Origin of the sequence: Paenirhodobacter ferrireducens (assembly GCF_004022265.1) — a bacterium.
In the GTDB taxonomy this organism is placed as follows: domain Bacteria; phylum Pseudomonadota; class Alphaproteobacteria; order Rhodobacterales; family Rhodobacteraceae; genus Rhodobacter; species Rhodobacter ferrireducens.
In genome coordinates this window covers 113,525-168,572 of sequence record NZ_SAVB01000005.1, presented here as the reverse complement: position 1 = coordinate 168,572, position 55,048 = coordinate 113,525, and the positions used below count along the sequence as shown (strand labels likewise).

Annotated in this window: 54 protein-coding genes (2 of these 54 cut by a window edge); 17 read left to right on the top strand and 37 right to left on the bottom strand. The window is 68.7% G+C overall.

The features are described 5' to 3' along the window. Window positions 1-189, top strand: the final stretch of a protein-coding gene (locus EOW65_RS05575; RefSeq protein WP_128147989.1) for a GFA family protein. 198 nt of this gene lie to the left of the window's left edge; only the last 189 of its 387 coding nucleotides appear in the window; its start codon lies off the left edge, out of view; it ends in the stop codon at window positions 187-189. On the opposite strand, the gene EOW65_RS05570 is transcribed toward EOW65_RS05575, so the two are convergent. The 8 genes from EOW65_RS05570 to pyk form a co-directional block, all read right to left on the bottom strand. Further along, window positions 161-1,774 (bottom strand): GMC family oxidoreductase, encoded by a 1,614-nt coding sequence (locus EOW65_RS05570; protein WP_128147988.1) that lies wholly within the window; start codon window positions 1,772-1,774, stop codon window positions 161-163. The two genes, EOW65_RS05575 and EOW65_RS05570, sit on opposite strands and share 29 nt — an antisense overlap. An 80-nt stretch (window positions 1,775-1,854) precedes the next feature. Continuing rightward, window positions 1,855-4,275, bottom strand: coding sequence for a phenylalanine--tRNA ligase subunit beta (pheT, locus tag EOW65_RS05565; protein WP_128147987.1), 2,421 nt, complete (start codon window positions 4,273-4,275; stop codon window positions 1,855-1,857). Window positions 4,276-4,289: 14 nt separating this feature from the next. Further along, window positions 4,290-4,922: a hypothetical protein gene (locus EOW65_RS05560; RefSeq protein WP_128147986.1), complete on the bottom strand. Its 633-nt coding sequence runs from the start codon at window positions 4,920-4,922 to the stop codon at window positions 4,290-4,292. Further along, entirely contained in the window at window positions 4,922-6,004 is a 1,083-nt protein-coding gene (gene pheS, locus EOW65_RS05555) for a phenylalanine--tRNA ligase subunit alpha (RefSeq protein WP_128147985.1), read from the bottom strand. Before pheS ends, EOW65_RS05560 begins: the two co-directional genes overlap by 1 nt. A gap of 131 nt (window positions 6,005-6,135) precedes the next feature. Next, entirely contained in the window at window positions 6,136-6,501 is a 366-nt protein-coding gene (gene rplT / locus EOW65_RS05550; RefSeq protein WP_113899239.1) for a 50S ribosomal protein L20, read from the bottom strand. Between the two features lie 15 nt (window positions 6,502-6,516). Beyond that, complete coding sequence (gene rpmI / locus EOW65_RS05545) at window positions 6,517-6,717, bottom strand: 50S ribosomal protein L35 (protein ID WP_113899238.1); 201 nt, start codon at window positions 6,715-6,717, stop codon at window positions 6,517-6,519. A gap of 144 nt (window positions 6,718-6,861) precedes the next feature. Further along, window positions 6,862-7,089: a hypothetical protein gene (locus EOW65_RS05540; RefSeq protein WP_240664516.1), complete on the bottom strand. Its 228-nt coding sequence runs from the start codon at window positions 7,087-7,089 to the stop codon at window positions 6,862-6,864. Between the two features lie 37 nt (window positions 7,090-7,126). Next, on the bottom strand, window positions 7,127-8,572 hold the full coding sequence (gene pyk / locus EOW65_RS05535; protein WP_128147984.1) for a pyruvate kinase: 1,446 nt from the start codon (window positions 8,570-8,572) through the stop codon (window positions 7,127-7,129). A 132-nt stretch (window positions 8,573-8,704) separates the two neighbouring features. On the opposite strand from pyk, the gene EOW65_RS05530 reads away from it, so the two are divergent. The 3 genes from EOW65_RS05530 to EOW65_RS05520 all read left to right on the top strand — a co-directional run bounded on the left by EOW65_RS05530 (window position 8,705) and on the right by EOW65_RS05520 (window position 13,871). Continuing rightward, the gene (locus tag EOW65_RS05530) at window positions 8,705-9,445 is read left to right on the top strand and encodes an N-formylglutamate amidohydrolase (RefSeq protein WP_128147983.1); all 741 of its coding nucleotides are present in this window, start codon (window positions 8,705-8,707) and stop codon (window positions 9,443-9,445) included. A 157-nt stretch (window positions 9,446-9,602) separates the two neighbouring features. Then, window positions 9,603-13,322 (top strand): calcium-binding protein, encoded by a 3,720-nt coding sequence (locus tag EOW65_RS20360; RefSeq protein WP_128147982.1) that lies wholly within the window; start codon window positions 9,603-9,605, stop codon window positions 13,320-13,322. 111 nt (window positions 13,323-13,433) lie between these two features. Then, a complete protein-coding gene (locus EOW65_RS05520) occupies window positions 13,434-13,871 on the top strand; it encodes a hypothetical protein (protein WP_128147981.1) in 438 nt (145 codons plus the stop codon). A gap of 54 nt (window positions 13,872-13,925) precedes the next feature. Here the strand turns inward: EOW65_RS05520 and EOW65_RS05515 are convergent, their stop codons facing one another. The 3 genes from EOW65_RS05515 to dgcN form a co-directional block, all read right to left on the bottom strand. Beyond that, on the bottom strand, window positions 13,926-14,786 hold the full coding sequence (locus EOW65_RS05515) for a D-amino-acid transaminase (protein WP_128147980.1): 861 nt from the start codon (window positions 14,784-14,786) through the stop codon (window positions 13,926-13,928). Window positions 14,787-14,799: 13 nt separating this feature from the next. Beyond that, complete coding sequence (gene dgcA / locus EOW65_RS05510; RefSeq protein ID WP_128147979.1) at window positions 14,800-15,762, bottom strand: N-acetyl-D-Glu racemase DgcA; 963 nt, start codon at window positions 15,760-15,762, stop codon at window positions 14,800-14,802. Window positions 15,763-15,830: 68 nt separating this feature from the next. Then, window positions 15,831-16,838 (bottom strand): N-acetyltransferase DgcN, encoded by a 1,008-nt coding sequence (gene dgcN, locus EOW65_RS05505; protein ID WP_128147978.1) that lies wholly within the window; start codon window positions 16,836-16,838, stop codon window positions 15,831-15,833. A 276-nt stretch (window positions 16,839-17,114) separates the two neighbouring features. Between dgcN and EOW65_RS05500 the strand changes: the two genes are divergently transcribed. Next, the gene (locus EOW65_RS05500; RefSeq protein WP_128147977.1) at window positions 17,115-18,071 is read left to right on the top strand and encodes an L-malyl-CoA/beta-methylmalyl-CoA lyase; all 957 of its coding nucleotides are present in this window, start codon (window positions 17,115-17,117) and stop codon (window positions 18,069-18,071) included. A 132-nt stretch (window positions 18,072-18,203) separates the two neighbouring features. Here EOW65_RS05500 and EOW65_RS05495 read toward each other — a convergent pair whose 3' ends face one another. Beyond that, window positions 18,204-18,668, bottom strand: a complete 465-nt coding sequence (locus tag EOW65_RS05495; protein ID WP_164880007.1) for an AraC family transcriptional regulator — start codon at window positions 18,666-18,668, stop codon at window positions 18,204-18,206. Between the two features lie 140 nt (window positions 18,669-18,808). On the opposite strand from EOW65_RS05495, the gene EOW65_RS05490 reads away from it, so the two are divergent. Together EOW65_RS05490 and EOW65_RS05485 are read left to right on the top strand one after the other, a co-directional pair. Then, a complete protein-coding gene (locus EOW65_RS05490; protein ID WP_128147975.1) occupies window positions 18,809-19,771 on the top strand; it encodes an acetyl-CoA carboxylase carboxyltransferase subunit alpha in 963 nt (320 codons plus the stop codon). Then, window positions 19,768-20,082, top strand: coding sequence for a DMT family transporter (locus EOW65_RS05485; RefSeq protein ID WP_121530236.1), 315 nt, complete (start codon window positions 19,768-19,770; stop codon window positions 20,080-20,082). Before EOW65_RS05490 ends, EOW65_RS05485 begins: the two co-directional genes overlap by 4 nt. A gap of 19 nt (window positions 20,083-20,101) precedes the next feature. On the opposite strand, the gene EOW65_RS05480 is transcribed toward EOW65_RS05485, so the two are convergent. From EOW65_RS05480 to EOW65_RS05470, 3 genes are read right to left on the bottom strand one after another with little or no spacing between them, the layout of a single operon-like run. Further along, window positions 20,102-20,890 carry a lysophospholipid acyltransferase family protein gene (locus tag EOW65_RS05480; protein WP_240664514.1) on the bottom strand — a complete coding sequence of 263 codons (789 nt, stop codon included), beginning with the start codon at window positions 20,888-20,890 and terminating at the stop codon, window positions 20,102-20,104. Next, window positions 20,890-21,783, bottom strand: a complete 894-nt coding sequence (locus EOW65_RS05475) for a cell division protein FtsX (protein WP_164880006.1) — start codon at window positions 21,781-21,783, stop codon at window positions 20,890-20,892. The genes EOW65_RS05480 and EOW65_RS05475 overlap by 1 nt, the downstream gene beginning before the upstream one ends. Then, window positions 21,783-22,454 (bottom strand): cell division ATP-binding protein FtsE, encoded by a 672-nt coding sequence (locus EOW65_RS05470; RefSeq protein ID WP_128147974.1) that lies wholly within the window; start codon window positions 22,452-22,454, stop codon window positions 21,783-21,785. Before EOW65_RS05470 ends, EOW65_RS05475 begins: the two co-directional genes overlap by 1 nt. Window positions 22,455-22,592: 138 nt before the next feature. Here EOW65_RS05470 and EOW65_RS05465 point away from each other — a divergent pair, with 138 nt between their 5' ends. Then, window positions 22,593-23,693: a zinc-ribbon domain-containing protein gene (locus EOW65_RS05465; RefSeq protein WP_164880005.1), complete on the top strand. Its 1,101-nt coding sequence runs from the start codon at window positions 22,593-22,595 to the stop codon at window positions 23,691-23,693. A 14-nt stretch (window positions 23,694-23,707) separates the two neighbouring features. Here EOW65_RS05465 and EOW65_RS05460 read toward each other — a convergent pair whose 3' ends face one another. From EOW65_RS05460 to argH, 5 genes are all read right to left on the bottom strand, one after another. After that, window positions 23,708-26,227 (bottom strand): DUF4175 domain-containing protein, encoded by a 2,520-nt coding sequence (locus tag EOW65_RS05460; protein WP_128147972.1) that lies wholly within the window; start codon window positions 26,225-26,227, stop codon window positions 23,708-23,710. Window positions 26,228-26,256: 29 nt separating this feature from the next. Continuing rightward, window positions 26,257-27,522, bottom strand: coding sequence for a diaminopimelate decarboxylase (lysA, locus tag EOW65_RS05455; RefSeq protein ID WP_128147971.1), 1,266 nt, complete (start codon window positions 27,520-27,522; stop codon window positions 26,257-26,259). 89 nt (window positions 27,523-27,611) lie between these two features. Continuing rightward, window positions 27,612-27,815, bottom strand: coding sequence for a hypothetical protein (locus EOW65_RS05450; protein WP_128147970.1), 204 nt, complete (start codon window positions 27,813-27,815; stop codon window positions 27,612-27,614). Next, complete coding sequence (locus EOW65_RS05445; RefSeq protein ID WP_128147969.1) at window positions 27,812-27,964, bottom strand: argininosuccinate lyase; 153 nt, start codon at window positions 27,962-27,964, stop codon at window positions 27,812-27,814. Before EOW65_RS05445 ends, EOW65_RS05450 begins: the two co-directional genes overlap by 4 nt. Before the next feature lie 10 nt (window positions 27,965-27,974). Beyond that, on the bottom strand, window positions 27,975-29,375 hold the full coding sequence (argH, locus tag EOW65_RS05440; protein ID WP_128147968.1) for an argininosuccinate lyase: 1,401 nt from the start codon (window positions 29,373-29,375) through the stop codon (window positions 27,975-27,977). 26 nt (window positions 29,376-29,401) lie between these two features. On the opposite strand from argH, the gene EOW65_RS05435 reads away from it, so the two are divergent. Beyond that, window positions 29,402-29,944: a TlpA family protein disulfide reductase gene (locus tag EOW65_RS05435; RefSeq protein WP_128147967.1), complete on the top strand. Its 543-nt coding sequence runs from the start codon at window positions 29,402-29,404 to the stop codon at window positions 29,942-29,944. 22 nt (window positions 29,945-29,966) lie between these two features. Here the strand turns inward: EOW65_RS05435 and EOW65_RS05430 are convergent, their stop codons facing one another. Beyond that, window positions 29,967-31,208, bottom strand: a complete 1,242-nt coding sequence (locus EOW65_RS05430; protein ID WP_128147966.1) for a PAS domain-containing protein — start codon at window positions 31,206-31,208, stop codon at window positions 29,967-29,969. A 165-nt stretch (window positions 31,209-31,373) separates the two neighbouring features. Here EOW65_RS05430 and EOW65_RS05425 point away from each other — a divergent pair, with 165 nt between their 5' ends. The 4 genes from EOW65_RS05425 to yddG all read left to right on the top strand — a co-directional run bounded on the left by EOW65_RS05425 (window position 31,374) and on the right by yddG (window position 35,305). Beyond that, the gene (locus tag EOW65_RS05425; RefSeq protein ID WP_128147965.1) at window positions 31,374-32,219 is read left to right on the top strand and encodes an EAL domain-containing protein; all 846 of its coding nucleotides are present in this window, start codon (window positions 31,374-31,376) and stop codon (window positions 32,217-32,219) included. A 154-nt stretch (window positions 32,220-32,373) separates the two neighbouring features. Continuing rightward, window positions 32,374-33,549, top strand: a complete 1,176-nt coding sequence (locus EOW65_RS05420) for an acetyl-CoA C-acetyltransferase (RefSeq protein ID WP_128147964.1) — start codon at window positions 32,374-32,376, stop codon at window positions 33,547-33,549. 105 nt (window positions 33,550-33,654) lie between these two features. After that, entirely contained in the window at window positions 33,655-34,377 is a 723-nt protein-coding gene (gene phbB / locus EOW65_RS05415) for a beta-ketoacyl-ACP reductase (protein ID WP_113899215.1), read from the top strand. 64 nt (window positions 34,378-34,441) lie between these two features. Then, entirely contained in the window at window positions 34,442-35,305 is an 864-nt protein-coding gene (yddG, locus tag EOW65_RS05410; protein ID WP_128148030.1) for an aromatic amino acid exporter YddG, read from the top strand. A gap of 34 nt (window positions 35,306-35,339) precedes the next feature. On the opposite strand, the gene EOW65_RS05405 is transcribed toward yddG, so the two are convergent. The 3 genes from EOW65_RS05405 to EOW65_RS05395 all read right to left on the bottom strand — a co-directional run bounded on the left by EOW65_RS05405 (window position 35,340) and on the right by EOW65_RS05395 (window position 36,604). Continuing rightward, window positions 35,340-35,513 carry a YdcH family protein gene (locus EOW65_RS05405; protein WP_113899214.1) on the bottom strand — a complete coding sequence of 58 codons (174 nt, stop codon included), beginning with the start codon at window positions 35,511-35,513 and terminating at the stop codon, window positions 35,340-35,342. A 117-nt stretch (window positions 35,514-35,630) separates the two neighbouring features. Then, on the bottom strand, window positions 35,631-36,392 hold the full coding sequence (locus tag EOW65_RS05400; RefSeq protein WP_128147963.1) for a tRNA1(Val) (adenine(37)-N6)-methyltransferase: 762 nt from the start codon (window positions 36,390-36,392) through the stop codon (window positions 35,631-35,633). After that, on the bottom strand, window positions 36,392-36,604 hold the full coding sequence (locus EOW65_RS05395; protein WP_128147962.1) for a putative signal transducing protein: 213 nt from the start codon (window positions 36,602-36,604) through the stop codon (window positions 36,392-36,394). The genes EOW65_RS05400 and EOW65_RS05395 overlap by 1 nt, the downstream gene beginning before the upstream one ends. A gap of 63 nt (window positions 36,605-36,667) precedes the next feature. Here EOW65_RS05395 and EOW65_RS05390 point away from each other — a divergent pair, with 63 nt between their 5' ends. Next, window positions 36,668-37,669 (top strand): polyprenyl synthetase family protein, encoded by a 1,002-nt coding sequence (locus EOW65_RS05390; RefSeq protein WP_128147961.1) that lies wholly within the window; start codon window positions 36,668-36,670, stop codon window positions 37,667-37,669. A 19-nt stretch (window positions 37,670-37,688) separates the two neighbouring features. Here the strand turns inward: EOW65_RS05390 and EOW65_RS05385 are convergent, their stop codons facing one another. The 4 genes from EOW65_RS05385 to ygiD all read right to left on the bottom strand — a co-directional run bounded on the left by EOW65_RS05385 (window position 37,689) and on the right by ygiD (window position 42,167). After that, the gene (locus EOW65_RS05385) at window positions 37,689-38,552 is read right to left on the bottom strand and encodes a 4-(cytidine 5'-diphospho)-2-C-methyl-D-erythritol kinase (protein ID WP_128147960.1); all 864 of its coding nucleotides are present in this window, start codon (window positions 38,550-38,552) and stop codon (window positions 37,689-37,691) included. After that, window positions 38,539-40,236 (bottom strand): tetratricopeptide repeat protein, encoded by a 1,698-nt coding sequence (locus EOW65_RS05380; protein WP_164880004.1) that lies wholly within the window; start codon window positions 40,234-40,236, stop codon window positions 38,539-38,541. Before EOW65_RS05380 ends, EOW65_RS05385 begins: the two co-directional genes overlap by 14 nt. Window positions 40,237-40,369: 133 nt before the next feature. Next, window positions 40,370-41,335, bottom strand: a complete 966-nt coding sequence (locus tag EOW65_RS05375) for a glutathione S-transferase family protein (RefSeq protein ID WP_128147959.1) — start codon at window positions 41,333-41,335, stop codon at window positions 40,370-40,372. A gap of 10 nt (window positions 41,336-41,345) precedes the next feature. Continuing rightward, window positions 41,346-42,167: a 4,5-DOPA-extradiol-dioxygenase gene (gene ygiD / locus EOW65_RS05370; RefSeq protein ID WP_128147958.1), complete on the bottom strand. Its 822-nt coding sequence runs from the start codon at window positions 42,165-42,167 to the stop codon at window positions 41,346-41,348. Window positions 42,168-42,561: 394 nt separating this feature from the next. Between ygiD and EOW65_RS05365 the strand changes: the two genes are divergently transcribed. Continuing rightward, window positions 42,562-44,868 (top strand): arginine/lysine/ornithine decarboxylase, encoded by a 2,307-nt coding sequence (locus EOW65_RS05365; protein ID WP_128147957.1) that lies wholly within the window; start codon window positions 42,562-42,564, stop codon window positions 44,866-44,868. Window positions 44,869-45,159: 291 nt separating this feature from the next. Then, the gene (locus EOW65_RS05360; protein ID WP_128147956.1) at window positions 45,160-45,729 is read left to right on the top strand and encodes a hypothetical protein; all 570 of its coding nucleotides are present in this window, start codon (window positions 45,160-45,162) and stop codon (window positions 45,727-45,729) included. Window positions 45,730-45,735: 6 nt separating this feature from the next. Here the strand turns inward: EOW65_RS05360 and EOW65_RS05355 are convergent, their stop codons facing one another. The 5 genes from EOW65_RS05355 to EOW65_RS05335 form a co-directional block, all read right to left on the bottom strand. Next, window positions 45,736-46,500, bottom strand: coding sequence for a bestrophin-like domain (locus EOW65_RS05355; protein ID WP_128147955.1), 765 nt, complete (start codon window positions 46,498-46,500; stop codon window positions 45,736-45,738). Window positions 46,501-46,511: 11 nt separating this feature from the next. Next, window positions 46,512-47,207, bottom strand: a complete 696-nt coding sequence (locus EOW65_RS05350) for a class I SAM-dependent DNA methyltransferase (RefSeq protein ID WP_240664512.1) — start codon at window positions 47,205-47,207, stop codon at window positions 46,512-46,514. Between the two features lie 501 nt (window positions 47,208-47,708). Then, window positions 47,709-49,016: a peptidoglycan -binding protein gene (locus tag EOW65_RS05345; RefSeq protein ID WP_128147953.1), complete on the bottom strand. Its 1,308-nt coding sequence runs from the start codon at window positions 49,014-49,016 to the stop codon at window positions 47,709-47,711. 1 nt (window position 49,017) lies between these two features. Beyond that, window positions 49,018-50,211 carry a biopolymer transporter ExbB gene (locus EOW65_RS05340; protein ID WP_128147952.1) on the bottom strand — a complete coding sequence of 398 codons (1,194 nt, stop codon included), beginning with the start codon at window positions 50,209-50,211 and terminating at the stop codon, window positions 49,018-49,020. 60 nt (window positions 50,212-50,271) lie between these two features. Then, the gene (locus tag EOW65_RS05335) at window positions 50,272-50,805 is read right to left on the bottom strand and encodes a gamma-glutamylcyclotransferase (protein ID WP_128147951.1); all 534 of its coding nucleotides are present in this window, start codon (window positions 50,803-50,805) and stop codon (window positions 50,272-50,274) included. Between the two features lie 63 nt (window positions 50,806-50,868). Between EOW65_RS05335 and EOW65_RS05330 the strand changes: the two genes are divergently transcribed. Continuing rightward, entirely contained in the window at window positions 50,869-51,858 is a 990-nt protein-coding gene (locus EOW65_RS05330; RefSeq protein ID WP_128147950.1) for a DUF2125 domain-containing protein, read from the top strand. Here EOW65_RS05330 and EOW65_RS20215 read toward each other — a convergent pair. The 4 genes from EOW65_RS20215 to rpsD form a co-directional block, all read right to left on the bottom strand. After that, the gene (locus EOW65_RS20215; RefSeq protein WP_240664510.1) at window positions 51,846-52,757 is read right to left on the bottom strand and encodes an extensin-like domain-containing protein; all 912 of its coding nucleotides are present in this window, start codon (window positions 52,755-52,757) and stop codon (window positions 51,846-51,848) included. The genes EOW65_RS05330 and EOW65_RS20215 overlap by 13 nt on opposite strands. Then, window positions 52,757-53,686: a prephenate/arogenate dehydrogenase family protein gene (locus EOW65_RS05320; RefSeq protein ID WP_128147949.1), complete on the bottom strand. Its 930-nt coding sequence runs from the start codon at window positions 53,684-53,686 to the stop codon at window positions 52,757-52,759. Before EOW65_RS05320 ends, EOW65_RS20215 begins: the two co-directional genes overlap by 1 nt. Continuing rightward, window positions 53,683-54,774: a histidinol-phosphate transaminase gene (gene hisC, locus EOW65_RS05315; protein WP_128147948.1), complete on the bottom strand. Its 1,092-nt coding sequence runs from the start codon at window positions 54,772-54,774 to the stop codon at window positions 53,683-53,685. The genes EOW65_RS05320 and hisC overlap by 4 nt, the downstream gene beginning before the upstream one ends. A 156-nt stretch (window positions 54,775-54,930) precedes the next feature. Next, on the bottom strand, window positions 54,931-55,048 hold the end of the coding sequence (gene rpsD / locus EOW65_RS05310; protein WP_128147947.1) for a 30S ribosomal protein S4. The gene runs 503 nt beyond the window's last position; only the last 118 of its 621 coding nucleotides appear in the window; its start codon lies off the right edge, out of view; the stop codon is at window positions 54,931-54,933.

Genomic DNA, 55,048 nt, shown 5'->3' with positions numbered 1-55,048 from the left:
CAGTTCGGCACGCAGACGGCGAAGCACTGGTTTTGCAAGACCTGCGGCATCTACACCCACCACCAGCGCCGCTCGAACCCGAACGAATACGGGGTGAACGCGGGCTGCCTCGAGGGCGTGAACCCGCGCGACCTTGACCCCGTGCCGTGGTCGGACGGGGTCAATCACCCCTCCGATCGGCGCGGATGAAGCCCGCCGCGCGCTCGGCGATCATGATCGTCGGCGCGTTGGTATTGCCGCCGATCAGGCTCGGCATCACCGAGGCATCGACCACCCGCAGCCCGGCGATGCCGTGCACCCGCAGCTTTGCGTCCGTCACCGCCATCGCGTCGCGCCCCATCCGGCAGGTGCCGACCGGGTGATAGATCGTGTCGGCGCGCGCGCGGATGTCGGCCATCAGCCCGGCGTCGCTGCCGTCGTGCGGATAAAGCCGCCGCCCGCGCCACGGCGCCAGCGGTTCCGCCCCGGCGATGGCGTCGAGAAGCCGCGCCCCCTTCAGCAGCAGCGCCGCATCACGCGGATCACTGAGGAAGGCCGGGTCGATCGCCGGCGCGGCCCGCGGGTCGTCTGAGGCGAGCCGCACCGTCCCGCGCGAGAACGGCCGCAGCGCGCAGACATGGGCCGACCAGCCATCCGCCAGATGTGGGCGGCGCATGTGCCGGTCGACGATGCCGACGACGAAGTGGAGCTGCAGATCGGGCTCGGCGAGCCCCGGTTCCGAACGCAGGAAAGCCGCCCCCTCGGCCATCGGCGAGGCGAAAAGCCCCTCGCCGTGCCGTTTCCAGAAACCGGCAGCGCGCGCCATGCGCCACAACCCCGCCGGGTTCAGCCCGACCACATCGGGCCGCGGCGAGGTATAGGAGACGATGTAATCGAGGTGGTCTTGCAGGTTCGCCCCCACCCCGGGCAGGTCGTGCACCGGGGTGATGCCGTGCTCGCGCAGATGCTCGGCCGGGCCGATCCCCGACAGCATCAACAACTGCGGCGAGCCGAAGGCGCCGGCCGAGACGATCACCTCGCGCCGCGCCTCGATCCGCAGATGACGCCGGCCGCGGCGGACGAGTGCGCCCGTCGCCCGCCCCTCGGCGAGCAGCAGCCGTTCGGCCCGCGCGCGGGTCAGCACGGTCAGGTTCGGCCGCGCCATCACCGGGTGCAGATAGGCCGCCGCCGCGGAACAGCGCTCGCCCTTGCGCGGCCCGTCCCAGAATTGCGTGACCTGGTAAAGCCCCGCGCCCTCCTGCTCCGCCCCGTTGAAATCGTCATTCGGCGCGCAGCCGACGGCGGCACAGGCCTCGACGAAGGCACGGGTCGCCGGCCGCGGCCGGCGCTGGTCGCCGACCTGAAGCGGCCCCGCATCGCCGTGCCACTCCGACGCCCCGCGCATGTTGCGCTCGGCGGCAAGGAAATGCGGCCGGCAGTCGTCCCAGCTCCAGCCCTCCGCCCCGGCCTCGGCCCAGGCGTCGTAATCCGAGGGACGGCCGCGGATATAGAGCATCGCGTTGATCGCGGACGAGCCACCGAGCCCCCTGCCCCGCGGCTGAAACCCCCGCCGCCCGTCCAGCCCCGGCTGCGGCACGGTCTGGAACGCCCAGTTGTGAATCGGCGGTCGCCCCGGCACCATCGCCGCGACCAGCGCCGGCGCGCGCACGAAGATGTCGCGCGCCTCGGTCCCGGCCTCGACCAGACAGACCCGCAGCGCCGGATCCTCGCTCAGACGCGCGGCCAGAACGGCGCCGGCCGAGCCGCCACCCAAGATCAGATAGTCAAAAATCATCAGGCTCCTCCCCCAATGGGAGAGGAGCCTAACGGGATTTTCAGGACCGGATAGCGTGACGCGAAGTCAGCGCCGCGGCGTCACTTGCGCAGGCTGCCGCCGGTGGCCTTGGCCACCTTGTCGACGATCTTGGCGGACACCGCCTCGATCTCGGCATCGGTCAGGGTCTTGTCCTTCGGCTGCAGCCGGACAGCGAGCGCGATCGACTTCTTGCCGGCGCCCATCTGCTCTTCCGCCTTCGGGCCGGTGAAGGCGTCGAAGACCGAGACCGCCTCGATCAGCGCCTTGTCGGCACCAAGGGCCGCGTTCACCGCCGTCATCGCCTCGACCGAGGCATCGACGACGAAGGCGAAGTCGCGCTCGACCGCGTGCAGATCGTGCAGGGCAAGGGCCGGACGGGTCGGCGTCTTCGCCTTCGGGAAGGGGATGTTGGCGAGACGGATGGTGAAGGCCACCGCCGCGCCCTTCACCCCCATCTCGCGCAGCACGCGGGGGTGCACCTCGCCGAAGGTCGCCAGCACATTCGGACCAAGCGCGATGTTGCCCGAGCGGCCCGGATGCCACCAGGCGTCGAGCTTGCGGTTGATCTGCACCCGCGCCGGCGCGCCGATCGCGGCCAGCACCGCCTCGACATCGGCCTTGGCGTCATAGACGTCGACCGGCCGGCGCGAGCCCCAGGGGTCGCGGGCCGCACGCGCGCCGACCAGAAGCCCGGTCGCCTGCGTCACCTGATCGCCCGGCTCGCCGCCGATGAAGGCGGGACCGACCTCGAAGAGCGCCAGATCGGCAAAGCCGCGCGCCTGGTTACGCGCCGCCGCCGCCAGCAGGCCGGGCAGCAGGTCGGGACGCATATGCGTCATTTCCGAGCTGATCGGGTTCTCGATCCGCATCGCCTCGGACCCGCCGCCGAACATCGCCGCGGCGGCGCCGTCGATGAAGCTGTAGGTGACGCATTCGTTGTAGCCGAGCGCCGCGATCGTGCGCCGCGCGGTCTTCTCGCGCACCTGCGCGGGGGTCAGGATCGGCCCCGGCACGCCGGTCGTCTCGCGCGGCATCGGCTTGCCCACCAGCTTCGAGAGCGAGGCGACACGCGCCACTTCCTCGACCAGATCGGCCTCGCCCTGCACATCGGGGCGCCAGCTCGGCGGGGCGGCCATGTCGCCCGCGAAGGTGAAGCCGAGCGCCTCGAGCGTGCGGCGCTGTTCCGCCTCGGGGATCTCCATGCCGACCAGCGAAATCACCCGCGCCGGGTCGAGCCGGTAGGCGCGCGACGTGTCGGGCACGGCGCCGTCGACCACCACCTCCGAGGCCTCGCCACCGCACAGGTCAAGCACCATCTGCGTCGCGAGTTCGAGGCCCGGCAGGGTGAACTCGGGGTCCACGCCACGCTCGAAGCGATAGCGCGCATCCGAGGTGATCTTCAGCGCGCGGCCGGTGGCGGCGATGGTGATCGGGTCCCAATAGGCGCTCTCGAGGAAGACATCGACGGTCGTCTCGTCACAACCCGAAAGCTCGCCGCCCATGATGCCCGCCAGGCTTTCCGGCCCCTTGTCGTCGACGATCACCATCTGGCCCGGGGCAAGGGTGTAGGTCTTGCCGTCAAGCGCCAGCAGCTCCTCGCCGCCCTGGGCCGGGACGATCCGCACCTTGCCCTGCACCTTCGCCGCGTCGAAGACGTGCAGCGGGCGGTTCAGGTCATAGGTGAAGAAGTTGGTGACATCGACCAGTGTCGAGATCGGCCGCAGCCCGATCGCAATCAGCCGCGCCTGCAGCCAGGCCGGGCTCGGCCCGTTCTTCACGCCGCGGATCAGGCGGCCGGCAAAGACCGGGCAGCCCTTTTCCTTCAGGCCCGCGTCGATCTCGACCGCGACCGGGCAGGCAAAGCCGCCGGGCACCGTCTCGACCACCAGCGGCTTCAGCACGCCAAGCCCGCGCGCCGCAAGGTCGCGCGCCACGCCACGCACGCCAAGCGCATCGGGGCGGTTCGGGGTGATCTTGATGTGGAACATCGGGTCGACCGCCGCCGGACGGTTCTCAGCCAGCCAGTCGGTGAACTTGCAGCCGACCTCGGAATTCAGGCTGTCCTCGGGCAGCTCGATGATGCCGTTATGCTCGTCCGAAAGCTCCAGCTCGCGCTCCGAGCACATCATGCCGGCGCTTTCGACACCGCGGATCTTGCCGATGCCGAGGGTGACATCGAGGCCCGGCACATAGTCGCCCGGTTTCGCCAGCACGACGGTGATCCCCGCCCGCGCATTCGGCGCACCGCAGACGATGGTCTTCTCGCCCTCGTCGGTCAGCACCTGACAGACGCGCAGCTTGTCGGCGTCGGGGTGCTTTTCGGCCTTCAGCACCTTGGCGATGGTGAAGGGGGCAAGTTTCGCGGCCGGGTTCACGACCTCCTCGACCTCGAGCCCGAGGTCGGTGAGCGCCTCGGCGATCTCGTCCACGGTGGCCGAGGTCTCGAGATGGTCTTTCAGCCAGGAGAGGGTGAATCTCATTTTCTAGTTTCCTTTCAGGGCCAGATGTCAGGAAAGGCCCGCGCCGCGAACAAGCCGCTCAAAACAAGGGCTGCCAACACAGAGAACATCGCCCCAAGCCAAGAGAAGCGGAACGCAGCTTCTTTCTTCAAGAGATCGAGCATCAGGGCTTCCTGCATCTTCTGCGCGACGACCATGTCTTCGCATGAACTGGCCAAAGTTCGATTGGCGTCGATTTGGTCCAACTGCACCGCACAAAGGAGGATCGCCGTCAAGAATGGAGCGCACACCGCAACCAGTGAAATCGGGAAGACACCTAAACGTTCACAAGAGCTGCTAAATGCGAACGCAACTAGCGCCGCCATCACGATTGACCAGAAGGTGGCCAGCACAGCATTCTTCGCTTCAACCTTCTTTAGCACTCCCAACAGAATTTCATGCTGCCCTCCGGAAAGAAGGCCATCGTCGCCTTCGGCTGGCACGAACTCACAGAACTTCTTCGGATGCCTTTTCATCTGATCATACGCGTGCAAGCGACGTTTTAGCGGCCCGAAATCTGGAGCCATGGCGAAATGGGGCAGACCGACAAGGCGGTCAATGCACAGCCATTTCACAATGCCCTCTAAAGTCCAGACACCCGTAATGAAACAGATGGCGAACCAATCCATTACTTACTCAGCCCCCCGAACACCGTCGGCAGATCGAGCGGCGCGAAGCCATAGTGCTTCAGCCAGCGCAGGTCGCTCTCGAAGAAGGCGCGTAGGTCGGGGATGCCGTATTTCAGCATCGCGATGCGGTCGATGCCCATGCCGAAGGCAAAGCCCTGCCATTCGTTCGGGTCGATCCCGCCCGCCGCCAGAACCTTCGGCTGCATCATCCCCGAGCCGAGGATCTCAAGCCAGCTGTCGCCCTCGCCGATCTTCAGCTGACCGCCTTCCCACGAGCAGCGGATGTCGACCTCGGCCGAGGGCTCGGTGAAGGGGAAATGCGAGGCGCGGAAGCGCAGCTCGACATTCGGCACCTCGAAGAAGGCCTTGCAGAATTCCTCGAGCGTCCATTTCAGGTTCGCCATCGAGATGTCGCGGCCGATCGCCATGCCCTCGACCTGATGGAACATCGGCGCGTGGGTCTGGTCCATGTCCATGCGGTAAACCCGGCCCGGTGCGATCACGCGAATGGGTGCGCCCTTCGCCTCCATCGCGCGGATCTGCACCGGCGAGGTATGGGTGCGCAGCACATGCGGCGGGCGCGGGTCGGCCGGGTCGCGTGCCATGAAAAAGGTGTCGAACTCCTGCCGGGCCGGATGCTCGGGCGGGATGTTCAGCGCGTCGAAATTGTACCAGTCGCTTTCGATCTGCGGCCCCTCGGCGACGTCGAAGCCCATGTCGGCGAAGATCGCCGTGACCTCGTCCATCACCTGGCTGACCGGGTGGATCGTGCCCGCGGGCCGCGGCCGGCCGGGCAGCGTCACGTCAAGCCATTCGGCCGCCAGCCGGGCATCGAGCGCGGCATCGGCGAGCGCGGCCTTCTTCGCCCGCAGCGCGGCGTCGATCTCGGATTTCAGCACGTTCAGCGCGGCGCCGGTGGTCTGCCGTTCCTCGGCGCTCATCTGCCCGAGTTCGCGCATCTTCAGGCTGATCTCGCCCTTCTTGCCAAGCGCGGCAAGCCGCAGCTCTTCGAGGGCGGCCTCGTCGCCGGCCTGCGCGATGCCCCCGAGATATTTCGCCTTGAGCTCGTCGAGCGCGTTCATCTGTTCTCTCCTGGCTGGTCGGAGCCCGTGCTAAGCGTGCGCCGGCCCGATTTCAAGCGCGTGAAACGAAAAACCCCGCGCACGGCGAAGCGCCGGCGCGGGGTTCGAAATGCAATCCCGAGATCGGGAGATTACGCAGCCGCGGCAGCCTTCGCCTGTTCGACGATGGCACCAAAGGCTTCCGGCTCGTGGATGGCGAGATCGGCGAGGACCTTGCGGTCGACCTCGATGCCGGCCTTGGCGAGCAGGTTGATGAAGCGCGAGTAGGTCATCTCGGCATCGAACGCGCGCACGGCGGCGTTGATGCGCTGGATCCACAGCGCGCGGAAGTTGCGCTTGCGCTGCTTGCGGTCACGGGTGGCGTACTGGTTCGCCTTGTCGACCGCCTGGGTCGCCGTGCGGAAGTTGCGCGAACGGGCCGAATAGTAGCCCTTGGCCTTGTTCAGGACCTTCTTGTGCGAGGCGTGGGTGACCTTGCCGGATTTGACGCGGGACATTGTTCAGGCCTCCGTTCAGCGGTTGTAGGGCATGTATTTCTTGACGATCTTCGCGTCCGAGTCGGACAGGATCATCGTGCCCGCGCTGTCGCGGATGAACTTGGTCGTGCGCTTGATCATGCCGTGGCGCTTGCCGGCCGGGCCAGCAATGACCTTGCCGGTCGCGGTGAATTTGAACCGCTTCTTGGCAGCGGATTTGGTCTTCATCTTGGGCATTTCCGTCTCCTCTTGTGAGAGTGAACGCGCGACTCGGCATGCCTCATCGGCCGGCCGCACGGTGGTCAGGGGGCGGCTGATAGGGCCTCGCCGCCGGTTTGGCAAGAGCAAATCCGCCCGTTTCGTCGCGCCCGGCGTCCAGGCTCAGTGCAGCAGCCGCGCCAGCACCCGGGCAAAGGCCGCGGGGATCTGCGCCGGGCTGTAGCCCGTGGGCCGTTGCAGCACCGCCGCCACGATCAGCACCCCGCCAAGCGCCAGCGCCACCGCCGCCGCCCGCGGCGGCCGGCTTTCGGAAAAGGCCGAGACGGCCGCGGGAATGGCAAAGGCCGCGATCAGCAGCCCTCCCACCAGCAGAAAGTCACTGTCGATCATCGCGCCCCCTCCCCCCGCAGCCGGCCTGCGGATCAGGCTATTCCGGGTCGGTGCGGAAGATCAACCGCTCGTCGCAGGGCGCGACACGCAGGATGTTGGTCGTGCCCTGCACGTTGAAGGGCACCCCCGCGATCACCACGATCTGGTTGCTCTCGTCGGCAAAGCCGTAATCGCGCGCCGCGCGGGCGGCGTTGACCACCGCCATCTTGAAGCGCTCCACCTCCTCGCAGCGCACCGCATGCACGCCCCAGAACAGACACAGCTTGCGCAGAGTCGCCGGCAGCGGCGACAGCGCGATGATCGGCACCCGCGGCCGTTCGCGCGCGCTGAGCGACACCGTCTTGCCCGATTGCGTATAGCAGCAGATTGCCGAGATGTCGGTGGCCTCGGCGATCTCACGCGCCGCCGCCACGATGCCGTCGGCGATGGTCTGGCGCGCGACCAGCCGCGAGGCCTCGATCACCTCGCGATAGGTCGGGTCGCTCTCGACCGAGCGGGCCACCGCGTTCATCGTCGACACCGCCTCGACCGGATAGCGACCGGCGGCGGATTCGGCGCTCAGCATGATCGCGTCGGCGCCTTCGTAGATCGCCGTCGCCACGTCCGAGACCTCGGCGCGGGTGGGCATCGGGCTTTCGATCATGCTTTCGAGCATCTGCGTCGCGACGATCACCGGCTTGGCAGCCGAGCGGCACTTGCGCACGAGACGCTTCTGGATCGGCGGCACCGCCTCGACCGGCAGCTCGACGCCCAAGTCACCGCGCGCCACCATGATCCCGTCCGAGACCTTGAGGATCTCGTCGAAGGCCTTCTCGGCCGCGGGCTTCTCGATCTTCGAGAGCACCGCGGCGCGGCCCCTGGCGAGCGTGCGCGCCTCGATCACGTCCTCGGGGCGCTGCACGAAGCTGAGCGCCAGCCAGTCGACGCCAAGCGCGCAGGCGAATTCCAGATCCTTGCGGTCCTTGTCGGAGAGTGCGGCCAGCGGCAGCACCACGTCGGGCACGTTCACGCCCTTGCGGTTCGAGATCGTGCCACCGACCGTCACCGTGCACTCGGCGAAATCGGCGCCGCAGGCCTCGACCCGCATCCGGATCTTGCCGTCGTTCACCAGAAGCCGCGTGCCGGGCACCAGCGCCGCGAAGATCTCGGGATGCGGCAGGCAGACGCGGTGGCCGTCGCCCTCGGTCGGGTCGAGGTCGAAGCGGAAGCGCTCGCCCTCCTCCAGATCGGCCGCCCCCGCGGCAAAGGTGCCAACGCGCAGCTTCGGCCCCTGCAGGTCGGCCAGCACCGCGACCGGGCGGCCGGTGTCGGCCTCGATCTGGCGGATGATGTCGAAGCGGGCGCGCTGCTCGTCATGCGTGCCGTGGCTCATGTTCAGCCGGAACACGTCGGCGCCCGCCTCGAACAGCGCGCGAATGGTCTTGTAATCAGAAGATGCGGGGCCAAGCGTTGCCACGATCTTGACGTTGCGAAGGCGTCTCATCCGTCCTCGATCCTGTTGTTTCAGTCGGTTGGCGGGCCGCGCCCAGCTATGGAACAAAAACCGGCAGGGGGCAACTGGCCCTGCCCGCCCGGCTGGCGTAAACCTGTCGTGACCGAAAGAGACGACGAACACATGACGCATCCTGCCTACGAGATCATCGGCGCCGAAAGACCTGCGCGCTGGCTTGTCACCGTGGACCACGCCACGAACCGGGTGCCCGACTGGGTGAACGGCGGCGCCCTCGGCATCGCGGCCGCCGACATGGCACGCCATATCGCCTGGGACGTGGGCGCGTTCGGCCTCGGGCAGGCGCTGGCCGAGCGGCTGGATGCCGCTCTCATCCACAGCGATTTCTCGCGTCTGGTGATCGACCCGAACCGCGGCGAGGACGACCCGACGCTGGTGATGCAGCTTTACGACGGCACGATCATCCCGGCGAACCGGGCGATCTCGGATGCGACCGTCGAAGAGCGCCTCGCCCGCCTGCACCGCCCCTATCACGCGGCGCTGGAGGACCTGGCCGCGCGCCGGCCCGACACCGTGGTCTGTGCGATCCACTCCTTCACCCCGCAGCTGCGCGGCCATGCGCCGCGGCCGTGGCAGGTGGGGGTACTGTCCTCGCACAAGGACCGCCGCCTTGCCGTGCCGCTGATCGCGGCCCTCGCGGCCGAGGGGATCTGCGTGGGCGACAACGAGCCCTATGCCGGCCATCTCGACGGCGATTCGATCGACCGCCACGCGCTGGCCCCGGGCCGGCCGAACGTGCTGATCGAGCTGCGCAACGACCTGATCGCCGGGGCCGAGGGCCAGCAGGCATGGGCCGGCCGGCTTGCACCGGTGCTGAGCCGGGTGCTGGCGGAGAGCGGTCTCTGACTCCTCTCCGCCCCGCAAGGGAAACAATTCCGCAACCGGCGCGAGATTGTCCGATACGACGTTACGGCTTCACCATTTTTTTACCGTTCTTCTTGACCTCGTCCGCGATCCCGCGACATTGAAACCAATCACTGTTTTTACCTGAGGTATTTTCACCATGGATATGTTGTGGCTTTTCGCACTCTTGCCGCTCGGTCTTGCCGGGGCCGCATTCAGCGGTTTCGGGGATGATGACGACAACACCCATGACGATGCCAGCGAAGAGCACAGCGGCCAGCGCCTCACCGGCACCTCGGGTCCGGACCTGCTCACGGGCGGCGATGGCAATGACACGATCATGGGCGGCGGCGGCAATGACCGCGGTGTCTCGGAACTCGACAGCATCATCGACGGGGTCACCTCGCTCGACGACATGACCGGCGCGCTGCACGATGCCGGTGTCTTCGGCCTTGACGGTGGCGCAGGCGACGACAGCCTGAACGGCGGCACCGGCGGCGACGCGCTGATCGGCGGCGCGGGCAACGATACGCTGGCGGGCAATGTCGGCGACGACCTGCTCGCCGACGATTCGGGGCAGGACACGCTGCTGGGCGGTTCGGGCGACGACGGGCTGATCGCGCTCGACAACATGGCGGGGGCGGCCGACCTGCTCGACGGCGGCGCGGGCGACGACCTGATGCTTGGCGACGATGGCGACACGATGACCGGCGGCGACGGCGAAGACGGTTTCGGCATCGTCTGGAGCCCGGGGGACGCCCCGGTCACGATCACCGATTTCACCCGCGACGACATGATCGAGGTCGTGGTCGACGGCTTCGACCCCGCGCAGGACAGTTTCCTGATGGACAGCCTCGAGGGCGGCGTCGGGCTTTACGTCAACGAGGCGCTGGTTGGCACGCTCGAAGGCACCACGCTCGACGATCTGCATTCCAGCGACTCGATCTTCCTGACCGACTCCGCGACGGGTGACCAGTACGGGGCCGAGGCCGCCACGAAAGCGCCCGACACCCCGGACGAGACGGCGCCCGAAGAGGAGGTCACGGATCCGGCAGACCTCATCGGTCAGCACCTCACCGGCACCTCGGGTCCGGACCTGCTCACGGGCGGCGATGGCAATGACACGATCATGGGCGGCGGCGGCAATGACCGCGGTGTCTCGGAACTCGACAGCATCATCGACGGGGTCACCTCGCTCGACGACATGACCGGCGCGCTGCACGATGCCGGTGTCTTCGGCCTTGACGGTGGCGCAGGCGACGACAGCCTGAACGGCGGCACCGGCGGCGACGCGCTGATCGGCGGCGCGGGCAACGATACGCTGGCGGGCAATGTCGGCGACGACCTGCTCGCCGACGATTCGGGGCAGGACACGCTGCTGGGCGGTTCGGGCGACGACTGGCTGATCGCGCTCGACACCGTGGCGGGGGCGGCCGACCTGCTCGACGGCGGCGCGGGCGACGACCTGCTGTTTGGCGACGATGGCGACACGATGACCGGCGGCGACGGCGAAGACGGTTTCGGCATCGTCTGGGCCCCGGGCGACGCCCCGGTCACGATCACCGATTTCACCCACCACGACATGATCGAGGTCATGGTCGACGGCTTCGACCCCGCACAGGACAGCTTCCTGATGGGCAGCCTCGAGGGTGGTGGCGTCGGGCTTTACGTCAACGACGCGCTGGTCGGCACGCTCGAAGGCACCACACTCGACGAACTGCACGACAGCGATGCGATCTTCCTGACCGACTCCGCGACCGGCTATCAGTATGGGGTGGCGGACTTGGCACAGACCGCCAACGGCGCGGATGCCAGCCTCGCGGCACGAAGCCCGGACACCGCGGGCCACGTGATCCTCGGGACCAATGGCACCGACGCGCTCGAGGCCGGAAATGCCGGCGACACGCTGTCAGGTTTTGCCGGCCCCGACACGCTGACCGGCGGCGCGGGCGACGACAGCCTCTCGGGCGGCAATGGCTTCGACCTGCTCACCGGCAACGCGGGCGACGACACGCTGAGCGGCGAGATGGGCAATGACACGCTGAGCGGCGGCGACGGGCATGACAGCCTGAGTGGTGGGTCGGGCGACGATGTGCTGGCGGGCGAGGCGGGCAACGACACGCTGGTGGGCTGGGACGGCGACGACGTGCTGGTAGGCGGCGAGGGCAATGATGCGCTCGACGGCAGCCACGGCGCCGACACGCTCTCGGGCGGCGAGGGCGACGACACGCTCCTTGGCGGCGGCGAGGCCGACAGCCTTTCGGGCGACGACGGCAACGACCGGCTGAGCGGCGGCGACGGTGCCGACATGCTTTCGGGCGGCACCGGCGACGACACGCTCTTCGGCAATGCCGGCAACGACCGCATCGCGTCGGACCGATATGATCAGTGGAACAGCCGCTGGCTCGCGAGCCAGTGGCAGCTCGACCAGGCCATCAAGGACGACGATGTCTTCGGCCTGCGGGGCGGCGAAGGCAACGACAGACTGGACGGCGGCACCGGCGACGATGCGCTGATGGGCGAGGCCGGCAACGACACGCTCGCCGGCAATGTCGGCAACGACCTGCTCTTTGACAACCTTGGCGAAAACACGCTGCTGGGCGGATCGGGCAATGACACGCTGGTCAGCACTGACAACGAGGACGGCCAGCCCGACCTGCTCGACGGCGGCCGGGGCAGCGACTTTCTCATGGGCGACGACGGCGACACGATGACCGGCGGTGACGACGGCAGGCAGGACACGTTCCAGATCCTGTGGGAGCCGGGCGACACCCCGGTCACCATCACCGATTTCGCTGGCAGGGACCGGGTTGTTATCCTGTACGAGAACTTCGACCATGATGCGGGCAGCTTCTGGATGGAGCGCTCGGGCGAGTCGGACGTGACGCTGATGATCGACGGCGAGCCGGCCGCGACGCTGTCGAATGTCGATCTCGACGCGCTCGACGGCACCACCGCGATCCTCGTCAAGAACTCCTGGCATCGTGCAATTCCGCCCAGCCTGTCGCCCGATGTCCTGCGCGGCGAATACATCGTCGGGCACGAGGCCTGGGACCAGCTCTCGTCGCGCTCGATGCGCGGCGACACACTGGTCGGCCTTGGCGGCGACGACGCGCTGACCAGCCGTGCCGGCAGCGACCTGCTGTTGGGCGGCACCGGCGAGGACACGCTCACCGGCAACGACGGCGACGACACGCTTGAGGGTGCATGGGGCAACGACGTGCTCGACGGCGGCGATGGCGATGACCTGCTCCTTGGCGGCGACGGCTTCGACACGCTCCTTGGCGGCGCCGGCAACGACAACCTGAGCGGCAATGGCTGGAGCGACAGCCTGGACGGTGGCGCAGGCGATGACACGCTCTATGGCAAGTCTGGCGACGACACGCTCACCGACAGCGAAGGCCGCAACCTGCTGGTCGGGAACTGGGGCGACGACACGCTGAGCGCGCTTGATGACGTCTCGGGCGCGCCCGACACGCTGATCGGTGGCGACGACCGGGATGTGATGATCGGCGACGACGGCGACGTGATGTCGAGCGGTTCGCGGCTGAACGGCGTCGCGGTGCACGACGGTGCCGACGACCTCTTCATCGTCGACTGGAACGAGGGCGACGCGCCGGTCGAGATTCAGCTGTTCTCCTGGAGCGACGGGTCAGGATATGCTGAACAGGACGAAATCCGGATCTCGGTGCCGAACTTCGACCCCGCGCAGGACAGCTTCCAGATGGACAGCATCGAGGGCGGCGTCGGGCTGTTCGTGAACGACGCGCTGGTCGCGCGGCTTGCCGGCTGCACACTCGACACGCTGCGCGATTGCAACACGATCGTGGTCGCCGACGAGACCAGTGGCAACAGCTACGGCATCGAGATCGCCGCATAGCCAGACGGCTGACAATCCGGCGCGCGACCCGAACGGGGCTGGCGCCGGCGCGAAAGCCTTGCGCCGCGCCCACGCCGGGGGCAGGCTTTGTCAAAGCCTGCGGAGGCCCGGATGATTGTGCTGCTCCTGCTGTTCTTCGCCCTCGGCGCCACGCTTGCGCTGCTGACCTGGGCCGAGCTCTCGTCCGGCCGGCGCGACACGCCGCCGCCGTCGGCCGGCGCCCCTACCCCGGCAGGCCCTGCCCCGGCCGACGCGCCAAAGACCGGGGCGCGGGAGACGGGTCTCGCCCGGATCACGGCCGGAGCTGCCGATCCAGAGGCGGAAGACGGCCCGCCGGACGCCGCCCTGACCCACGTGCGCGGCTTCGCCCCCGGCGATCTGCTCGAGCTCGAACTCGACATCCCCGCCCCCGCCGCCGAGCAGATCCGCTTCGAGCAGGCGGGCCCGCACGCCCGGGTGCTGATCGCCGGCGCGCCGGTTCTGCTGATCGAGGACACCGAGGCCGCAAGCCTGACCCCGGCGATCTTCCGCTTCCGCAGCAATGCCTGAAACGAAAAGGCCCCGGCCGAAGCCGGGGCCCTGATCGGTGCCGTGCAGGAGGGATCAGATCGCGACCTTGCGGCTTTCCTCGATGTAGATCTCGCGCAGGCGCTTCGACACCCGGCCGGGGGTGCCGTCACCAAGGCTGACGCCATCCACTTCGACGATCGGCATCACGAAGGCCGAGGCCGAGGTATAGAAGGCCTCGTCCGCCGCCTGCGCCTCTTCGATGGTGAAGGGGCGTTCCTCGATCTCCAGTTGCGCCTCGCGCGCCATCTTCAGCACCGAGCCGCGGGTGATCCCGTGCAGGATGTCATTCGACAGGTTGCGGGTGATGATCTTGTTGCCCTTGACGATGTAGCAGTTGTTCGACGAGCCCTCGGTGACGAAGCCGTCCTCGACGAACCACGCGTCATCCTTGCCGGCCTTCTCGGCCATCATCTTCGCCATCGAGGCCCAAAGCAGCTGCACGGTCTTGATGTCGCGGCGGTGCCAGCGCAGGTCGGGCACCGAGATCACCTTGATGCCGGTCAGCGCGTGCGGGTCGTTCGCCAGGCCCGGCTTCGACTGGGTGTAGAGCACCACGGTCGCGGGCGTGCCGGCCGGCGGGAAGTGGAAGTCGCGATCGCCCGCGTTGCCGCGCGTCACCTGCAGGTAGACGCCGCCATCGGTCAGCCCATTCAGCTCGATCAGCTTGCGGTGGATCGCCAGCCATTCCTCGCGGCTGATGTCGCAGGTCATCTCCAGCTCGCGCAGCGAGCGCTCGAGGCGCGCCATGTGGCCTTCGAACTCGGTCAGCTTGCCATCGAGGACGCAGGTCACCTCGTAGACGGCGTCGCCCATGACGAAACCACGGTCGAAGATTGAGACCATGGCCTCTTCCTCGGGCAGATACTGGCCATTCAGATAGACGGTGCGGCTCATGCAGATCTCCTTCTCAGCCCCACAGGCCCGGTTCGGGCGGGAAAACGCGGCCTGCGTCGTAACACAGCGGCGTGTCGCGGTCTTCGGCCAGAAGCAGCGGCCCGTCAAGGTCAACAACCTCCGCGCCCTGCGCAACCAGCACGGCGGGCGCCATCGCGAGGCTCGAGCCGACCATGCAGCCGACCATCACCCGATAGCCCTCGGCGCGGGCAAGGTTGCGCAGCTCGAGTGCCTCGGTCAGCCCGCCGGTCTTGTCGAGCTTGATGTTGATCATGTCGTACTTGCCCTTGAGGTGGGCAAGGCTCGCCCGGTCATGGCAGCTTTCGTCGGCACAGACCGGCACTGGGCGGGTGAGACCGATCAGCGCCTCGTCGGCAGCCGCCGGCAGCGGCTGTTCGACCAGCGCCACGCCAAGGCGCACGAGATGCGGCGCCAGATCGGCATAGACCTCGGCACTCCAGCCCTCGTTCGCGTCGACGATGATCGTCGAGGCGGGCGCCCCCGCCCGCACGGCTTCCAGCCGCGGCATGTCATCGGGCGTGCCGAGCTTGATCTTCAGAAGCGGCCGCGCGGCATTCCTTGCCGCCGCCGCCTGCATCCGCTCGGGCGTATCGAGCGAAAGGGTGTAGGCGGTGGTCAGCGGCCCGGGCGCGGCGAGGCCCGCAAGCTCCCACACCCGCTTGCCTGCGGCCTTCGCCTCGAGATCCCACAGCGCGCAGTCGACGGCATTGCGCGCGGCCCCCGGCGGCAGCGCCTCTTGCAGCCCGGCGCGGGTGATCGCGGCCGGAAGCCCCTCGATCTGCGCGGTCACCGTCTCGAGGCTTTCGCCATAGCGCGCATAGGGCACGCATTCGCCCCAGCCGGTCAGGCCGCCCCGCTCGATCCGCACCGTCAGCACCTTCGCCTCGGTGCGGCTGCCGCGCGAGATGGTGAAAACCTCGGCCAGGCGGAACACGTCCGCGGTCACGGAAATCATCCCGTTCCCCCCTTTTCTTGGCAAAAATAGTCCCGCCGAGGGCATCCCCCCCGGCGGGCATCACCGTCTCAGATCGCGGCAAGCGCGTCCACGAGCTTTTCCGCACCGAAGCGGAAGGGATCGGTGGCGGGCAGGCCCATCTCGGCCTCGAGCCTGGCGAGATAGGCCTTCGCCTCGTCCTCGGCCATGTGCTGGGTGTTGACCGAGATGCCCGCGACCACGCAGGCCGGGTTCGCCACGCGGGCGAGCGTCAGCGCCACGTCGCGCAGCGCCTCGAGCGAGGGCAGCGTGTAGCCCGGCAGACCGCGCATATGGGGCCGCGTCGGCTCGTGGCACAGCACCAGCGCGTCAGGCTGACCGCCATGCACCAGCGCCATCGTCACGCCGGAATAGCTGACGTGGAACAGGCTCCCCTGCCCCTCGATCAGGTCCCAATGGTCGGCGTCATTGTCGGGGGTCAGGTATTCGACCGAGCCCGCCATGAAATCGGCGATCACCGCATCGAGCGGCACGCCGTCGCCGGTGATGAGAATCCCGGTCTGGCCGGTGGCGCGGAAATCGGCCGCCATGCCGCGGGCGCGCATCTCCTTCTCGATGCAGAGCGCGGTGTACATCTTGCCGACCGAGCAGTCGGTGCCGACGGCGAGCATGCGCTTGCCCGTGCGCTTCACGCCATTCGCGATCGGATAGGCGACCGAGGGCACGCGCACGTCATGCAGCGTGCGGCCGCAGGCCTGCGCCACGGCGACAAGCTCGGGCTCGTCGCGCAGCAGGTTGTGCAGGCCCGAAGCCAGATCGAAGCCCTCTTCCAGCGCCGCGACCAGCACCTTCTTCCAGGCGGGCGAGATGACGCCGCCGCGGTTCGCCACGCCGATCACCAGCGTCTTGCAGCCGGCGGCCTTCGCCGTCGCGAGGTTCATGTCCGGCAGGCCCATGTCGGCCTTGCAGCCCTCCATCCGATACTGGCCCACGGCGAATTCCGGACGCCAGTCCTTGATGCCCTGCGCCACCTTGGCAGCCAGCTGGTCGGGCGCATCGCCCAGGAAAAGAAGATAGGGGGTCTCGATCTGCGCCATGGTGTCCTCGGCCGTGCTGATGGGGTGTTTGGCGAAAGATTACCGCGACCGCACCGGATTTCCTGAGAAACATGCGCCGCGATCGCACAGGACATCGAAGAATCTTCGACACTTTCGGAGATTTGTCGAAGAAAGATGCAAGTTTTCTTTCCGCCATGAAATTCATCACCACGAAGGGCGCGCGATTCTGCGATTGCGAAACAAGGCTTGCATGCAGATGCGCAAGATTATATCCCAGCAGCAACAAAACTCGTAACATACTTGCCGAGAGGTGCCATGAGCTTCCGCGTCCAGCCGCCTGCCCCCGCCCGTCCCAACCGCTGCCAGCTTTTCGGGCCCGGCTCGCGCCCGGCGATCTTCGAGAAGATGGCCGCCTCGGCCGCGGACGTGATCAACCTCGACCTCGAGGATTCGGTCGCCCCCGACGACAAGGCGCAGGCACGGCGCAACATCATCGCCGCCTCGCATGACATCGACTGGGGCACCAAGTACCTGTCGGTGCGGATCAACGGCCTCGACACCCCCTATTGGTATCGCGACGTGGTCGAGCTGCTGGAAGAGGGCTCCGAGCGCATCGACCAGATCATGATCCCGAAGGTGGGCTGCGCCGCCGACGTCTATGCCGTCGACGCGCTGGTCACCGCGATCGAGGCCGCGAAGGGCCGCAAGAAGCGGATCTCGCTCGAGGTCATCATCGAGACCGCCGCCGGCATCGCCCATGTCGAGGAAATCGCCGCCTCGAGCCCGCGCCTGCAGGCGATGAGCCTTGGCGCCGCCGACTTCGCCGCCTCGATGGGGATGGCCACGACCGGCATCGGCGGCACGCAGGAAAACTACTACATGATCCGCGAGGGCGCGAAATACTGGTCGGACCCGTGGCACTGGGCGCAGGCTGCGATCGTCGCCGCCTGCCGCACCCATGGCATCCTGCCGGTCGACGGCCCGTTCGGCGATTTCTCGGACGACGAGGGCTTCCGCGCGCAGGCGCTGCGCTCGGCCACGCTCGGCATGGTCGGCAAATGGGCGATCCACCCGAAGCAGGTCGCGCTTGCGAACGAGGTCTTCACCCCGTCCGAAGCGGCAGTCACCGAAGCGCGCGAAATCCTCGCCGCGATGGAGAAAGCCAAGGCCGAAGGCGCCGGGGCGACCGTCTACAAGGGCCGTCTTGTCGATATTGCTTCGATCCGACAGGCAGAAGTTATTGTCAGACAGGCCGAAATGATGAAAGCTTGAGCACTGTGAAAACGATTCGCCGACGCGAATCGGTCTGGATCCCGGAGCGGTGGGGAGGGGAGGCCCCGCCTGCATGAGGGAAACAGGGGCGCCCCGATCCCCGGATCGGGGCGTTTTCCTTTTCCGGCTCTCTCAGACCAGCGGCAGCCGCACCTCGGTCAGCAGCTCGGCCGGCGGCGTGTCGCGCGGATCGTTCAGATAGACCTCGTAGGGCGCGGGGCCGGCCGCCATCTCACCCGAGGCGGCAAGCCAGTCCTCGATGAACCCGCGCCCGGCCTCGGGCAGCTGATCGCAGGGGCCGCGCAGCAGCATGACCGCGTATCGTCCCGCAGGATAACGGATTTCCTCAAACGGCGGGCGCAGCGCGAAGGCCTCGGTGACCAGCACGCAGGCATGGGCACGCAGGTCGGCCTCGGCGGTGCGGCGCGGATTGTCATGGCCCACGGCCGCCGCGCGACGCACCTGCGCCCAGTCTCCGGGGCCGAGCAATTCCCGCAGCCGCTCGAAGCTGCTGCCCAGCTTGCGATAGTCGCCGCGGTGCAGCACCCCCGCCAGCCGCGCCGCGCCAAGTTCCCGAACCGAAATCTCGTAGCCCATCGGATCCGCTCCTTCACCCGTGCCGGATCCTCCCCGCTCCAGCATGCCACCGCCCGCGCGCTCCGTCACCTTCCCGCGGCGTCAGTTGCAATTCCCGTGCCGCGCCGGCATATAGTCGGCAGCACTGACGGAGGGTTTCGATGGCCACCTATCTCGAGTTCGAAAAGCCGCTCGCGGAAATCGAGGGCAAGGCGGAGGAGCTGCGGGCACTGGCGCGCGCCAACGAGGAGATGGATGTCGAGAAAGAGGCCGCCGCGCTCGACAAGAAGGCGGCGCAGCTGCTCAAGGACCTCTACAAGGACCTGAGCCCCTGGCGGAAGACCCAGGTCGCGCGCCACCCCGACCGGCCGCATTGCAAGGATTACATCGAGGCCCTGTTCACCGAATACACGCCCCTCGCCGGCGACCGGAACTTCGCCGACGATCACGCGGTGATGGGCGGGCTTGCCCGCTTCAACGACGCGCCGGTGATGGTGATCGGCCACGAGAAGGGCCATGACACCGCAAGCCGGATCGAGCGCAACTTCGGCATGGCCCGCCCCGAGGGCTATCGCAAGGCGATCCGCCTGATGGACATGGCCGACCGCTTCCGGCTGCCGGTCATCACCCTCGTCGACACTCCCGGCGCCTATCCGGGCAAGGGCGCGGAAGAGCGCGGCCAGGCCGAGGCGATCGCCCGCTCGACCGAGAAATGCCTGCAGATCGGCGTGCCGCTGGTCTCGGTCATCATCGGCGAGGGCGGTTCGGGCGGCGCGGTGGCCTTTGCCACGGCGAACCGGATCGCGATGCTCGAGCATTCCGTCTATTCGGTGATCTCGCCGGAAGGCTGCGCCTCGATCCTGTGGAAGGATGCCGAGAAGATGCGCGAGGCCGCCGAGGCGCTGCGCCTGACCGCGCAGGACCTGAAGAAGCTTGCGGTGATCGACCGGATCATCAAGGAGCCGCTCGGCGGGGCACAGCGCGACCGCGCCGCAGCCATCGCCGCGGTCGGCTCGGAAATCGCGCTGATGCTCGACGAGATGAAGGGCAAGAAGCCGGCCGAGCTGATCAAGGACCGCCGCAAGAAGTTCCTCGACATGGGCTCGAAGGGGCTCGCTGCGTGAACCCCTGGATCACCCTTGCCATCGCCGGCCTGCTCGAGGTGGTCTGGGCGGTCGGGCTGAAATATTCCGAGGGCTTCACCCGGCTGGTGCCCTCGGTGGTCACCGTGGTGACGGTGGTCATCAGCTTCCTGATGCTGGCGAATGCGATGCGCGCGCTGCCGGTGGGCACCGCCTATGCGGTCTGGAGCGGTATCGGCGCGCTTGGCACGATGATCTATGCAGCGATGTTCTTCACCGAACCGCTGAACCTGATGCACGGGCTGGGCGTGGTGCTGATCGTCGCCGGCATCGCCGCGCTGAAGATCGCCTGAGCCGTCCGGATCCGGCGCCTCAGCGCCGTCCCGCGTCCTTTGCGACGAACCCCGCCTCGGCCATCAGCGCGTCCGACGTGCCCTCGACCTCGGCCTCGATGCGCTCCATCAGCGGGTGCAGCGCCATCCCCGGCGCGATTGCCGGCAGGTATTCGACGACGCCCACGCCCGAGCGGATCGGGAAGCCGCGCTTCGACCAGAACAGCCCGACATTCGTCGCCACCGGCACCACCGACAGCCCCGTCGCCTCGTAGAGCGCGCCGATGCCCGGCTTGTAGCGCCGCTTCTCGCCCGGCTTCACCCGCGTCCCCTCGGGATAGACGATGAGCTGGCCGAGCCCCTCGCCCTGCTGCCGCGCCGTCACTTCCGCCAGCATCACCTTCATCGCCTCCGATCCCTTCGAGCGGTCGATCGGGATGCAGCCCGCCTTCCAGGCGAACCAGCCCATGATCGGCACGCGCAGGATCTGCTTCTTCATGATGAAGGCACGCTCGGGCGCGTGGCGGGCGATGATCAGGATGTCGAAGAAGCTCTGATGCTTGGCGCCGATGATGCAGTCGCCCACGGGCGGTTGCCCGCGGATCTCGTAGCTCAGGCCGAGGTCGACCTTCGCTGCCCACAAGAGCGCATGGCTCCAGACCGAGGCGACGCGGTGCACGCCGCTGCGGCCATACCACGGCACCTGGAAGATCAGCCCCCAGAGGCCGAGAACCAGCGTCACCAGCGCGATGTGAATGTAGAAGAAGACCGAGCGCAGATAGGTGAACCAAGTCACCTTGCCCGGGCGCATCTTGTCTGCCGGCACCATCAGCGCACCTCCTTCAGCATGCGGAAGGCCGCGTGGCGGGTCGCGCCAAAGGCCACAAGGGCTGCCAGCGGCGGGATGAACAGCGGCCAGAGCCAGCCCCAGCCGGTGAAGCCCAGCCCGGTGAGGAAGCCGCCGGCCTCGTCCGTGGCGGGCAGCAGCGCGATGGCGATCATCGCGACCACGGTGCCCGCGGCGGCGCCGCTCAGCCCGCGCAGGGTGAAGCGGCGCACGAAGGCCTGGGCAATGAAGGCGTCGCGCGCGCCGACCAGCCGGAGCGTGCGGATCACCTGCCCGTTCGCGGCAAGCGCCGCCTGCGCGGCAAGGGTGATCATCCCCGCCATCGCCCCGCCGATCAGGATCATCGAGAGCCACCCCAGGAAGCGCAGCCGCCCCGCCGCCGAGACCAGCGGCCGGCGCCAGCGGGTGTGGTCATCGAGCACCGCGCCGGGCGCCTCGGCCGCAAGCCGCAGCCGCAGCCCCTCGGTGTCCATGCCCTGCGCGGTCTCGGTCAGCTCGACCAGCTTCGGCAGCGGCAGGCTGTCGACCGGCAGGTCGGGCCCGAACCACGGATCGAGCAGCTTCTTCATCTCGGCGTCGTCGAGGGCGCGATAGCTCTCGACCCCGGGCGTCGTCGACAGCGCGTCGAGCACCGCCTTGGTCTGTGCCTCCATCTGCTCGGGCGGGGCCGAGATCCGGATCGTGGCCGAGCGCGCCAGCGCCTCGGACCAGCGATCGGCGAGCCGGCCGGAGGCGAGCGACAGCGCCAGCGCGAAGACGGCGAGGAAGGCCATCGCCGCCGAGGTCAGCACGGTCAGGTTGGCCGTGTGCCCCGAGGGCGGCACGACGCGGTCGGTGGCGCTCATGTCGGCGCGGAACATTGTCAGTCGCATCATCACAGATCCGCCCCCGCCAGATGCAGCCGCCGGTTCGCGATCCGCAGCACCCGGGCCGAGACCTGCGCCTTCGCCTGCCGGATCAGGTTCAGGTCATGGGTGGCGATCACCACGGTCTTGCCCATCCGGTTCAGCTCGACCAGCAGCGACAGCAGCCGCAGCGACATTTCCCAGTCGAGGTTGCCCGTCGGCTCGTCGGCGATGATCACCTCGGGCGACATCATCACCGCACGGGCCAGCGCCGCCCTCTGACGCTCGCCGCCCGAGAGTTGCGGCGGCAGCGCGCCCGCCTGTGCGCGCAGCCCGACCCAGGTCAGCAGCTCGCGCAGCTCGGCGCCGTCGACCGAGCGGCCGGCCACGGTCAGCGGCAGAGCGACGTTCTCGGCCACCGGCAGGTGGTCGAGGAACTGACAGTCCTGATGCACGACACCGATCTTCTGCCGGACATGGGCGATGTCGTCGCGCGTCATCGTGCGCACGTCCTGCCCGAACAGGTTCAGATAGCCGGCCGTGGGCAGCATCTCGGCGTAGCACAGCTTGAGAAAGCTGGTCTTGCCCGCCCCGGATGGCCCGGTGAGAAAATGGAACGATCCGGGCACCAGCTTCAACGTCATCTCGGCGACGAGCTCGCTCCCGCCGTAGCCCATGGCGACATTTTGCAGCTCGATCACTGCACGGCCCCTTCATCTGGTGGCACCCGGGACGGAATTGTCCTCGGAACGCAAACCCTTGGATATTGGTCAGGCGCTTGCTACAACATATGCAGAAGAATTGCCAGAATGGCTTGTGACAGCGGGATGGGAGCGGGCATGCGGCTGATCTGCCCGAATTGCGGCGCACAATATGAGGTCGACGACGCGGTGATCCCGGAAGCCGGGCGCGACGTTCAATGCTCCGCCTGCGGGCGGTTGTGGTTCCAAAAGAGCCACACCATGCTCGAGGCCGAAGAGGGCGAGCTGCGCGAACCGCTGGCGGCGCCGGAGGGGTGGGACATTCCCGGGGCTGACGCCCCCGGTAAACCCGCCCTGCCGGAACCGGCCGGCGCGGCAGAGCCCGCCGCCGCGATGCCCGAGGCCGAGGACCCCGACGACGCGGCGCTCGCCCGCGCCCTCGCGGGGATCGCCGCCGACGAGGCCGCACCGGCAGAAGAGGCGGTGGGGAATGCCGCCGCCGCGACAGAGCCCGAACCGGAGGGGCCCGAACCGGAGCCCGCCGCCGTTCCGGCCCCGGCCCCAGCCCCAGCCGCCGCGGCACCGCCGCAGCGCCGCACGCTCGACGACAGCCTGCTGGCGATCCTGCGCGAGGAGGCCGAGCGCGAGGCCCGCGCCCGCCGCGCCGAGGGCACGGCCGCGCCCTTCGAGACGCAGGAAGAGATGAACCTCGAGCCGCCGCCCGCCGCCGCGGCCAGCCGTGCCGCCGCGAAGCTCGCCGGCATCGCGGCCGCCCCCACGGCCCAGCAGGTGCCGGATTTCAGCGACCTCTCCGTCCCCGACGCCGCCGAGACCGAGACCCGAGCCGAGACCGACGAGGAACGCTTCGCTGACCTGAACGAGCGCGAGGATACCACGCCCGGCGGCGCCCCGCGCGGCCGCGGCCGGCTGCCGGACATCGAGCAGATCAACTCGACCCTGCGGGCGAGCGCCGACCGGGCCGGCGAGGCCGCGGCGCATGACACGCCGCAGGTCCTGGCCCGGCAGCGCTCGGGCTTCCGGCTTGGCTTCACGCTGGTGATGGGGCTCGCCGCGGTCCTTGCCGCGCTTTACGGCTTTGCCCCCCGGCTCGGCGCCGCAGTGCCGCCGCTAGCCTCCGCGCTCGACACCTATGTCGGCGCGGTGAACGACGGGCGGGTCTGGCTCGATGGTCAGCTGCGCGGCGTGATCGAGACCTTGCAGCCGCACACCGGGGGCTGACCCCGCCCGACCACTCAGAAGCGGTCGAGCAGCCGTTTCAGATAGTCGCGCTCGTCCTCGGGCCGCAGCCGTTCGCCCGAGCGGCGGCGGATCTCGTCGAGCAGATCCTGCGCGCGCCGGCGCACGTCCTCGCCCGAGAGCAGGTCCTGATTGCTGGTGATCCGCCCGCCCTCGCCCGTCGTCCGGCCGAGCGGGTCGCGCGGCAGCTCACGGGCGCCGTTGCCACCCGTTGCATCGCCCATCCGCTGTTCGCCCTCGGCGCCCTGCCCCGGCGTGCCGCGGCCCTGCTCCTCGGCCATCGCCTGACCGAGGTTGCGCATGCCCTCGCGCAGCGCCTCGATCGCGTCGGCCTGCCGGTCGAGTGCGGCGCCATTCTCGCCCTGCCGCAGCGCCTGCTCGGCGCGGTCCATCGACCGCCCCGCCTCTTCGAGGCGCTGGCGCGCGGCATCGCCCGCCTCGCCGCCAAGCCGCGGCATCAGCCCGCGCTGCCGGTCAAGCTCGCGGCGCAGCGCGCGTTGCCGGTCGGCGAGGCTCTGCCCGCCATCCTGAGCTCCCTGCCCATCGGGCCCGGCCTCGTTGCCCGTGCCGTCCTGCCCCGCGCCCGGCGGCTGCTGCATCTGCCGGAAGGCATCGTCCGACAGCTTCTGCTGCTCGCGCAGGGTCTCGCTCAGGTCCTTCATCGACTGGCTGCCCGGGCCGTCGCCCTGCCCGCCCTGGCCCTGCGTGACCTTCAGGTTCTGCATCATCCGGGCGAGCTGATCGAGCAGCTCCTGCGCCTCGGCCATGCGCCCCTCTTCCATCAGCTTCTGGATCGCGTCCATCATCTGCTGGATCTGGTCGCCGGTGATCTGCTGGCTCGGCCCCTGCTGGCCGAATTGTGGGCCCTGCTCCTTCTGCGCGTCGCGCTCGGCCAGCATCTTCAGGTAATTGTCGGTCGCCTCCTTCAGCTCCTGCATCAGCTTGGCGATCTCGTCCTTCGAGGCGCCGTTGCGCATCGCCTCGCTCAGCCTCTGCTGCGCCTGCTCCATCGCGGCCAGCGCATCCGACAGCCCGCCATCCTCGAGCAGCTCCGCCATCTGCCACAGCATCGCCGCGACCTCGTCGCGCACTTCGGGCGTCAGCCCCGGCACCTCGACCCGGCGCGCAGCCAGCCGCAGCGTCGGCGCCATGTCCGCCTTCGGGAACAGCCCCTCGGGGCGGTTGGTGATCGCGCGCAGGATCTCGGCGGTGCGCGGGCCGTTCTCGCGCGACCACAGCAGATCGCGCCGCGCCTCGATCAGCGCCGCCGCCCGCGGGTCGAAGAAGCGCCGGCCGGGCAGCACCAGATGCTGCACCCCGGTGTCGCCCATCTGCCCGCGGCCATCCGTCACCGACAGGCTCAGCGTCACCGGCAGGTTCGCCCAGGGATGCTCGGCCGCATCCTCGACCAGCGCCTCGGAGAAATCGGCGCGCGAGCCCGAGATCGGCATCGGCAGGTCATAGACCAGATCCGGCCGCGGTTCGGGCGCGACGCTCAGCCCATAGCGGCGGTCGAGCGCGGGAAGGTCGAGGGTGATCCGCGCCTCGCCGGCGGTCACGGCGTAATCGTCGAGCGCATGGAAGGGCTGCGACAGCTTGCCATCGGCGCGCCGCTCCGCCTGCCCCACCAGCACCACCGAGGGCGCCTCGTCGGGCAAAAGCGTGACGATGAAATCGCGCCCGCCGGTGCCGCCCAGGTGGATGCGCCCCGAGCGCACCGCCTCGAAATCGCGGCGCTGCGGATCGGCGGCGGGATCGGGCGCGGCGGCGGGGTTCGAGACGCTTTCCTCGAAGGGCACCGGCGCGCCGTAGAAGCGGAAGGAGAACCGCGTGCCCTCGGGCAGCGTCACCGCGTCATGCTCGAGCTTGTTGAGGTAGAGCCCGGGCTTGCCGGTATAGCGCGGCGGCTCGGCCCAGCCTTCCCAGCTCGGCCCCATCGCCGCCTCGGCACCGCCCGGGGTGCCGGGGCGGGCGCCGGGCTCGAAGAGTGCCAGCGGCACGCCGAAGATCAGCGCCATCACCGCGGCGCTCAGCGCCGCGATGCGCAGCGCGAAAGGATCGCGGGGGGCAAGGTCGGGCGCGGGCGGCACCGGGCGGGCGCCCGCCGCAGCGCGTGCGCTGCGGTCGAGATGCGCCTGCCACAGCGCGGCGCTGGCCGGGTCGGTCTGGCCAAGCGCCATCGCATCGGTGAGCGCAGTGAGCGGTCGGCCCGGCAGCGTCGCGTCAAGCCGGGCGATCGCCTCGGCCCGTGTCGGCCAGCGAAAGCGCCACAGGCCCGCCCCGAGCGCGGCGATCAGCGCAAGGCCAAAGATCCCCGCCGCGATGCGCCCGCCACCGGGCGGCAGCAGCGCGGGCAGGCAGAAGGCGAGCGCGGCAAAGGCCAGTGCCAGCAGCGACAGCGCCGGCCAGAACGCCCGCAGACCCCGCTCCAGCGCCAGCCCCGCCCGGGTCAGCGCGATCGGACGGGCCAGCGCCGCGATCGGCGCTGTGGGGGCGGAACGGGGGCGTCGCTGCATCTTGCCTTTCCGGCCCCGGGCAGACGTGCCTAGAGCCACTCGGGGATGCTATCGCGGGCGAGCATTTCCTCAAAGCTCGGACGCGCACGAATGACAGCGAAGTGATCCCCCTGCACCAGCACCTCGGGGATCAGCGGCCGCGAATTGTATTCCGAGGCCATCACCGCGCCATAGGCCCCGGCCGAGCGGAAAGCGATCAGATCGCCGGGCGCGAGCGGCGTCAGCGCGCGGGCGCGGGCGAAGGTGTCGCCGGTCTCGCACACCGGGCCGACGACGTCGAAGGGGGTCGCGGGGGTGCCGGGCGCGGGCTCGACCACCGGCACGATGTCGTGCCAGGCGCCATACATCGAGGGCCGCACGAGGTCGTTCATCGCGGCGTCGACGATCAGGAACTTGCGCCCCTCGCCTTCCTTCACATAGATCACGTCCGAGACGAGCAGCCCGGCATTGCCCGAGATCAGCCGGCCCGGCTCGATCTCGATCTCGCAGCCGAGATCGCCGAGCACGTCCTTGATGACGCCGACATATTCAACCGGCAGCGGCGGCGCCTCGTTCGAGCGGGTGTAGGGGATGCCGAGGCCGCCACCAAGGTCAAGGCGGCGGATGTCGTGGCCGTCCGCACGCAGTTCGAGCGTCAGCTCGCGCACCTTGCGGAAGGCCGCCTCGAACGGGCCGAGCTCGGTCAGCTGGCTGCCGATATGCACGTCGACACCGATCACGTCGAGGCCCGGCAGGCTGGCCGCCAGAGCATAGACCGCACGCGCCTTGGCGATCGGGATGCCGAACTTGTTCTCCGACTTGCCGGTGGCGATCTTCTCGTGGGTATGGGCGTCGACATCGGGGTTCACCCGCAGCGCGACCGGCGCGGTGACGCCAAGCCCGGCGGCGATTTCGGAGATCGCCAGCAGTTCGGGCTCGCTCTCGACGTTGAACTGGCGGATGCCGCCGGTCAGCGCGAGCCGGATCTCGTCGCGGGTCTTGCCGACCCCCGAAAAGACGATGCGGCTGCCCGGCACGCCCGCGGCCTTGGCCCGGCGATACTCGCCGCCCGAGACCACATCCATGCCCGCGCCCAGATCGCCCAGCAGCTTCAGCACCGCAAGGTTCGAGTTCGACTTGATCGCGAAGCAGACGAGATGCGGCGTGTCGCCGAGCGCCTCGTCGAAGAGGCGGAAGTGCCGCGTCAGCGTCGCGGCGGAATAGACGTAGAAGGGCGTGCCGACCGCCGCGGCGATCTCGGGGATCGCGACATCCTCGGCGTGCAGCACCCCGTTGCGGTAGAGAAAATGGTCCATTGCGCCCTCGTTCCGGTTTTGCCCCGTTTAGCGCGAAGCGTCCGACGGGAAAAGCGGACTATTGTGTTGGAGACAGGACGACCCGGGCCTCAGAACCCCGCGCCGATACCGATCGGCCCCAGATGGGTGCCGACGAAGCCGCCGCCGGTGCTGTTCACGCCCACGCGGACCGGACCGAGACCGCCCGAGACCGCGCCGCGCGTCTGCCCGTCGGGGCCGACACGGACCCCGGCACGCGGCGCGCAGCCGGCAAGCAGCGCCGCGAGCAACAGACCCGCGGCACGCGCCGTCACAGCTGCCCCACGACGCCGGCGCTGACCTCGCCGCTCACTGTCACACCGGTCACCGGCACGGCCGGCCCGCCCTTCGGCGGGGTCGGCGGACCGTCGACACCGCAGCCGACAAGACCCGCCAGCATCGTCACAAGCACGAAAGCCTTCATCGCGGCCTCCTCAGCCAAGCACCTGCTTCCAGCGTGCGATCTGCGCGCGGACCTGATCGGGCGCGGTGCCACCGTAAGATTGTCGCGAAGCGACCGAGTTGTGAACCCCGAGTACGCGGAAGATGTCCTCGGTGATCGCCGGGTTGACCGACTGCATCTCGGCAAGGCTCAGATCGGGCAGATCGACGCCCTTCTTCTCGGCCATCGCGACGAGCGTGCCGGTGACGTGATGCGCCTCGCGGAAGGGCAGCCCCGCCTCGCGCACCAGCCAGTCGGCGAGGTCCGTCGCGGTCGAGAAGCCGTTCGAGGCGGCAGCCTCCAGCTTGTCGCGGTTCACCGTGAGGTCGGAGATCATCCCGGTCATCGCGGCCAGCGCCAGCATCAGCGTGTCGGCGGCGTCGAAGACCTGTTCCTTGTCTTCCTGCATGTCCTTCGAATAGGCAAGCGGCAGCCCCTTCATCACGGTGAAGAGCGCAACGGTCGCGCCGAGGATGCGGCCGATCTTCGCGCGGATCAGTTCCGCCGCATCGGGGTTGCGTTTCTGCGGCATGATCGACGAGCCGGTCGACCACTTGTCTGACATTGCGACGAAACGGAACTGGGCCGAGGACCAGATCACCAACTCTTCGGCGAGGCGGCTCAGATGCACCGCGCAGATCGAGGAGGCCGAGAGGAATTCGAGCGCGAAGTCGCGATCCGACACGGCATCGAGGCTGTTCGCCATCGGCCGGTCGAAGCCGAGCGCCTCGGCGGTCATCTGGCGGTCGATCGGGAAGCCGGTGCCGGCCAGCGCCGCCGCGCCGAGCGGGCTTTCGTTCATCCGCTTGCGCGCATCGGCAAAGCGGCTCCGGTCGCGTGCGATCATCTCGACATAGGCCATCATGTGATGGCCGAAGGTCACCGGCTGCGCCGTCTGAAGATGGGTGAAACCGGGCATCACCCAGTCGGCATGCGCCTCGGCCTGGGTCAGCAGCGCGCGCATCAGCGCCTCGAGTGCCGTGCCCGCCGCGTCACATTGATCGCGCACCCAGAGGCGGAAATCGGTCGCCACCTGATCGTTGCGGCTCCGCGCGGTGTGCAGACGCCCGGCCGGTTCGCCGATGATCTCCTTCAGCCGCGCCTCGACATTCATGTGAATGTCCTCGAGCGCGGTCGAGAACGGGAAATCCCCGGCCTCGATCTCTGACAAGACCGTGAGCAGGCCTTCCCGGATCGCCGCCGCATCGCTATCGGTAAGGATGCCCTGCGCCGCCAGCATCGCGGCATGGGCCCGGCTGCCGCGGATGTCCTGGGCGTAAAGTCGCTTGTCGAACCCGATCGAGGCGTTGATCGCCTCCATGATCGCGTCCGGGCCGGCGGCGAAACGCCCGCCCCACATCGCGTTCGAGGATTTTTCCGTGCTGTCGGTCATCGGTCGGCCCTTTGTCAGGAGGCATCATGCTGCGGTTGTTCGTCCTTTATACGGCCCTGAGCCTCACTGCAAATGCCGCCGCGGCAGCCGACCTCGGCGCATTGAAATCGGGCGACATGCGAAAGCTTGTCGTCTACGAGCAGCCGCTCGCCACGCCGGAGCTGCCCTTCGTCGACGAGACCGGGGCCGAGCATCGCCTGACCGAGTTCCGCGGCAAGGTCGTGCTGCTGAACCTCTGGGCCACCTGGTGCGCGCCCTGCCGGGTGGAAATGCCCGGACTCGACGCGCTGCAGGGCGAGCTTGGCGGCGCGGATTTCCAGGTGGTGACGCTGGCCACCGGCCGCAACCCGCAACCGAAGATCGCGAAGTTCTTCGAGGAGGCCGGGGTGACCCGGCTGCCCCGCTTCCAGGATGAGAGACAGACGCTGTCGCGCGCCATGGGGGTGATGGGGCTGCCGGTGAGCGTGCTGATCGACCGCGACGGCCACGAGGTCGCGCGGCTGATCGGCGAGGCGGACTGGAACGGGCCCGCCGCGCGCGCGGTGATCGGGGCGCTGATCGCCGACTAGGGCGACGCGCGCCGGCCGCCTCTCAGACGACGGTGGCCGCGCTGCTGCGCAGATAGCGGTCCATCGCGAGACCGACATTCTCCGACAGCCGCATGATCGTCTCCAGCCGCCCCTTGATCTCGGCATGGAAGGCATCGAGCTGGTCGATGGTGGCGGCCAGTCCGCCATTCGCGTCGCGCATCCGCCCGCATTCGACCCGGCCAAGCACCCGGATCGTGTCGAGCCCGAGCATGTGGCGGCGCACCTCGGCGCTGGCGCGGTTCAGCGTGGCGGAATGTTCGACCGCGTGCAGCATTGCCTCGCGCCCGTCGCGGGCGCAGTCCCGCTCGAGGCCAAGCAGCAGGGCGCGCTCGACCTCCCAGTCGATGCCCGGAACCGGCGCCGCCGCGAGGAAGCTCGCGTTCATCTCGCCCAGCAGCCGGCCACAGCCGAGCAGGAACAGCGCCTTCGCCACATCGCGCGAGACCCGGTCGATCAGGCTGTCGCGGGCGCCCGCAAAGCCGTGCAACCGCACGGAAATCGCCTGCGAGGAGATCTTGTAATTCTCCGAGATCGCCGAGATCGGCCCGCCGGTCGGCTCCATCCGCGAGGCAACGATGCGCATGTTGTTCGGAATCGACTGCAGCGCATCGAAGCTGCGCAGCAGCCGCCCCTGCTCGCGCGTGGTTTCCTCGAGCGCCTCATTCATCTCGGTCAGCACCCGGGTGCGCGCATCCGCAGCGCGTTCAAGCCGCGCATCCCGTGCCGCCAGCTCCTGCCCGAGCGCAGAGGCCATGAAGCTCGTGTAGCTGGAGAACCCCTGTGCCTGCGCGACGTCATGCAGCCAGCGCGCCGAGGCCTCGGGGTCGAGCCCGTCGCGCTCGCGCGCAATGAGATCGTCATAGATCTCGCGGATGCGGGTGAACAGCGGCGCGGTGGGCTTCAGCCGCACCGAGAGGAACCCGCCGGCAATCGGCAACATCACCGCGAAGACCCAGTAATACTGCCCGGATTTCGCGCGGTTCTTCACATAGGCGGCCATCGGGTTGCCCTTGCCGAGCGCCTCCCACAGGGTCCGGAACACCCCCCGCGGCGTGTCCGGGTGGCGCACCAGCCGGTGCGGCGCACCAAGCAGCTCCGCCCAGTCATAGCCCGACACCCGCCGGAAGATCTCATTTCCCGCGAGGATCACCCCGCGGGGATCGGTGCGCGAGTAGAACAGCTCGGAGATGGCGAAGGGAACCTCGCCCGACGGACTGCGCGCGATCTCTGCCTGACTGGCCATGTGCCCCCCCGCTTGACATGCGCCGTCACAGTAGCCGCAGCGCCTTACCGAAGGGTTTACGGCGCCGAAAACCCTTTCTTTACCATAGGGAAAGATTTTTCCGCACCTTTACGCGTTGTTAGCAAGCGGCGCCGAAGCTGGCGGGGTCCGCAATGGGAGTCGAAGATGTCGAAACGCGAATTGCCGCCTCAGGAGCCGCTCGAGCCCGCGCTCACGAGCCCGCTCGACTTCGCGATCGCCCAGCGGGACCGCGACGTGATCGACATGGTGCGCCACGCAATCGAACGGCGCGACGTGATCCTTGCCTTCCAGCCGATCGTGCGCACCGCAAGCCCTGAACGCCCAGCCTTCTACGAGGGGCTGATCCGCGTGCTCGACGAGACCGGGCGGATCATCCCCGCCAAGGATTTCATCGAGACGGTCGAACGCACCGAACTGGGCCGCCGGCTCGACTGCCTCGCCCTCGAAATGGGGCTCGCCTCGCTCGCCGAGGACCGGCACCTGCGGCTGGCGATCAACATGTCGGCGCGCTCGATCGGCTATCCGGACTGGATGAAGACCCTGAACAAGGGGCTCGCGCTTGACGACACCGCGGCCGAACGGCTGATTCTCGAGATCACCGAGAGCTCGGCGATGAGCATGCCCGAGATCGTCAGCGTCTTCATGCGCGACCTGCAGGCCCGTGGCGTCAGCTTCGCGCTTGACGATTTCGGCGCGGGCTACACCTCGTTTCGCTACCTGCGCGAGTTCTACTTCGACATCCTGAAGATCGACGGCCAGTTCATCACCGGCATCGCCGAGAATGCCGACAATCAGGTGCTGACCGCCGCGCTGATCTCGATCGCGCAGCATTTCGACATGTTCACCGTGGCCGAGGCGGTCGAGAATGCCGCTGACGCCGCCTTCCTCACCACGCTCGGCATCGACTGCATGCAGGGCTACTATTTCGGCGCGCCGACGGTGATGCCGCCCTGGAAGGTGCCGGAATCGGCGAAGGTGAAGCGCGCCTAGCGGAGCTGCAAAATTTGCGCAGAATACGAAAGAAAATTGCGCAACTGTTTGCGCCAACGTTGGAAATCTCCTTGACCTGCCCCCCGCATGGGGCATGCTGCAGACCGGAAAGGGGCAGCCATCCATGCCCCCGGATCCTGTGAGGAGAGAATCCATGACCAATGTCGTGATCGTCTCGGCGGCGCGCACCGCCGTCGGCAGCTTCAACGGCTCTTTCGCCAACGTTCCGGCCCATGATCTGGGCGCCACCGTGCTCGAGGCCGTCGTCGCCCGCGCCGGCATCGAGAAGGGCGAAGTGTCGGAAACCATCCTCGGCCAGGTGCTGACCGCCGGTCAGGGCCAGAACCCGGCCCGCCAGGCGCACATCAAGGCCGGCCTGCCGATCGAATCGGCGGCCTGGGGCATCAACCAGGTCTGCGGTTCGGGCCTGCGTTCGGTCGCGCTGGCGGCCCAGCACATCCTGTGCGGCGACGCCGAGATCGTCATCGCCGGCGGCCAGGAAAGCATGTCGCTCAGCCCTCACGCCGCGCATCTGCGCGCCGGCCAGAAGATGGGCGACATGAAATTCGTCGATACGATGATCAAGGACGGGTTGTGGGACGCCTTCAACGGCTATCACATGGGCCAGACCGCCGAGAACGTCGCCGCGCAGTGGCAGATCACCCGCGAGATGCAGGATGAATTCGCCCTCGCTTCGCAGAACAAGGCCGAGGCGGCGCAGACCGCGGGCAGGTTCAAGGACGAGATCATCCCCTTCACGGTGAAGACCCGCAAGGGCGAGATCATCGTCGATGCCGATGAATACATCCGCCACGGCGCCACGCTCGAATCGATGCAGAAGCTGAAGCCCGCCTTCATCAAGGACGGCACCGTCACCGCCGGCAATGCCTCGGGCCTCAACGACGGCGCCGCTGCCGTGCTGCTGATGTCGGAAGCCGAGGCCGAAAAGCGCGGCCTGACCCCGCTCGCGCGCATCGCCTCTTGGGCGACCGCCGGCGTCGATCCCTCGATCATGGGCTGCGGCCCGATCCCCTCGTCGCGCAAGGCGCTGGCCAAGGCCGGCTGGAGCGCGGCCGACCTCGACCTGATCGAGGCGAACGAGGCCTTCGCCGCCCAGGCCTGTGCGGTCAACAAGGACATGGGCTGGGATCTGTCGAAGGTGAACGTGAACGGCGGCGCCATCGCCATCGGCCACCCGATCGGCGCCTCGGGCTGCCGCATCCTGAACACCCTGCTGTTCGAGATGAAGCGCTCGGGTGCGAAGAAGGGCCTCGCCACGCTGTGCATCGGCGGCGGCATGGGCGTCGCGATGTGCATCGAGGGGCTGTGACGCACCAGCGAGCCAGTTTTTGAAAATTCTGCGCGCAACAATGTTGCGCGCAAGCTTCTTCTTGAGTAACAGCGTTTCAAAGGCATTTGATCCAGAGGAGGAGTCATGTCCAGAGTTGCACTTGTTACCGGGGGATCGCGCGGCATTGGTGCCGCGATTTCGGTCGCCCTGAAGAACGCGGGCTACACCGTTGCGGCGAACTATGCCGGCAATGACGAGGCCGCGGCGAAGTTCAGCGCCGAAACCGGCATCAAGACCTACAAATGGTCGGTCGCCGAATATGATGCCTGTGTCGAGGGCATCGCCAGGGTTGAGGCCGATCTCGGCCCGGTCGACGTGCTGGTGAACAACGCGGGCATCACCCGCGACGCCCCCTTCCACAAGATGACGCGCGAGCAGTGGAAAGAGGTGATGGACACCAACCTGTCCGGCCTGTTCAACATGACCCATCCGCTCTGGCCCGGCATGCGCGAGCGCAAGTTCGGCCGGGTGATCTCGATCTCGTCGATCAACGGGCAGAAGGGGCAGTTCGGTCAGGCCAACTACTCGGCGGCGAAGGCGGGCGACATCGGCTTCACCAAGGCGCTGGCGCAGGAAGGCGCTCGTTCGGGCATCACCGTCAACGTGATCTGCCCGGGCTACATCGCCACCGAGATGGTGATGGCGGTGCCGGAAAAGGTGCGCGAATCGATCATTTCGACGATCCCGGTCGGCCGTCTGGGCGAGCCCGAGGACATCGCGCGCTGCGTCGTCTTCCTCGCCTCGGACGAGGCCGGTTTCATCACCGGCTCGACGCTGACCGCGAACGGCGGCCAGTATCTGACCTGATTTGCCCTTGGCAAAACGGCAAGAGGCCCGCATGGTGCGGGCCTCTTTGCATTTCGAGGACCAGATGTCGCGCAAGCAGGCCACTTTGATCGGTTTTTCCGCCGTTGCCCTCTGGGCACTTCTGGCCCTTTTCACCGTCGGATCGGCCCCCGTGCCGCCCCTGCAGCTGAACGCGATCTGCTTCGCGATCGGCGGCGCCATCGGGTTGGTCTGGGTCGCCGCGACCGAAGGCTTCGGCGTGCTGAAGCGGATCTCGTGGAAGGTCTATGCCTTCGGCACGGTGGCGCTCTTCGGCTATCACCTGCTCTATTTCTCGGCGCTGCGGCTCGCGCCGCCGGCCGAGGCAAGCCTGATCGCCTATCTCTGGCCGCTGCTGATCGTGCTGTTCTCGGGCCTGCTGCCGGGCGAGAAGCTGCGCGGGCTGCATGTCGTCGGCGCGCTGATCGCCTTTGCCGGCGCCGCACTGATCGTCACCCGCGGCGGCATCTCGGCGCGGGCCGAGGCCCTGCCAGGCTATGGGCTTGCGCTGCTCTGCGCGCTGACCTGGTCAAGCTATTCGCTGATCTCGCGCCGCCTCGGGCAGGTGCCGACCGCGGCGGTCGCGGTCTATTGCCTGGCAACGGCGATTCTGTCCGCCGTCGCGCATGTCGCCCTCGAAGACACGCTCTGGCCCGTCGGGGCCCGCGGCTGGATTTCGGTCTTGGCTCTGGGGATCGGTCCGGTGGGGCTGGCCTTCTACACCTGGGACATCGGCGTCAAGCGCGGCGACATCCAGATGCTGGGCACGGCCTCCTACGCGGCTCCCTTGCTATCGACGCTCGCGCTGATCGCTGCGGGCGTCGCGGCCGCCAGCCCGGTGCTGGTGCTGGCAGCCGCAATGATCGCCGCCGGGGCCTTCCTCGCCGCCATGGCGGGTCGATCGCGCTGAACGTGGCCCGGCCGCCATCCGGGCCGGGAAGGCGTCAGGCGGTGACGCCTTCGAGGCGGCTGATCTGTTCCTTGATGCGGAGTTTCTGCTTCTTCAGTTCGGAAATATGCAGGTCGTCAAAGCCGGGGCGACGGATCGCCTTCTCGACCTCGACCGACAGGGCCTGATGTTTCTTGCGAAGTTCGGTGATGTGCGAACCAAGCGACATTGCAGTCTCCTCTCTGTTTCGGTCCCTTGAGTGCAACATGTTTTTCGAGTCGTGTCACGCGCCTGTCGCATCGGCGCGACAGAATGTCAGACTCGCTCGCGAAATCTTGCGAAAGGATCAGGACTGCAGGCGCAAGACTTCGCCGCAGCGCAGCACATCTTGCGCAATTTTCGTCAAATCCTCGGCATCGCCCGCGTGAACAGGCGCCGCATGCAGCACCAGCGGCGCGAGCAGGGCAAAGGGCCCGCGCCCGCCCTTGCGCGCCTGGACGATCACCCGCCCGGCGGCCCGTCCCGACCGCGCCGCGATCGGCAGCACCCGGATCGAGCCGCCCTGCCCCGCCATCGCGGTCAGCAGCTCGGGCAGGCGGTCGGCATTCTGGATCACCGTCAGCCAGCCGCCCGGCACCAGACGACGATAGCCCGAAACCACCCACTCGGCCAAGGGGGTCGCCTCGCGCTGTGCCATTTCGCGCCCCGGATCGGCGGCGGCGGTGCCGCCCTTCGGCGCGAAATAGGGCGGGTTGGCGATGACGTGATCGAAGCTGCGCGCCCGCAGGGACGAGGGCATCGCGGCAAGGTCTCCCTCGATCACCTCAAGGGCGATGCCATTGGCTTCGGCATTGGCGCGCGCAAGCGCCGCATAGGCGGGCTGAAGTTCCAGCCCGGCAAGCCGCAGATTGGGCACGCGCCAGCCAAGGCACAGGCTTGCCACCCCGGCACCGCAGCCAAGCTCGAGCACCGCCTGCCCCGGCCGCGCCGGGCAGGCCGCGGCGAGCAACACCGGGTCCATCGCCGCGCGATAGCCCTTGCGCGGCTGCGCCACCAGAAGCCGGCCGTCGAGAAAGCGGTCCTGCGTCAGCTCCTCGGGTGCGAACATCAGTCGGAGCCGATCCGGTTGTCGGCCAGAACCGCCCGCGCCAGAAAGGCGTCGCGCTCTGCCACCATCAGCCGGCGCGGCAAAATGCCGAGGCTGCCCTCGAGCACGCTCATATGGACGTCCATCTGAAAGGCCGTTATACCCTCGCCCTCGAGAAGGGCGGTCGCAAGTGCAAGTTTCACCGGGTCCGTAGTGCGCAGAAGCTCTTTCATGTTCCCTCACTTAGGGGCAGTGTGACGCCCTGTCGAGACGATGGGAAGCGGGAAGGAAGAAGAATGAGCCTGGACGACAAGGCCACGAAGCCGCACGACCGCCTGGCGCAGGCGCTGGCCGCCGAGATGGAGGCGGTGAACCTGCTGATCCGCGACCGGATGAGCTCGGAACATGCGCCGCGCATCCCCGAGGTGACGGCCCATCTGATCGAGGCCGGCGGCAAGCGGCTGCGGCCGATGCTGACCCTCGCCGCGGCGAAGGTCTGCGGCTATGAGGGGCCCTATCACGTCCACCTCGCCGCGACGGTCGAATTCATCCATACCGCCACGCTGCTGCATGACGATGTCGTCGACGAAAGCAAGCAGCGCCGCGGCCGGCCGACGGCCAACCTGCTATGGGACAACAAGTCCTCGGTTCTGGTGGGCGACTATCTCTTCGCGCGCAGCTTCCAGCTGATGACCGAGGCGAACAACATGCGGGTGCTGAACATCCTCGCCAATGCCTCTGCGGTGATCGCCGAGGGCGAGGTGCTGCAGCTGACCGCGGCGCAGGATCTGGCGACCACGCCCGCGACCTATCTCAAGGTGATCCGCGGCAAGACCGCGGCGCTGTTCTCGGCCGCAACCGAGGTCGGCGGCGTGCTGGCCGGCGCGCACGAGAACGCGGTGCGGGCGCTGCATGATTATGGCGACGCGCTCGGCATCGCCTTCCAGATGGCCGACGACCTGCTCGATTACGGCGGCGCCTCGGCGCAGATCGGCAAGAACACCGGAGACGATTTCCGCGAGCGCAAGCTGACGCTGCCGGTGATCAAGGCGGTGGCGGCGGCCTCGACCGAGGAACGCGCCTTCTGGGTGCGGGTGATCGAGAAGGGCGACCAGCGCGAGGGCGACCTCGAAGAGGCGCTGCGGCTGATGCACCTGCACGGCACGCTCGAGGCGACGCGCGACGAGGCGCTGGCCTGGGGCAACCGGGCGCGCGCCTCGCTGAACGCGCTGCCCGAGCATCCGCTGCGCGACATGCTGTCGGATCTGGCCGAGTACGTCGTCGCGCGGGTGAAATGAGCGCCCCCGCGTCCCGCGCCTAGAGGCGGCGGGGCGCGGCCGCGGCCGTCTGATCGCCGAGCGGGCCGCAGGCACTCCACCAATCCGGCCGCATCGCGCGCAGCTGCGCCTGCGCCGCGCGGGCTTCGCCCTCGCTTGCAAACAGTGCAAAGCAGGTGGCCCCCGATCCCGACATCCGCGCCAGCCGGCAGCCCGGCAGCGCCGCCAGCAGGTCCAGCACCTCGGCGATCACCGGCGCGGTTGCGATCGCCGGCGCCTGCAGGTCGTTGCGCATCTGTGCCAGCCAGTCGATGCAGGACGGCGCATCGGCAAAGGCCGGCAGATCGGGCAGCGGCGGGTTCTCGCGGCACGCCAGTGCACGGAACACGGCCGGCGTCGGCACCTCGAGGCGTGGGTTGACCAGCAGCGCAGGCAGCGGCGGCAGAGAAACAGGGCTCAACTCCTCGCCGATCCCTTGCGTGCGGGCGGGCGCGGGCACCAGGCACATCGGCACATCGGCGCCCAGCCGCTCGAGCCCCGCAACCGGCACCGCACCCCCGCGCAAAAGCGCGAGCCCGCGCAGCGCGGCCGCAGCATCGGACGAGCCGCCACCGATCCCCGAGGCCGGCGGCAGGTGCTTTTCAAGCGTGATCGCCGCCCCCTGCCCCGCCGGCAGCAGGGCCGCCGCGCGCAGGACGAGGTTTTCGGGCCCCTCGGGCACGCCGGCGCCCTCGGGCCCCGTCACCCGCAGCGCCATCGCGGGCGCGGGATCGAGCCGCAGCCGGTCGCCCACCGGCGCAAAGGCCACGAGACTGTCGAGCAGATGATAGCCGTCGGCGCGCCGCCCGGTGACGTGCAGCGCAAGGTTCACCTTCGCCGGGGCAAAGACCTCAATCGCCGGCATGGACCGTCGCCGGATGGAGCGGCGGCGCGCCCTCGGCCTTCAGCACCGCATCGAGCCCGATGTCGAGCTTCTTGCGCACCCGGTCCAAGTCGAGATCCTCGCCCGGGCCGAGGTTCAGCGCCCGGCGCCACTGGAACTCCGCCTCGCGCTTGCGCCCGACGGCCCAGTAGACATCGCCGAGGTGGTCGTTCAGCAGCGGCTCGGTCGGGTCAAGCTCGACCGCCTTCTCCATCTGCACCACCGACTCGTCATAGCGGCCGAGGCGATAGAGCGCCCAGCCGAGGCTGTCGACGATGTAGCCCTGATCGGGCTGGGCCGCGACCGCGCGCTTGATCATGTCGAGCGCCTCGTCGAGGTTGAGCTTCTTCTCGACATAGGAATAGCCGAGGTAATTCAGCACCGAAGGCTGTTCCGGGCTGAGCTTCAGCGCCTCGCGGAAGCCGGGCTCCGCCTTGTCCCACTGGCCCGAGCGCTCCTGCGCGATGGCGCGGGCATACCAGACGAACCAGTCGCGCGGCTCGGGCTCGCCCAGAAGCGCGATCGCCTTGTCATAGGCCTCGGCGGCTTCCTTGTAGCGCTCCTGCCGGCGCAGATCGTCGCCGAGCGTCGCCCAGACCGAGGGCAGCTCGGGATGCGCCTTGGCCAGTGCCTGCAGCACGCCGATCGCATCATCAACACGCCCCGCCTGCACCAGCACCTCGGCCTGGCCGAGCTTGGCGGCATGGGCGATCGGGCTGTCCGCGGGCACCTGCTCATAGGTCGTGATCGCGAGGTCGTATTGCTTCTGCGCCTCGAGGATCGCGGCGCAGAGCAGCAACGCATCGCCATCGGCCGGGCGCAGCCAGCTTGCCAGCCGCGCGTGCAGCAGCGCGAAGGCGGTGGAGGAATCCGAGTTGATCGCCTGCGCCACCGAGTAGAACACCTCGGCCTCGCCATCGGCGGCCGAGCGGATCGCGGTGAAGGGCAGCGTTTCCTTGTTGTCCAGCCCGGCGCGGATCGCCGTCAGCTCCGGGTCGAGGTTCGGCCCGAAACTGCTATCGAGGAGCTTGATCGCCTCGGGGCCGCGCTCGAGCTGCGAGAGCACCTGCACATGTGCAAGGATACCGCGCCGGGTGCCGTTCAGCACCTGCGCATACTTGCCGGTGAAGATCTTTTCGGCGCCCTCGTAATCGCCCACAAGCGCCAGCGCCAGCGCCTTGTGATAGAAGGCGAAGCCCTCGAGCCCGGATGTCTGCGCCAGCGCATCGAAGGCCTTGGCGGCATCGCCCATCTGCCCCTCGCCCACCAGCGCCCAGGCCCGGTAGAGCCCGCCCACCAGCGCCCCGGCATCGGCGCCGCCGTCGAGCAGCGCGATCCCCTTGGCGAAGTCGCCGGTCTTCGCATCCTGCGCCAGCATCACCAGCGTCGCGATCTGCGACGGGTTCTTTTGTGTCACCATCACCGCGGCAAGCGCCCCGGCGCGGTCGAAATCGGCCATCGCGACATGGGTCAGGAGCGCTCCGTCCTGCACGTCGCGGTCCTCGGGCATCGCGGCCAGCAACCGGTCGTAATAGCTGACCCCGGCGGCATAGTCATTCGCGACAGTGGCCGCGCGCGCCGCCAGATAGGGCCCCGCGACATCCGCTCCGGCCGGCGGCACGGCGACCGATCCCAGCAAAGCGGCAAGCAGGAGGGGGCGCAGCAAACGGGGGGTGGCGGGCACGGGCAGGTCCTTTCCGACGAATGGCCCGACCCTAGCCAACGGGCCGGAGCAACGCAATCCGGCCCGGCCCCCTGGGGCCCCGCCCCCTCCGCTTTACACGGCGATGTGACGCCCTTCAGCGCACCGCGGCGAGCAGCGCCTCGACATGGGCCGGGCCGACGGGACGGATGCCGTTCGGATTGAGCGCCTTGATCGAGTAATAGCCGCGGGTGATGTGGTCCATGTTCACGGTATCGATCACCCCGGGCAGGCGCAACATCCGCTCCAGATAGGCCGAGAGCCGCGGGTAATCGGCGATCTGCCGGCGGTTCGTCTTGAACAGGCCATGATAGGCCGCGTCGAAGCGGATCAGCGAGACGAAGGTGCGGATGTCGGTCTCGGTCAGCCGGTCGCCGAAGAGATAGTCGCCATCGAGCCGCGCCTCGAGCGCGTCGAGCATCTCGAAGACGCCTGCCACCGCCTCGTCATAGGCTTCCTGGGTGACGGCAAAGCCCGCCTTGTAGACGCCGTTGTTCAGCCGGTCGTAGATCCGGGCATTCAGCGCGTCGATCTCCTCGGCCAGATCGGCCGGATAGAGCCGCAGGTCCGAGGGCACCAGCCCCTCGAAGGCCGTGTCGAACATGCGCAGGATGTCGGCGCTTTCGTTGTTCACCAGCCGGTCGCGCTTCATGTCCCACAGCACCGGTACCGTCGCGCGGCCGGTGACATGCGGATCGGCGCGGGTGTAGATCTCGTGCAGGTAACGCGCGCCGAACAGCGGGTCCGCGTCGGCGCCCGGATAGCCACCGAAGGCCCAGCCCTCGTCCGAGAGCGTCGGATTCACCACCGTCACCGGGATCATCGCCTCGAGCCCCTTGAGCTTGCGCGCGATCAGCGTGCGCGAGGCCCAAGGGCAGATCAGCGCCACATAGAGCCGATAGCGCCCGGGCTCGGCGGCGAAACCGCCCTCGCCGGTCGGTCCCGCACTGCCATCGGGCGTGATCCAGTTCCGAAAGCTCGAGATCTGGCGCACGAAGCGGCCCTTCTCGTCGGCCTTCTGCACCGGCTGCCAGGCCTTCACCCATTTTCCGTCGACAAGCATGGCACCCTCCTCAGGCGTGGAACACGAAGGACCGCATCGACACCGTGCCAAGGTCGATCGAGCTGGTCATGAAGGTCAGGTCGTCGCGCGCGTCCGAGGCGCCGGCGATCGTCAGCGCGGGCAGGTAGTGGTCAACCGAAGGGTGCGCCATCTGCAGCAGGCTGCCCAGCTTCGGCCGATCGGCCAGCGCGGCGAAGTCGCGCTCGGCCAGACGGTCGGCGAAGAGCGTGTCGAACTCGATTGCGAAATCGGCGGGGCGGCCGTTGAAGCGCATGGCGCGCAGGTTATGGACCACGTTGCCCGAGCCGAGGATCAGCACGCCGCGGTCGCGCAGCTGCGACAGGGTGCGGCCGATCTCGAGCTGATGTTCAAGGTCGCGCGACATGTCGACCGAGACCTGGAACACCGGCACATCCGCGCCGGGATAGAGGTATTTCAGCACCGTCCAGGCGCCGTGGTCGAGCCCCCAGGTGTCATCGGTCTCGGCATGGTGGCTGGCCAGAAGCGTCGCCACCTCGCGTGCCAGATCGGGCGCGCCATGGGCCGGGTATTGCGCGTCGAACAGCGCCTGCGGGAAGCCGTAGAAGTCATGGATCGTGCGCGGCATCGCCGAGACATCGACCAGCGTCGTGCCGCGTGTCATCCAATGCGCCGAAACGACGAGAATCGCCTTTGGATGCGGCAGCTTGCGGCCAAGGTCGGTCCAGGCGCGGCTGTAGGCATTGTCCTCGATCGCGTTCATCGGGCTGCCATGGCCGAGGAAGACGAGCGGCATCCGCTCGGTCGGGGGCAGGCTGTCGCGCAGGGCGTCGAGGGTGGGAACGGTGCTCATCGAAAACCTCCTGATCTGGTGCGGGCGCTGCGGGCGGCCGGTGCGGCCTCCGCGCCGCCTGTCCTGCCCCGTGCCCCCCGGAACTGTTCCGGCTTGCCCAGAAGGTAGTGCAGGCGCTCCATCCACAAAATGGCGAAATCCGGGAAGCACTATCGCCCGATCGTTCATAATCGAGGCGCATTCCGCCCCGTACCGCCCCAGCAACCGGGCCCCGCACCGGCCCCGGTCACGGGCTTGTCACAGCCGCACCGGTACCCTGCCGCGCGGGGGCGCACAGGGCTCTTGACGGGGCACGCAACGCAAGGAACAAGGGACCCGCGCCCAGCCCGCCCGCGCATCCTGGCAATCTCCGGCCCGTTCCAACTCCGGGCCCCGCTCCCCGAAGGAGAGCCGCATGAAGTTCCGCTTCCCGATCGTCATCATCGACGAGGATTTCCGCTCCGAGAACTCCTCGGGTCTCGGCATCCGGGCCCTGGCCCAGGCGATCGAGGACGAGGGCTTCGAGGTGCTCGGCGTGACGAGCTATGGCGATCTGTCGAAATTCGCCCAGCAGCAGTCGCGCGCCTCGGCCTTCCTGCTGTCGATCGACGACGAGGAATTCACCCCCGGCCCCGATCTCGACCCGGCGGTGATGAACCTGCGCAACTTCATCGAGGAGGTGCGCTGGAAGAACGCCGAGGTGCCGATCTACATCTATGGCGAGACGAAGACCGCGCGGCACCTTCCGAACGACATCCTGCGCGAGCTGCACGGCTTCATCCACATGTTCGAGGATACGCCCGAGTTCGTCGCCAAGCACATCATCCGCGAGGCGAAAAGCTATCTCGAGGCGATCCAGCCGCCGTTCTTCCGCGCCCTGCTCGACTATGCCGAGGACGGCTCCTACTCGTGGCACTGCCCGGGCCATTCGGGCGGCGTCGCCTTCCTGAAATCGCCGATCGGGCAGATGTATCACCAGTTCTACGGTGAGAACATGCTGCGCGCCGACGTCTGCAACGCGGTCGAGGAACTCGGTCAGCTGCTTGACCACAACGGCGCGATCGGCGCTTCCGAGCGTAACGCCGCGCGGATCTTCAACGCCGACCATTGCTTCTTTGTCACCAACGGCACCTCGACCTCGAACAAGATGGTCTGGCACCATACCGTGGCGCCGGGCGATGTGGTGGTGGTGGACCGCAACTGCCACAAGTCGATCCTGCACTCGATCATCATGACCGGCGCGATCCCGGTGTTCCTCAAGCCCACGCGCAACCACTGGGGCATCATCGGCCCGATCCAGCGCTCGGAATTCGAGCCCGAGACGATCCGCGCCAAGATCCGGGCGAACCCGCTGCTCAGGGACTATGACGCCGAGCGGGTGAAGCCGCGGATCATGACGCTGACGCAATCGACCTATGACGGCGTCCTTTACAACACCGAGGTCATCAAGACCCTGCTCGACGGCTGGGTCGAGAACCTGCATTTCGACGAAGCCTGGCTGCCGCATGCGGCCTTCCACCCGTTCTACGGCCAGTATCACTCGATGGGCCGCAAGCGGCCGCGCACCCGCGCCTCGGTCGTCTATGCGACGCAGTCGATCCACAAGCTCCTCGCCGGCATCAGCCAGGCGAGCCACGTGCTGGTGCAGGACAGCGAAGAGACCAAGCTCGACCGCCATCTCTTCAACGAATCCTACCTGATGCACACCTCGACCAGCCCGCAATACTCGATCATCGCAAGCTGCGACGTCGCCGCGGCGATGATGGAACCGCCGGGCGGCGAGGCGCTGGTGGAAGAGAGCATCATGGAAGCGCTCGATTTCCGCCGCGCGATGCGCAAGGTCGACGACGAATACGGCGACGACGACTGGTGGTTCAAGGTCTGGGGCCCGGAGGAGCTGGCCGAGGAAGGCATCGGCCGCACCAAGGACTGGGTGCTGCGGCGCACCGATGCCGATGGCGTCCACCCCTCGGACGGCGAGGACAGCTGGCACGGCTTTGGCGACATGGCGCCCGGGTTCAACATGCTCGACCCGATCAAGGCGACGATCATCACCCCCGGGCTGAACCTCGACGGCCGGTTCGAGGACTGGGGCATCCCGGCCTCGATCGTGACGAAATACCTCGCCGAACATGGCGTGGTGGTGGAAAAGACCGGGCTCTATTCCTTCTTCATCATGTTCACCATCGGCATCACCAAGGGCCGCTGGAACACGCTTCTGACCGCGCTGCAGCAGTTCAAGGACGATTACGAGAAGAACCACCCGATGTGGCGCACCATGCCCGAGTTCTGCGCCAAGCAGCCGCGCTATGAACACATGGGCCTGCGCGACCTCTGCGCCCATGTGCACGCGCTTTACGCCAAGTATGACGTCGCGCGGCTGACCACCGAGATCTATCTGAGCGACCTGACCCCGGCGATGAAACCCTCGGACGCCTTCGCCCATATCGCCCGCCGCACCACCGAGCGGGTGGCGATCGACGATCTCGAGGGGCGCATCACCACCTCGCTCGTCACCCCCTATCCGCCGGGCATCCCGCTGCTGATCCCGGGCGAGGTGTTCAACCCGCGCATCGTCGAATACCTCAAGTTCAACCGCGAATTCGCGCGCGAATGCCCGGGCTTCGAGACCGACATCCACGGCCTCGTGCAGGAGACCGAGGCCGACGGCACGGTGCATTACTATGCAGATTGCGTCGCTGCCGGGGACGCGCAGGGCTGAACCTTCCGGGGCGCGGCTCGCCGCGCCCCGCTCTCGGCGATTGACCTGACGTCATTTTCCATGTGCAATGTTCCGGTGCGCCCCGCAGCCCACCGGATTTTGACATGAGCCATTTCAGCCTCAGGACGGCAGATCCGGGCGACCGGCACCGGGTTTCCGGCCGGTCGGCGGTGCGCCTGCCCCCCTTGCGCAGTGCCCCCGGACCCGCGCAAGGGGACAGGCGCGACTGACCACAGTTTCACCCCCGCGCCCGAGGCGTGCGCCACCGACTGAACCCAGGGAAAGACGACGATGAAACAGACGTTTGCCACCGCCCTCCTCGTTGCCGGCCTGCTCGCCGCGCCGCTTCATGCCGATGCAGTGGGCGATGCGCTCGAGGCGGCGCTTGCGGCCCATGCCACGGGCGATCTGTCGACCACCGCGACGCAGATCACCGTGGCCGCGAAGGAGGTGCAGGCGCTGCAAAGCGCCAGGCTCGCCGCGATGCTGCCCGAGGCGCCCGCAGGCTGGACCCGCGAGGTCACCACCGAGGGCGGACAGGGCATGGCGCTGATCGGCATGGCGGGCAATTTCGTCGAGGGGCGTTATGCCAACGCCGCGGGCGACAGCTTCACCCTGACCCTCACCGCCGACAGCCCGATGGTCGCCTCGATGGCGGGGATGCTCGGCAATCCGCAGATGATGGCGATGATGGGCAAGATCGCGAAGGCCGGATCGCAGGACATGCTGGAACAGGACGGCTCGCTCTCGGCGCTGGTCGGCGGGCGGGTGCTGGTGCAGGCGCAGGGAATGGACAGCGCGACGATGCTGCCGGTGCTCGCCACGCTCGATTTCGCGCGCCTGCCCGCCTACGACAAATAGGCGCGATCAGGGCTCGCCAGCGATCGCCGCAAGGATCGGCGCGGCGCTGATCGCGGCAGGCTCCTGAAACGGGTTGCCCTGCACCAGCACGATCGCGGCCGAGGGCGCGGCGGCCAGCGCGAAGAGCGCGGTCGCCAGCACTCCGGCCTTCGGCGCGCCCAGATGCACCGCCGCGATCGACAGGATGGTGAGGAAACCGAGCGCCGCCATGCCCAGCCATTTCAGCGGATTCAGATGGGTGCGCGACAGCGACACCCGCAGGTCGCGGTCATCGCGCAGCCGCATCACCTGGCGCAGCATCTCGGCCTGCACCACCTCGCCCGCGGCCGCGGCACTGCCCCCCGCGACCCGGCGCAACAGCGCATCGGCCGCCGCCGCCGCCGCAGGCGCCACCCCGCGCTCGCGCAGCTGCGCGAATTCGCCCGCCGCCGCCGCGCCATAGTCGCGCACGGCCCCCGCCATCGTCTCCCGCGCAGGCTCTGGCAGCGCCGAGGCCAGCACCAGCAGGCTGCGCAGACTGTCCGCCTCGCGAAAGACCGCATCCATCGCCCGGTCGCGCGCCGACCAGGTGTCATTCGCGATGAAGGCAAGCGTCAGGCCGAACAGCATCGCATTGACGTTGATGAAGGGCGCCACCACGCCGCGCCAGGGCACCGTGCGCGACGCGACCGCCGGGCGGTTCAACAGGTGATCGACCGCCCAGACCGCCGCCAAGGTGCCGATCACCGCCACCGCGGCATAGGTGTAATGCTCATAGGCCAGCGCGTTCATCCCGCCTCCTCTCAGGCGGTGACGACCGCCTCTCCGATGGCCGCCATCATATCCGGATTGCGCCGGGACAGAACCACGAAGCTCTCGATCTCGGCGCCCCGGTCGCGACGCAGCATCCCCCGCCGCACCGTCACCTCGCCGAACCCCGCCTCGGCTAGCAATGCCCGCAGATAGGGCTCGGAATGCGCATAGCGGCGGCTCTCGCGCAGAACCAGCGGCTCGGGCCCGTCATGCGCCTCGGTGGTGAAGGCGAAACTGCCCCCCGGCACCAGCGCCAGCGCCACCCAGCCGACGATCCGCTCGAGCGCGCCGAGATAGGAAAAGACATCGGCCGCCGTCACCAGATCCCACCGCTCGGCCGGCACCGGCAGCGCCGACAGATCGGCCTTCTCCAGCCGGTCATAGATCCCCTTCGCCCCGGCCTCGCGCAGCATCTCGGCCGAGATGTCCCACCCCTCGAGCCAGCCGGCGAGCGGACGCAGCTCGGCCCCCATCAGCCCGGTGCCGCAACCGAGATCCAGCACCCGACCGTGGCACCCGCCCAGCCCCGCCCGGATCAGCTGCGGCCCGCGATAGTCGAGCGTGCCGACCAAGGACGCGTCGAAATGGCTGGCATACTGATCGAACAGCGTCTCGACAAAGGCCGAGGGCATGGTCTCGGCCGCCGGTCGCGGGCGCAACAGGTCAAGCCGCAGCGCCGCCCCCATCACATCGGCCGGGTCTAGCCGCAGCGCCTCGGCAAAGGCCTCGGCCGCCCCCGGCAGATCGTGCTCGGCGCGGATCTCGCCCAGCCGATACCAGCCCGCTCCCCAACCCGGCGCAACCTCGAGCGCCTGAGCATAAAGATCGGCCGCCGCCGCCGCCTCGCCCGCGGTCAGCAGGCCCTCGGCATAGTCGGCGCGGCGATCGGCGATCAGATCGCCGGAAGAAAACTGGGGGGGGGGTCATCACAAGGCTCCTGAACACACGGGCAAGGGGTCAGGAACGGGGGGTTACGACAGGGGCTGACGCATGATCGACCTAGGCAGGGGACAGCGCCAGATGCAGCGCCGCGCGGCACCCGTCAAGCCCCCGCGCGCGCCCTCGTGATTTCGTGAAAAACCGCCCCCGGCTTCCAATTGCCGCAAATATCCCGGGGGGCGTGGCCGCAGGCCACGGGGGGCAGCGCCCCCCTGCCCGACCAAGACCGCAGGCCTCCGCCCGCCGTCTCAGCGCTCGGTCAGCTTCAGCTCGATGCGCCGGTTCTGCGCCCGCGCCGTCTCGCTCGTGCCACCGACCACCGGCTGATACTGGCCAAAGCCCGTCGCCGCCAGCCGCCGCGGCGGAAAGCCCAGATCGTCGATGAGGTAGCGCACCACCGACAGCGCCCGCGCCTGGCTCAGCTCCCAGTTGTCGCGAAATGCCCCCTGCCCAGACAGCGGCGTGTCATCGGTGAAGCCGTCGACCTCGAGGATCCAGGAGATCGTCGGAGGGATGTCCGAGGCCAGCTCGCGGAAGGTCTCGGCGACGCGGGCGATCTGCGCCTTGCCCTCGGGCGAGAGATCCGCCGAGCCGAGCTGGAACAGCACTTCCGAGGAAAAGACGAAACGGTCGCCGACGATGCGCACCCCCTCGCGGCCCTGCAAGAGCTGCGACATCCGCCCGAAGAACTCGGACCGATACTTCGCCAGATCCTGCGCCTCGGCCTCGGCCTTCTTGCGCGCCTCGGCCTCCAGCTCGGCGCGGCGCTTCTGCTCGGCCGCGGTCTGGGCAAGCGCCGCATTCAGCTGCGCCCCCAACGTCTCGACCTGCACTTTCGAGGCCGCATCGCGCGCCTGTGCGGCATCGAGCACCGATTGCAGCTCGCCAAGCTGATTGCGCAACGCCGCGATCTGCACGTTCAGCAGCGCCACCTTCTCGGCATTGCGGTCGCTGAGCTGGGTCTGATCGGCCAGCGCCTTCTCGGCCACCGCGCGCAGCGCCGCGGCCTTCTCGGCCTCGGTCATCTGCGTCGCCAGCTGCTGCTTCAGCTCCGCCTCGGAGGCCTGCGCCGCGGCCAGCAGGGTCAGCGTCTCGGCCGCCTTCTGCCGCTCGGCCTCGAGCGCAAGGGTCATCGCCGCGACCTCGTCGCCCGAGGATTTCAGCTTGGCCCGCAACTCCTCGATCGTCGCCTTGTCGAGCTTGAGCGCCGCGGCGCTGGCATCGGCATCGGCCTTCGCCGCATCGCGCGCGGCGATCAGGCTGGCCACCTGCGCCTCGAAATCGGTGATCTTCTGCCCCGCCGCATCCAGCTGCCCGGCCAGATCCTTCGCCCGCGCCCGCTCCAGCGACAGCGCCTGCGACAGGCCGTTCACCTGCTGGGTCAGCGCGGTCAGCTCGTTTTCCTTGCTGGTGATCGTGTCGCGCAACATCGACTGCATGATCATGAAGATCGACAGCACGAAGATCAGCACCATCAGCAGCGCACCCATGGCGTCGACGAAGCCCGGCCAGACATTGGTCGAGAACCGCGCGCCGCCGCGGCGGGGGAGCGCCATCTCAGCCCTCCTGCCCGCGCGGGCGGGTCAGGATCGCGCGGGTCAGCGCGGCGAAATCGTTGCGCAGCTCGGCCATGCTTTCCTGCCGGCCGGCCGACAGCTCCTCGAGCAGGCGCAAAAGCTGCAGGTCGATCGAGCGCAGCCGCATCCGCATCTCGGCATCGACCTCGCTGTCCTGCGCCGCAGCCGCCCGCTGCGTCAGCGCCTCGAGCGCGGTCACCAGCCGGTCCTGCCCGCCCGCCATCTTGGCGAGCGACGCGCTTTGCTCGGCGCGGGTCGACAGATCGGTGCCAAGGTTCTGCGCCAGCCCGGCGAAGGCGTCGGTCAGCTGCGCAAGCTGCGTCTCGGTCTGCCCGCGCGCGTGCTCAGAACGCACGAAAAGCGTCTGCAGCGCGTCCATCTGCTCGGCCATGTGGTCGAGGATCTCGACCACCGCCGAGGCCTCGCCATCGCCCTCGGCGGCGGCAAAGCTGAGCCGGGTGATCGAGGAGATCCATTCCTCGAGCTCGCGATAGAAGCGGTTCTGGCCATGCGTCACGAACAGCTCGAGCAGGCCGACGACCAGCGACCCGGCAAGGCCCAGCAGCGAGGAGGAGAACGCCGTGCCCATGCCGCCCAGCTGCGATTCAAGCCCCGTCATCAGCCGGTCGAAGACCGCCGTCGCGGTCTCGCCGGGCTGCGGGGCCAGCGCGCGGATGGTGTCGACCACCGCCGGCACGGTCGTTGCCAGCCCATAGAAGGTGCCCAGAAGACCGAGGAAGATCAGCAGGTTGGTCAGATAGCGCGTGATGTCGCGCGCCTCCTCGATCCGGGTGGCGACGGATTCGAGGATCGAGCGGCCGGCCGTGGTCGCGATCGAGCGGGTGGCGCCGCGGCTGCCCAGCAGCGCGGCCAGCGGCGCGAGCATCTGCGGCGCCTGCAGCTGCGGCCGGCCGGGGCGGTCGGCGGCAAAGCTCTCGATCCAGCTCACCGCCGCGACCAGCTGCGCCACCTGCCAGAAGCAGGTCAGGATGCCCAGCACGAAGACCGTACCGATCAGCCCGTTCAGCCAGGGGTTGGCGAGGAAGACCGGGAAGATCCGGGCATAGGCGAACCAGCCGCCCGCGCCGACCAGCGCAAGCGCCATCAGCATCAGCGTGACCTGCCGGACCGGCTGGGAAAAATGCGGCTCGGGCCGCCGGACAGGGGCGCGCATGGTCTGCCTCTCGCTTGTTCTTGGCGCGAGGATAGGCGGCGGCTGCGACAGTGCCAAGACTTAACCGGCGAGGTCGCGCACCCGTGCGGCAAGCGCCTCGAGTTCCGGGTCGGGAATGCCAAGCGCGCGCAAATGTTGAGCAGTGTTCCACAGATAGTCGCGGTTCGGCCCGCGCGCGCCCGCGGCTCGGGCGATGATCTGCGCCTGTTCCTCGGCGCCAAGCGCGCAATATTGCGGCCCGGCAGGGTCGATGACATAGGCCAGCACCGAGACCTGCTCGCCCTGCTCGCAGGTCACCGTCAGGCGCCGCTCGAGATAGGCGTCCGAGACCAGCTCGCGCGCCCGAATCGCGGCCAGAACCTCTTCGGCCTGCGCCTCGGGCACGCGCAGCGCAAGGCCGGTGCAGCTTGCCCCCTCGGCCGCATCGAGGGCCAGCACAAGCCCCGGCGCTGCACTGGTGCCGCGGAAATGGATCGAGCGCATGCAGAAGCTGCGCGCCCAGCCGTCAAGCCGTGCGCGGCGGCTCTCGGCGGGCGCGAAGCCCGGGTCCCAGATCAGCGAGCCATAGCCGAAGATCCATAACGTTTCGGTCATTGCGCTGGCCCTCCTGCGGGGGCGTGGTTACATGGGAGGCAGGTCTTTGGGAAGGGGGCAGCGATGCGCTGGCTCGGAGCGATCACGGCCCTTGCGGCCCTTGGCGCAGCGGCAAGCTGGGGCGGCGGCACGCTGCTCGCCCGGCAGGCGGCCGAGGGTTTTGCCCGGCTTGCAGCCGAGGGGCGCGGCGGCGCGGCCTCGGTCAGCGCCGCAGGCTTTCCGCTGCGCATCGGTGCCGCGGTGACGGCGCCCGCGCTTGATTTCCCCGAAGCGGGCGGACGCTGGCAGGCGCCCTCGGCCGAACTCGCCGCGCCACTCTGGGCGCCGCTCGACTGGCGCATCGCCGCGACCGCGCCGCAGGAACTGACCCTGGCCGGGCAGCGCTTCACCCTTGCCGCCACCGACAGCGTCGCGACGCTCGGCCTCGGGCTTGGCGCCGCACTGCCGCTGCGCCGCGCGACCCTCACCCTCGACGCGCCGCGGCTGAGCGTCGAGGGCGCCACCGCCCCCGCGCTGGCCGCTCAGGACGTGACCGCCACCGCGACGCGGGCCGAAGACGGGCGCTGGCAGATCGTCGCCGGAGCCACGGCGCTTGCCCTGCCAAAGGGTCTGAACGACAGCCTCGCCCCCGGTGCGGGCCTGCCCGACGTGATCGAGACGGTCACGGTCGATGCGACGGCAAGCCTCGACACCCCGCCCGCGCTGATGGCCGAGCGGATGCCCGAGCTGACCGCGCTCGATCTGAGCGACGCGCATCTTTCCTGGGGCGGGCGGGCGCTCGATGCCCGCGGCGCGCTCACCATCGACGCCGGAGGCCGGCCCGAGGGCACGATCACGCTGTCAACCCGGGACTGGGCCGCCTGGCTGAAGGTCGCGGTGGCGGCGGGGCTGGTCGAGGCGAAGCGGGTGCCGATGCTGACCACGCTCGGCGCCTATCTGGCGCAGCAGTCGACCGATGGCGCGGTCGAGCTGCCCCTCGCCTTCGCGCAGGGGCGGATGAGCCTCGGCCCGGTGCCGCTTGGCCGCGCACCGGTGCTGGTTCAGCGGCAGTAGGGCCCGCCGCGGTTCGCCGCGGTGTCGACGTGGATGTGATCCTGATGGAAGCGATCCGACTTCGGGCCGAGAACCGTGCCGAAGGGACCGCAGGCCGAGGCATGCACGGCCTTCAGCAGCCGCGCGTCCCTCTTCCAGCCGGCGAGCACGGTGATCGTCTGGCCATTGCGCAGCCGCAGCCCCGACAGGTCGACGGCATGGCCGCGGCCGTGCTCCGACACTTTCGCACCGCGCTGGTTGTTGCGCGGCCGGCACATGTAGGAGCCCGCAACCTCGAGCCGCGCAAGCCCGCCGCCGCGGTTGCCCACGGCCGGCAGGATGCCGCGGTCGATCCAGCGCTTGAAGGCCACCGCAGTGTTGCAATCAACCTGGATCGGCAACGACAGCGGAATCCCCGAGATCGCCGTGACCTCGACGCCGTCGGGCAGGCCGCAGCCCTGCACGCGCGAGGCAATGGGCGCGATCGGATGACCGGTCAGCCCCGGCACGCCGCACAGTGCGCCGCTGCGGCCGGGCGCGGCAAGACGCTTGGCCGGACCGGCCCCCGAGACCTGGATCAGCTGTTCGCGCGGGGCGGCGGCCGTCGGGGCACGTGCCACCGCGGGCTTCGGCAGCGGCCGCAAGGCGGCGAGCGCCAGCGAGGCGGTCTCGGGCTCGGCGGCAAGCGCCCCCGCGGCAAGGCTGGCCCCGGCGGCCGGTCCGGCCTCTGGCGCCAGAGCCGCCGGACGGGCCTGCGGCCGCACCGGCACGGCAGCCGTCAGCAGAAGCGGGGCGTCGGGCGCGGGGGCGGCATCGGCCGGGCGCGCCACGGGGCGGGGCGAGGCGCCCGGCGCCTCGGCATGGGCAAGCCCCGCGCTCAGGCTCGCGAGCAGCGCGACCAGTCCCGCCGCCCGCCGCATCACGCCTTCTTCTCCGGCACCGGCGCGCCACGGCCGAAGTCGGGGGCGGCGGTGTCCTGACCGGCCTCGATGATGCCGCGGCGGATCTCGCGGGTGCGGGTGAAATAGTCGAACAGCATGTCGCCGTCGCCCATCCGGATCGCCCGCTGGAGCATGAACAGCTCCTCGGTGAACCGGCCGAGGATGTCGAGCGTCGCCTCGCGGTTGGTCAGGAACACGTCGCGCCACATCGTCGGGTCCGAGGCCGCGATGCGGGTAAAGTCGCGAAAGCCCGAGGCGGAATACTTGATCACCTCTTCATGCGTCACCCGGCGCAGGTGATCGGCGACCCCCACCATGGTATAGGCGATGAGGTGCGGCGTGTGCGACACGACGGCCAGCACCAGATCGTGGCGATGCACGTCCATCTCGTCGACATTGGCGCCAAGACCGGTCAGGAAGCTGCGCAGCCGCGCAAGCGCCGCGGGGTCGGTCGCCTCGAGCGGCGTGAGCAGCCACCAGCGGTTGACGAAGAGCGTGGCAAAGCCCGAGCGCGGCCCCGAATGCTCGGTGCCGGCAAGCGGGTGGCCCGGGATGAAATGCACATGGCCCGGCAGATGCGGCGCCACCGCCTCGATCACCGCCTGCTTGACCGAGCCGACATCGGTGATGGTCGCGCCCTCGGCCAGATGCGGGGCGATCTCGGCCGCGATCGCGCCCATGGCACCGACCGGCACCGCCAGCACGACAAGGTCCGCGCCCTGCACCGCCTCGGCCGCGGTGTCGCAGACCCGGTCGACCAGACCGATCTCGCGCGCCGTCGCCCGCGTCTCGGCCGAGCGGGCATGGCCCACAATCTCGCCCGCAAGCCCCTTCGCCCGCATCGCATGCGCCATCGAGGAGGCGATCAGACCAAGGCCGATCAGCGCAACGCGCCTGTATTCCGTCATGCCGACGCACCCGCCTTGAACTGGCCGATCATATGCGCAACGCGCCGGCACGAGGGCTCGTCGCCCACGGTGATGCGCAGGCAGTTCGGCAGGCCATAGCCCGCGACGCGACGCACGATCAGCCCGTCCTTCTTCAGGAACTCGTCACAGGCCACGGCCTCGTCTTCCGAGCCGAAACGGGCGAGGATGAAGTTCGCGGTCGAGGTGTCCGACGGCACCCCCTTCTCGGCCAGTGCCTCGGCCAGCCAGCCGCGCAGCCGGGTGTTGTCGTCGCGGCAACGCGCGATCCAGTCCTGATCGCGCATCGCCGCCTCGGCGGTCTCGAGCTGCGCGGTCGACAGGTTGAACGGGTCGCGGATGCGGTTCAGCACGTCGACGATGTGGCGCGGGCCGTAGCCCCAGCCGATGCGCAGCCCGCCAAGCCCGTAGATCTTCGAGAAGGTGCGGGTCATGAACACGTTGGGCAGCCGCGTCGCCAGCTCCGCCCCGCCGTCATAGCCCTCGACATATTCGGCATAGGCGCCGTCGATGACCAGGATTGCCTGCTTCGGCAGCCCCGTGGCCAGACGCTCGAGCTCGGCCAGACCGATCATCGTGCCGGTCGGGTTGTTCGGGTTCGCCAGGAAGACGAGCTTCGTCTTCTTGCTGCAGGCCTTCAGCAGCGCGTCGACATCGGTGGTGCGCTCGCGCTCGGGCACCGCGACCGGGGTCGCCCCCGCGCCAAGCGCCGCGATCCGATACATCAGGAAGCCGTGTTCGGTGAACAGCACCTCGTCCTTCGGCCCGGCATAGGCATTGACGATCATCCGGATCAGCTCGTCCGAGCCGACGCCGCAGATGATCTGTGCCGGGTCGAGCCCGTGCACCTCGCCGATCGCCTGACGCAGCCCGGCATGGTCGGTCGAGGGATAGCGGTTGAGCTTGTGCACCGCGCGCGAGAAGGCCTCCTTCGCCTTGTCGGAGGGGCCGAACGGGTTCTCGTTCGAGCTCAGCTTGATCGCGTCGCTGAGCCCCGCGACATGCGCGGCGCCGCCCTCGTAGAGGGCGATGTCGAGAATGCCGGGCTTCGGGCGGATCAGATCGTTCATGGCGGGGTTCCTTGCTCTCGCCGCCGTATTAGCCGCGGGCGCCGCACATGGGAAGGGCTACTTGCGTCGCAGCCCGCCCGCCGCGCCCCTGCGGGCGCGCAAAAGGTAAGGGCCGCCCCGAAGGACGGCCCCGCAAGATCGGCGAAGACTGAAGGATCAGTTCTTCGCGTAGAATTCGACGACCAGGTTCGGTTCCATCTGCACCGGGTAGGGCACGTCGCCCAGAGCCGGGGTGCGAACGAAGGTCGCGGTCATCTTGTTGTGGTCGACTTCC

Bases quoted from the DNA above. Each gene is read 5' to 3' on its own strand.
- EOW65_RS05560 (WP_128147986.1), bottom strand. From the start codon at position 4,922: ATGGATTGGTTCGCCATCTGTTTCATTACGGGTGTCTGGACTTTAGAG.
- EOW65_RS05375 (WP_128147959.1), bottom strand. From the start codon at position 41,335: ATGCTTGTCGACGGAAAATGGGTGAAGGCCTGGCAGCCGGTGCAGAAG.
- EOW65_RS05355 (WP_128147955.1), bottom strand. From the start codon at position 46,500: ATGAACGCGCTGGCCTATGAGCATTACACCTATGCCGCGGTGGCGGTG.
- EOW65_RS05405 (WP_113899214.1), bottom strand. From the start codon at position 35,513: ATGTCGCTTGGTTCGCACATCACCGAACTTCGCAAGAAACATCAGGCC.
- hisC (WP_128147948.1), bottom strand. From the start codon at position 54,774: ATGAACGATCTGATCCGCCCGAAGCCCGGCATTCTCGACATCGCCCTC.
- EOW65_RS05460 (WP_128147972.1), bottom strand. From the start codon at position 26,227: ATGCAGCGACGCCCCCGTTCCGCCCCCACAGCGCCGATCGCGGCGCTG.
- phbB (WP_113899215.1), top strand. From the start codon at position 33,655: ATGTCCAGAGTTGCACTTGTTACCGGGGGATCGCGCGGCATTGGTGCC.
- EOW65_RS05540 (WP_240664516.1), bottom strand. From the start codon at position 7,089: ATGATCGACAGTGACTTTCTGCTGGTGGGAGGGCTGCTGATCGCGGCC.
- rpmI (WP_113899238.1), bottom strand. From the start codon at position 6,717: ATGCCCAAGATGAAGACCAAATCCGCTGCCAAGAAGCGGTTCAAATTC.
- EOW65_RS05345 (WP_128147953.1), bottom strand. From the start codon at position 49,016: ATGGCGCTCCCCCGCCGCGGCGGCGCGCGGTTCTCGACCAATGTCTGG.
- EOW65_RS05360 (WP_128147956.1), top strand. From the start codon at position 45,160: ATGAAACAGACGTTTGCCACCGCCCTCCTCGTTGCCGGCCTGCTCGCC.
- EOW65_RS05430 (WP_128147966.1), bottom strand. From the start codon at position 31,208: ATGGCCAGTCAGGCAGAGATCGCGCGCAGTCCGTCGGGCGAGGTTCCC.
- EOW65_RS05480 (WP_240664514.1), bottom strand. From the start codon at position 20,890: ATGGTGCCGGCAGACAAGATGCGCCCGGGCAAGGTGACTTGGTTCACC.
- EOW65_RS05350 (WP_240664512.1), bottom strand. From the start codon at position 47,207: ATGGGGGCGGCGCTGCGGCTTGACCTGTTGCGCCCGCGACCGGCGGCC.
- EOW65_RS05320 (WP_128147949.1), bottom strand. From the start codon at position 53,686: ATGACGGAATACAGGCGCGTTGCGCTGATCGGCCTTGGTCTGATCGCC.
- EOW65_RS05365 (WP_128147957.1), top strand. From the start codon at position 42,562: ATGAAGTTCCGCTTCCCGATCGTCATCATCGACGAGGATTTCCGCTCC.
- ygiD (WP_128147958.1), bottom strand. From the start codon at position 42,167: ATGAGCACCGTTCCCACCCTCGACGCCCTGCGCGACAGCCTGCCCCCG.
- EOW65_RS05340 (WP_128147952.1), bottom strand. From the start codon at position 50,211: ATGCGCGCCCCTGTCCGGCGGCCCGAGCCGCATTTTTCCCAGCCGGTC.
- EOW65_RS05490 (WP_128147975.1), top strand. From the start codon at position 18,809: ATGGCCACCTATCTCGAGTTCGAAAAGCCGCTCGCGGAAATCGAGGGC.
- EOW65_RS05520 (WP_128147981.1), top strand. From the start codon at position 13,434: ATGATTGTGCTGCTCCTGCTGTTCTTCGCCCTCGGCGCCACGCTTGCG.
- rplT (WP_113899239.1), bottom strand. From the start codon at position 6,501: ATGTCCCGCGTCAAATCCGGCAAGGTCACCCACGCCTCGCACAAGAAG.
- pyk (WP_128147984.1), bottom strand. From the start codon at position 8,572: ATGAGACGCCTTCGCAACGTCAAGATCGTGGCAACGCTTGGCCCCGCA.
- EOW65_RS05420 (WP_128147964.1), top strand. From the start codon at position 32,374: ATGACCAATGTCGTGATCGTCTCGGCGGCGCGCACCGCCGTCGGCAGC.
- EOW65_RS05570 (WP_128147988.1), bottom strand. From the start codon at position 1,774: ATGATTTTTGACTATCTGATCTTGGGTGGCGGCTCGGCCGGCGCCGTT.
- EOW65_RS20360 (WP_128147982.1), top strand. From the start codon at position 9,603: ATGGATATGTTGTGGCTTTTCGCACTCTTGCCGCTCGGTCTTGCCGGG.
- lysA (WP_128147971.1), bottom strand. From the start codon at position 27,522: ATGGACCATTTTCTCTACCGCAACGGGGTGCTGCACGCCGAGGATGTC.
- EOW65_RS05475 (WP_164880006.1), bottom strand. From the start codon at position 21,783: ATGATGCGACTGACAATGTTCCGCGCCGACATGAGCGCCACCGACCGC.
- EOW65_RS05495 (WP_164880007.1), bottom strand. From the start codon at position 18,668: ATGGGCTACGAGATTTCGGTTCGGGAACTTGGCGCGGCGCGGCTGGCG.
- EOW65_RS05385 (WP_128147960.1), bottom strand. From the start codon at position 38,552: ATGCCGGCGATTGAGGTCTTTGCCCCGGCGAAGGTGAACCTTGCGCTG.
- yddG (WP_128148030.1), top strand. From the start codon at position 34,442: ATGTCGCGCAAGCAGGCCACTTTGATCGGTTTTTCCGCCGTTGCCCTC.
- EOW65_RS05425 (WP_128147965.1), top strand. From the start codon at position 31,374: ATGTCGAAACGCGAATTGCCGCCTCAGGAGCCGCTCGAGCCCGCGCTC.
- dgcA (WP_128147979.1), bottom strand. From the start codon at position 15,762: ATGATTTCCGTGACCGCGGACGTGTTCCGCCTGGCCGAGGTTTTCACC.
- EOW65_RS05500 (WP_128147977.1), top strand. From the start codon at position 17,115: ATGAGCTTCCGCGTCCAGCCGCCTGCCCCCGCCCGTCCCAACCGCTGC.
- EOW65_RS05435 (WP_128147967.1), top strand. From the start codon at position 29,402: ATGCTGCGGTTGTTCGTCCTTTATACGGCCCTGAGCCTCACTGCAAAT.
- EOW65_RS05330 (WP_128147950.1), top strand. From the start codon at position 50,869: ATGCGCTGGCTCGGAGCGATCACGGCCCTTGCGGCCCTTGGCGCAGCG.
- EOW65_RS05390 (WP_128147961.1), top strand. From the start codon at position 36,668: ATGAGCCTGGACGACAAGGCCACGAAGCCGCACGACCGCCTGGCGCAG.
- EOW65_RS20215 (WP_240664510.1), bottom strand. From the start codon at position 52,757: ATGCGGCGGGCGGCGGGACTGGTCGCGCTGCTCGCGAGCCTGAGCGCG.
- EOW65_RS05530 (WP_128147983.1), top strand. From the start codon at position 8,705: ATGACGCATCCTGCCTACGAGATCATCGGCGCCGAAAGACCTGCGCGC.
- EOW65_RS05400 (WP_128147963.1), bottom strand. From the start codon at position 36,392: ATGTTCGCACCCGAGGAGCTGACGCAGGACCGCTTTCTCGACGGCCGG.
- argH (WP_128147968.1), bottom strand. From the start codon at position 29,375: ATGACCGACAGCACGGAAAAATCCTCGAACGCGATGTGGGGCGGGCGT.
- EOW65_RS05445 (WP_128147969.1), bottom strand. From the start codon at position 27,964: ATGAAGGCTTTCGTGCTTGTGACGATGCTGGCGGGTCTTGTCGGCTGC.
- dgcN (WP_128147978.1), bottom strand. From the start codon at position 16,838: ATGGCGCAGATCGAGACCCCCTATCTTCTTTTCCTGGGCGATGCGCCC.
- EOW65_RS05515 (WP_128147980.1), bottom strand. From the start codon at position 14,786: ATGAGCCGCACCGTCTATCTGAATGGCCAGTATCTGCCCGAGGAAGAG.
- EOW65_RS05395 (WP_128147962.1), bottom strand. From the start codon at position 36,604: ATGAAAGAGCTTCTGCGCACTACGGACCCGGTGAAACTTGCACTTGCG.
- pheS (WP_128147985.1), bottom strand. From the start codon at position 6,004: ATGAACGCGCTCGACGAGCTCAAGGCGAAATATCTCGGGGGCATCGCG.
- EOW65_RS05465 (WP_164880005.1), top strand. From the start codon at position 22,593: ATGCGGCTGATCTGCCCGAATTGCGGCGCACAATATGAGGTCGACGAC.
- pheT (WP_128147987.1), bottom strand. From the start codon at position 4,275: ATGAGATTCACCCTCTCCTGGCTGAAAGACCATCTCGAGACCTCGGCC.
- EOW65_RS05335 (WP_128147951.1), bottom strand. From the start codon at position 50,805: ATGACCGAAACGTTATGGATCTTCGGCTATGGCTCGCTGATCTGGGAC.